Here is a 55,033-nt window from a genome sequence, read left to right on the forward strand (position 1 = left end):
GGGTGTGGTCGAGATGTGCCCAAAAAGCTGCATGAGCGGTGGCACGATTGTCCGCACTGTGGGTTGAGGATTGGCAGGGATCACAGCTCGGCGAGAGTCATCAAATCCAGAGCGGTGGGGCGTCCCGTTCTTCAAGCTCAGGAAATGTCCTGCTATTGGGCAGGAGTCACTGGGAAGCCCGCACTCTATGCGTCAGCATGAGTGCGGGAGTACGTCACGAAGCCAGAAAATTGACCAGCTTTTGCAGGCGATCCCAGGCAGCGCCGCTGGCAAGGATCTCCCGCGCTTGGGCAATTCCGGATCCCCAATCGGGAACGGCTCCGGCCACCTGCAGGGCCAAAGCGGCATTGAGGGCCACCACATCCCGCTGGGCAGGCGCTCCGGATCCTTGGAGAACTTGGGCGAGGATGGCGGCATTTTCCGCCAAGTTCCCCCCCTGGAGGGCCTGGACAGGTGCGGGCGTAAGATCGTAATCTCGCGGGTTCAAAACTTCTGTTCGTACCAGCCCACCGGAAAGGATGCCCAGATCGGTGGGCTGATCCAACCCGGCCTCGTCCAGACCTTCGCGGCTGTGCAACACCACGGCCCTTTCCCGCCCCAACAGACGCAAGGCCTCGGCCATCACCGGCACCAGCTCCGGGGCATAAACCCCGATCACCTGGCGGTTGGGATAGAGGGGATTGACCAGGGGCCCCAAGAGATTAAAGACAGTGCGAACTTTAAGGGCGCGGCGGTAGGGGATCACCGCCCGCATGGCCGGGTGCCAGTGGGGGGCAAAGAGAAAGGTGATGCCCACTTCCGCCACCGCCGCCCGCACTTGCTCTGGCTCAGCGCTCAGGTTCACCCCCAACGCCTCCAGCACGTCCGCCGAGCCAACCTTGCCAGAAGCAGAGCGGTTGCCGTGCTTCACGACTGGGATCCCGGCAGCGCTGACCACGAAGGCCACGGCAGTGGAAATGTTAAACGTGCCGGCCCCATCTCCCCCGGTGCCGCAAGTATCCACCAACAGGGGCAGATCCAGGGGGGATCCCAGGGAAGCTCGCTGCAGCACCCGCGCCATGCCGGCCAGTTCACTGGCGCTGACCCCCTTGGCTTGCAGGGCCGCCAAAATCGCTCCCGACACCACATCCGGCACTTGGTTGTGCAGCCAGCCGTTCATCAACTGTTCGGCTTGGGCTTCGCTCAGAGATTGCCGCTCCAGCAACTGTCCCAAAAGCTGGGGCCAAAGGTCAGCCGTTTCCGTCATGGGGCGGGATCCGGGTTTTCAGCAAGCCCTCATCCTAGCATAGGTCTGCGGGGGCTCTTTCGGCCAAAGCGGCTAGAGATCGCGCAGCCAAGGGTCCGAGACAGGGGCAGCCGCCGCCAGATCCCTTCGCTCCCCGTGGGATCCAACAAACGCCAGGCCAGCAACCCTGCTGCCGAGAAGAAAGCCAAAGCCAGCAGCAGCGCCAGGGAGTTTTGCACGCTTTTCCAGGCGAATCCAACCTGAGATCTCCGTTGAACAGGTCGGGAGCCCTTTTGAGCGGGGGAGGGTGGTTTTGCAGAAGTTGGGGAGGGGGGCAACGGAGCAGCGGGAATGGGAGGCCCTGGCAGCCGCTTCCAAGCCATAGCCACAGCCTGGGGGCGCTGGCGCATCCACCGGTTGAGCTCGGCCAGAGAGATGGCACAGAGGTTGGCAAGGCCCAGCCCCTGCACTCGCTCGACCAAGGGTCGGTCGTTGCTCACCACCACCACCAGGGATCCCGGCTGCTGTTGGGCCAGGGCATAGGCACACTCGGCAATGGCCTGCTCTAGGCGGACTCGCAGCGACTGCTCGCCGGCGTTGACTTCACCCACCAGGGCGCGGGCTTCTGAGACGGCAAATCCCAAACGGGGCCAGTGGCGCAAGAAGGCGCGCGCTGTCGATTCTTCTTGGGGGTCGATGGCCTGTCGGGTTAGGCGTTCTAGCTCCGCCATCACCGCCTGGGGCAGCACACACACCCCAAAACGGGCCCATTCCTGCCACAGAGCCGGGCGACCGGCCAGGATCGCAGAGCTGTCGAAAACGAGCAACGGCGAGATTTCGGCCATAGGGGGCGCCAGCGGCGGGCTCACCCTCAATTGTGCAGCTTCTCCGAGAACTTGGGGAGGCGGGATCCCTCGGCCAAACAGAGGCGGATGGCCAGCGGGTAGAGGCGGTGTTCCTGGGCCTGGATGCGCCGGTAAAGGGATTCCACCGTATCTTCCGGCAAAACCGGTACGGCTGCTTGCGCCACAATGGGGCCGCTATCCATTTCCAACGTGACCCGGTGGACGGTGCAGCCGGTGATTTTCACGCCGTACTCCAGCGCCTGCTCCACCGCCCGCAGGCCCTTGAAGCTGGGCAAGAGGCTGGGGTGGAGGTTTAAAACCCGCTCCGGATAGGCAGACAGCAACACTTGGGTCACCAAACGCATCCAGCCGGCCATGATCACCCACTCCACCTGATACTCCTGGAGCACTTGCAAGATGGCCGCGTCCAGCGCCTCCCGGCTGGCATAGTGCCGATGGTTGAGCAGAATACAAGGGATCCCTCTTCGCCGCGCCCGCTGCCGCACGTAGGCGTCTGGATTGTTGGTGATCACGACGGCAATTTGCGCCCGTAGCTCGCCAGCATCGATGGCTTGGGCGATGGCCTCGAAGTTGCTGCCGTTGCCGGAAGCCAAGATGCCCAGGATCCCCGGCTGGGGAGGAGCCGGGATCTCGCCGGGGTCTGGCCAGAGGAGGTTAGGCAAGTCCATACGAAAAACTCGAGGGAGAGTCCGCAGCCCCGCTATTTTAGACCCAGCCGGATTTGGCTGCGACCTGCTCTTGTCGGAGAGAGAGTCCAAAAACTAGGCTGCCACTGATGCTATCTAGCCTGTCCAGCACCGCTCAAACCCTGGGCAAGGAGCTGAAAGCGCTGAACTGAATTGTGCAAAAGCACGAGGTGCTGATCGCAGAAACTGATGCTGGCTCCCCGAGGAGCTCTGGCTCGCTTTGACAGGCGCAGCGGTGCTATCGAGCTCCGCCCGGCTTAGCTGCAGGAGGAAACGGGAGAGATACGCCAAGAAATGCTGCGGATGTGGCAAGGGATCTGCAATTGGTGGCGGGATTTTCTGGAGTTTCTGCAAAGATAGGCCAAGCCAATTCCAGGAACTGGGCCTGGATCTTTCGCGGGCTGGTCTAAATTGGGAAAGCATTGACCTTGGTGTGAGAGCATGGCTCCCTTGAGAAAGCGACAGCGGCGATTTTGGCTTTTTGGCCTGATCGTCCTTCTGGTCGGATTGATGGGATCCCTGACGCAAGCGCAGCAAAGCCTCACCCAGGCCCAGTTGGAGCAGGCCCAATACGTGCGCAGTTGCGGCACTTGCCATGTGGCGCTGCCCGCTCAGGTGTTGCCCACCGAAACCTGGCGACGGCTGCTACAGGATCCCAACCACTACGGCCAGCAGATCCAGCCCCTGACCGGCGTGGCTTTACAACTGGCTTGGGGCTATTTGCGGCCTAATTCCCGTCCCCTGCGCCAAGGGGAACCGGTGCCCTATCGCCTGGCCGAGTCTCGCTACTTCCGCGCTTTGCACCCGCAAGTAGACTTTCCCAACCCAGTGCGGGTGAGCGGCTGTGTGGATTGTCACCCCAAGGTCGATGCGGGAGACTTTGCCAGCCTCTCGCCGGAATGGCAATCTTGAGAGGCGCAGAGACAGCATGCAGGTAGATATAGGCGCTATTCTGACCGGATATGCCCAGGGCTACTTCCTCATGGCGGACGAAGAAACCGGATCCCTGGCCTGGTATGGCACCGAGCAGCACGCGCTGATCCCTTTGGACGAGCGGTTTCACTGTCCCCGTTCGCTGCGGCCTTTGGTGCGCGGCAGTTGCTTTCAGGTGCGGATCAACGGCGCTTTTGAGCAAGTGGTGGAGGGCTGTGCCGCTCGCCCCCAAACTTGGATTAGCTCGGAATTAAAGCAGATCTACCTTGCCCTGCACCAAGCGGGGTTTGCCCACAGCTTTGAAACCTGGCAGGGAGACACCCTAGCAGGCGGGATCCTGGGCATTGCTTTGGGGGCGGCCTTTATCGGCGAATCGATGTTTTACCGCATTCCCAACGCTTCGAAGGTGGCGCTGGTCAAGCTGGTGGAACACCTGCGGGAGCGGGGCTTTCGCCTTTTTGACGCCCAGTTGATGAACCCGCACCTGGCTCGCTTTGGGGCTTTTCTCATGGACGGACGGGATTACCAGGAGCTGTTGCAGCAGTGCCTGCGGATCCCTTGCCGGTTTGACTGAGCCAGCGCCCTGGGGGGCAGGGGGTATTTATCAAGAGGGGTGGATTGGGCTAGGTTAAAGGTAGTGTTCAGCTTTTGTTCCGGCCATCCCGATGTCGCAGCCCTCTCCTGTCAGCTCCACCCCTGTTGAGAAGGGATCCTCGCCTCAGGTGAGCTATACCCGCCTGGCCATGCGCAACATGGTGCGTAAAGGCAAAACCTCCCTCCTGCACTTCACTCTGACAACAGCGGGGTTGCTGGCAGTGTTGGTAGGGCTGGCGTATCTGTTTCACTGAGTTTCACTGCCTTTGATGTTCCCTCCTAAACTTTTCCCAAAGTTAAGTGTTAGGAAGGTAAAGGACGGGCAGCGAGGGAGCCGGGTTTCGTTGGCGGCAACCTCTGCTGCTGCAGACCTCATCTTTGGCCCTTGGGACTTTTGCCTATGCAAACTTCGCTAGATCGCACCTCCACCCGTTCTGGCATTCGCCTGCTGTTGTTTGCTCAGGGTCGAGCCAATATCGAGGAACTGGCGGAGCAATTGCGTCGGCACATCCAGGGGCTGCCGGGCCAGCATCCTGCCCATCTGAAGGTGGTACCGCTGGAGGAGCACCCCTACCTAGCAGAGCACTACAAGTTGGTGGTGACGCCAGCCTTGGTGAAAGCAGAACCCCTGCCGGCTCAGGTCTTGGCGGGCGAAGATCTGGCGACGCAGTTGGAAGTGTGGTGGCCCCGCTGGCAGGGTCAGGCGGCTTTGGTTTCCTACCAGGAAGAGGCGGGTCAAGATCCTGCTCCTCCCCCGACCACCGAGGCGTTGTTGCAAATGTCGGAAGAGGTGTTTTCGCTGCGCCAGGAGCGCGCCCAACTGCGGGAGCAGTTGGACTTCAAAGACCGCGTTCTGGCCATGCTGGTGCACGATTTGCGCAGCCCCCTGACGGCTACAGCCCTGGCGGTCGAAACCCTACAGCAAGGGCGAGAAGGATCCCTGGACAAGGCGGTGGAGCGGCAGTTGTTCGAGCATGCCCGCCAGCAATTGCGCAAGATGGACAGCATGATCACCGATATTCTCGAGTCGGCCCGTGGCAGTGCCTCGGAGCTGCGGATTCGAGCCGTGGAAACTCAGTTGGCCAGCCTATGCCAGCCAGTGATCGAGGAGCTACTGCCTCGCATCCAAGCCAAGCAATTGCAGTTTCAAGCCGATATTCCGGTGGATCTGCCCACAGTTCACGTGGATCCCGACAAGATCCGCCAGGTTATTTTCAACCTGTTGGACAATGCCATCAAGTACACTCCCGCCGGGGGATCCATCCGCCTCAACATCCTCCACCGCACCAGCCAAAAGGTACAGGTGACCGTCAGCGACACCGGCCCTGGGATCCCGGAAGCCGAGCAAGAGAACATCTTCTCCGATGCGGTGCGCCTATCCCGCGACCAACAGCAGGAAGGCTATGGCATTGGCCTTTCCCTTTGCCGTCGCATCGTGCGCGCCCACTATGGCCAGATTTGGGTGGAATCGATCCTGGGCAAGGGCAGCAGTTTTCATTTCACCTTGCCGGTGTATCGACTCTGCGGTCGCTAGCCAAGCTTTGGCCCTCGCTTTTCCCTGTTTCTCCCGAGAGCATGATCGGCCAGAACCAGTGGGGGCGCATCAGGATCACGGTGTCGATGACGTGAATGATGCCGTTGTCCGCCTCGATATCCGCCTGGATAACGGTGGCATTGTTCACCTCAAACACGTCCCCCTCGATAAACAAATCGATGGGGGATCCCTCTACCGAGCCTACACGCTGGTACTTGGCCAAATCCGCCTTTTTCAGGCGACCGGGCACCACGTGGTAACACAAAATGCGAGTCAATTGGGGGATGTTTTGCACTAGGGTGGTGATGGTGCCGGGGGGCAACTTGGCAAAAGCCGCATCGGTGGGCGCAAAAACAGTGAAAGGGCCAGGGCCTTTCAAAGTATCCACCAAGTTTGCCGCCTTCACGGCTGTAACCAAGGTGGAAAAACCCTCAGCAGAAACTGCAATATCGACAATATCAGGCATGGCCAAGATCCTTGTTTTGCTGAAGTGGGAATAAAGGTCTGGACGGCAGGTTCAGAAGAGCAGTTGGGTCCAAGCAGGATCGGGAAAAGGGAAAGCCAAAACCGACCACCTGAAATCGGCGTAATTGTCCTCAACTAGCGGTAGTTTTGATCCTGAATATAGGAGAGGCGGGCTGCCTCGCGGATGCCGTATTCCGGTCGGGTGAAGCGATTGAGCTGTCCCTCAAAATAACGGCGGTTCCTCATCAAATGCCGCGGGTTGGGATCGTCCAGAGGATACAAGAAAGCGGCTCTCCCCGCCTGGATCACGGCTGAAGTAACGTTGTACATGGAGCGCTGGAAGCTGATCCCAAGCTGGATCAGCATGTCGTCTTCACCACGGCAATGCTTGCGGTAATACTCCACCAAATACTGGGGCAAAAAGTGGTACATATCCTGGTGCAAAAGGGTCGGCGGGATCCCGGCACTGCCCACCGGAAACTTATCGGCGTAGAGAACCCCGTAGTGGAAATCCAATTGGTTGGTGGGAACTTCGTTGGCTTGGGCGTTGTAGGACTTGGTGCCGCGGAAGGGAGAGGTGCGATAAAACACCGCTTCCACATAGGGGAAAGCCGCCTCGTATAGCCAAGTGAATCCTTTGGATTTGGGCACAATGTCGTACCACTCTCCTCCAATGCGCACCCGGTGATAAATGGGCCGCCCGGCAACGGCGAAGATCCCGTTAACCAAAAAGTTCATCGCCTCCGGCACGCTGGTGATTTTGCCCTCGTCGTAGAGATCGCTCATCTCAAAAAAGACGGGGGCCATCACCTCCCAAAACAGGCCCAGCACCGAATACATGGTGGCCTGGCGGCAGAGTTCCAGAAACATGTCTGGAAAGAGCTTGTACAGGCCGGTCAAAAGGGGGTTGCCCTGGCAGTAGGCGCGGATGGCGCGGTCGGCATTTTGCTTGTATTCTTCCGAATCCATATAGGGATCCAGCAGGCCTCCCATATCCCGGTGCCAGAGCATGGCCCGCATACATTCTTCGGCAAATTCCATGTTGATGCGGTCATGCCAAAGGTGATGCAAAATCCGCGGCAGCTTGCGCTTGAGCTCCCCTTTTTCCATGAACTCCAGCAGTTCCGGGTGGGCCGTAGCGGGGCCGCGCCAAATGCGCAAATCGGCATTATCCCCCGCGTAGTGGTTGGCCAGCTTCAAATATTCTTCGGGAATGATGAACTTAAAAAAGGGCAAGGGATCCACAAACACCTGCTCGGCAATGTAGAGCAGATCGCGCCAGTAAAAGTCCATCGGCACCGCATAGGCTTTGTAGAGGCCGATAATTTGCATCAGGTTTTCCGGCGTATCCGGCAGCATCGATCCCCCTGCCTCGAGGCGATGCACCACCTCGGCAAAGGGATGGGTGGAAGGGGGGAGCTTGGGCGTAACCAGGGTCGTCGTCATGGAAAAAGTCTCCAACTCTTCACTGCCTTCGGCTAGGGGAGAAAGTCATGAGCTTGCGTTGTCCATCAGGGATCCCTGCAGCAAACTGGAGGGAGAAGAATGTTCGGCTTCCGCGATGACAAGCGTCTGGGCTTGAGCCACCTGGGTGGATAGAGTAAAGGCCAAGGTTTGGGGCCATTTCACCAGGTTCATGGGCTGGATCCCAAACCAGACGATCAAGGCAGTTAAAAGAAAGCCCGGGATCCGCTCCCAACCTTGCACCCGGGGGTAGTAGGCGGTGCGGTTGTCCAATTTGCCGAAGCAGGTGCGGTTGAGCAAAATCACAAAATACACCGCCGTCAAGCCGGTGCCGCAGATGCTGAGCAACGTGGGCAACGGAAAATCTTGGTAGCTGCCCTGGAAGATCAAAAACTCGGCCACAAAGCCCACCAAGCCCGGGATCCCGGCGCTGGCCATGCCGCCCAAGATCAACAGGGCGCTCACGGTGGGCAGGCCGCGCAGAGGATTGAGCAGGCCGTTGAGCACGTTCAGATCCCGCGTTCCCACCTTGCGCTCCACCAGGCCCACCAGATCAAACAGCAGCGCCAGAATCAGGCCGTGGGAGACCATCTGCACCATCGCCCCCGTCAGGCTAATCGGCGTGGCCGCCGCCATACCCAGCAGGATGTAGCCCATATGGCCGATGGAGCTGTAGGCCACCATGCGCTTGATGTCTTTTTGGGCGATGGCCGCCAAAGCCCCCGACAGCACAGCAATAGCCCCCCACCAGGCCAGCAGCCCACTCAGATCGGCCCAAGCCTGGGGAAACAACTGCAGCCCAAAGCGAAACAGACCATAGGTGCCCAACTTGGAGAGCACCCCTCCCAGCAGCACCGCCACCGGCGGGGAAGACTCGCCGTAGGCGTCGGGCAGCCAGGTGTGGAAGGGCACCAGCGGCATCTTGATGCCAAAGGCCACAATCAAAGCCAACAGGGCCAGGGTTTGGGCAGCGGGGCCCAGGGAGCTGATGCGAATCTCGGCCAGCTCAAAAGTATGGGGATCCCCCAGCCAGTAGACGGCCAGAAACGCCCCCAACAGGAAGACGGCGGAAACAGCGGTGTAGATCAAAAACTTGATGGCGGCATAATCCCGCTTGGGGCTGCCCCAGATGGAAATGAGCAAGTAGATCGGGATCAGCACCAGCTCGTAAAAGAGGAAAAACAACAGCAGGTTCTGGGCGGCAAAAGCCCCGTTGACCGACCCACTCATCAGCAGAATGCAGCCGTAAAAGAGATTGGGCCGCTTGGTCTCCGGCTCAGCCGTCAAAATGGCGATGAGAGTGAGCAGCCCGTTCAGGGCCACCATCAACAAAGCCAGCCCGTCCAAGCCCAGGGAGTAGCTCAGCCCGATTTGCGGGATCCAATCCCACCGCTGCTCCCACTGAAAGCCGGTCGCCTGCACGTCGAAGCGGGTAAACAGAAATAGCGAGATGGCCAACGGGATCCCGGCCAAGACCACCGCCAGCTTGCGCCCTCCCAAGCCCAGGAACAGCAGCAGGGATCCCAAAATCGGCAACACAATCAAGGCACTCAGCATGGTCTTTTCCCTCTTTCTTAAGGACTCCGTCCCCCTCTGCCTAGAGAATTAGCCAGCCCAGCAGGGCCACCCCCACCACAATCGTCAGCACATAGGCCTGCAACTGGCCGGAGGTGGTGTATTTCAAAACCTGACCTCCTGCCAGCACAACTAAGCTGGTCAAATTCACCACGCCGTCCACCACGTAGCGGTCAAAGAGGGCCGTAACCTCAGAAATGATGCGCACCACAAACACCACGCTGGCGCGGTAGAGCTTGGGGGTGTAGAAGTCGTTGGCCAGCAGATCCTGCCAGTCGGCCAAGAAAGCCCAGTCCACTGGCCGCCGCCCCCGCGGCAGGTACAGCCAGGCTCCCAACGCGATGCCCGCCAAGCTGGATCCGGCCATCACCGCAATCGGGATCCCCTGCAGAGCCGGCAAGAGATCCAAGGCCGCCAGAATCATCGGCACATGCAGCGTCACCCCCATCATGGCCGTGCTGGGCAACATCATCGGCCAGTGCACCTCTGGGGAGCGCTCGCTCATCTGCTGCGGCTTGCCTCCCCAAACCAGGCCGAATACCCGCGTCAGCCCCAGCGCCGTTACCGCGTTGGTGACCAGCACCACTGCCGCCCACAGCCCCTGCCCCGATTGCGCCAACTGCTGCCACAGATCCGTCAGCACCCAGAAGGAGCCGAAAGGCGGCAGGGCCACCATGCCGGCCATCCCCGTCAAAAAGCACAGGCCGGAAATGGGCCGCCGCGACCACAAGCCCCCCAGATAGCGCAGATCCTGGGTAATGCTGTTCCAGATCACCATGCCCAGCGCCATCACCAGCAAGGCCATCGCCGGCGCATAGGTGAGCAGCAGTTGGTAGGCCTGTTGCGTGTGTCCTGTGCCCACCGCTACAAAGATCAAGCCCATGTAGGCGCTCACCAGGTAGGACAAGGCCCGCTTGGCATCAATTTGGGCCAGGGCCACCAGGGATCCCCCCACTGCCGTCAGCCCCCCGATCACCAGCATCAGCCGCAACACCGTCGGGGAAAGCTCATAGAGCGGCTGCAGCCGAATCAACACCCAAGCTCCTGTGCCCACCACCACCGCATTGCGCAAGATCGTAGAGGGGATCGGCCCTTCCATCGCCTCATCCAGCCACAGATGCAAAGGGAACTGGGCACACTTGCCCACAGGGCCGGCCAGCAACCCCAGCCCCACCAAGGCGATCAAGTTCGGATCCACAGAGATAGCTCCTGCCTGCACCGACTTTGCCCAAGCCGTCAAGTCCTCAAACTCCCAGGATCCCGTCAAAGGATAGATGGCGATGACCCCCATCAAGAGCAACAGGTCGCCGATGCGCTTGGTTAGAAAAGCATCCCGGGCCCCAGTTACCACCAGCGATTGGTTAAACCAAAAGCCCACCAACAGGTAGGTGCCCAGAGTCAAAATCTCCAGGATGACGTAGCTGAAAAACAAAGAGTCGCACAGAGCCAGAGCGCACATCCCCCCCTCAAACAGGCCCAGCAGCGAGAAGAACCGCGCCCAGCCCCAGTCCATTTCCATGTAGCCAAAGCCGTAGATCTGGGCCGCCAGGTTTAGCCCCGTCACCACGGCGCAGGCCCCCAGCGTTAGCGATGAAACCTGCAGCGGCAGCTCCAACACCAGATCCCCTACCTGCAGCCAGGGCAGCCGAATCACCTGCGCCGGCTGATCCCAAATCGCCACCAGCGCCCCCACACTGTGCAAGAACGCCACCAAGGTCAGCAGCGCATTTAGATAGCCCGCCGGTCGGGGGCCGGTGCGCCGGGTGATCCCAGGGGACCAAATCAACGCCCCCAGCCACGCCACTAGCGCATAGAGGGGAATTAACCACGCGGTTCTGACCAGCCCGTCCAAACTCATAATCCTCCTTACGGCCAGGAATCCCGCCTGACCCCATCGCCTACTGAGATCCTGTAAAAAATCTTAAGAGGCATCCTAGTGGCAAACTAGGATAGACAAAAATCAAGTTTTCCGATGAAGGCTATAGATTTCTAGCTAGGGAAGCGGAAACCTTCTCGCAGGCAACACAGACAGGCAGGAACCGTTGCCGGAGGGCTCCAGGTGGAGAGGGCCTCGGCCAAGGGACAGCTTGGCGCAAAAAGTAGAGGGATCCCCTTTTCCATCGGGGATCCCCGTCGAGCTTTGGATGTCATCGTCGACTGTGAGCCTTGGTTCCTCAGCAGGAGGTAAGACTTGCCTTCATGGGCCTAGGTCAGCTCTCCGACTTGCTGGAAGTCTGCACGTACAAGATCACCAGGAAGATCGAGGGTACCAGAATAACCAAAATGGTGGCCAAAAGGCCCAGGTAGTTCGTCTCCATAGCTGCACACGCCGCAAACCCAACTGGCAGCTAGCATACCATTCTCAGGTACGCCTTGCCCAAAAGCGGCCAAGCCGGCTCTAGGGTTTCGTCTTCACCGCAACATCCCCCAATACCTTCGTCTGGCAGGCGAGACGATAGGTATCGGGCTTGCGCTTGAGCTTGCGGTTTTCCGCCTCGGTGCGGGGAGAGAGGTTCTCGGCTCCCTCGACGATCTCCACCACACAGGTGCCACACTGGCCGTTGCCGCCGCAGTTGAGCAGCTTGGCCATCATCTTGTAGAGGTCGATCTGGTTCTCCAGCGCCTTCAAGCGCAGGTTAGCGCCTTCCGCGACGACGATCTCTCTATTCTCGTTGACAAAGCGAATCGTTGCCATAATCTCGCCCGAAACCACGACACCTTTCAGATTGAGCCAGGAAAGCTCCAGGGTTTGCTAAGTATTGTTACACTTTAAATCATATTTTTAATCTTTGGCGAGAGATCTGGGAAGATGATGGCAGATAAGAGGGCATCCCGCCTGAAGCCGCTCAGGTCAGTTGCGTTTCGTTATACTGTTTGATGCCTGTGATGAAAATTCTGAGAGCGATGTCCTCACTGGGTGCGCTCTTGGGTTAGGTGGGTGCGGCACCCCTCGACACTGAAGAGACTGCTTAGGTAAGGATCCCAGGTGAAGATGTCGGCTTCAGTTTTTTGACTGGATATCGCGCAAGTGTTGGAGAACGTGGAGGATCGAGCTTTATGGGACTACCGTGGTACCGGGTCCACACCGTTGTATTAAATGACCCAGGTCGCCTGATCGCGGTACACCTGATGCACACTGCGCTGGTGGCAGGTTGGGCCGGATCGATGGCGCTGTATGAAACGGCTATTTTCGAGCCATCGGATCCTGTCCTGAATCCGATGTGGCGTCAGGGCATGTTCGTCATGCCATTCATGGTGCGTCTGGGGGTGGTCAACTCCTGGGGCGGCTGGAATATCTACGGCGAGAGCGTGGCCAATCCCGGCTTCTGGACGTTTGAAGGGGTAGCCACTGCTCACATTGTTTTGTCTGGCTTGCTCTTTTTGGCCGCCTGCTGGCACTGGGTGTACTGGGATCTGGAGCTGTTCCGGGATCCCCGTACCGGCGAGCCGGCTTTGGACTTGCCGAAGATTTTTGGGATCCACCTGCTCTTGGCCGGGATCCTTTGTTTCGGCTTTGGGGCTTTTCACCTGACGGGGGTGTTTGGCCCAGGGATGTGGGTCAGCGACCCCTACGCGACGACAGGGCATGTGCAGCCGGTGGCGCCGGAGTGGGGGCCGGCAGGGTTTAACCCCTACAACGCTGGCGGGGTGGTGGCCCACCACATTGCCGCGGGCATCGTGGGCATCATTGCCGGCCTGTTTCACATTACAGTACGCCCACCCCAACGCCTCTACAAGGCTCTGCGCATGGGGAACATTGAGAGCGTGCTCTCCAGCTCGATTGCGGCCGTGTTTTTTGCCGGCTTTGTGGTGGCCGGGACGATGTGGTACGGCAGTGCCACCACTCCTGTGGAGCTGTTTGGCCCCACCCGCTACCAATGGGACTCCGGCTATTTCAACCAGGAAATTAACCGGCGCGTCAATGCCGCTATGGAGGCCGGGATGACCCGCAGCGAGGCCTACAATTCTCTCCCCAAGTCGCTGCTCTTCTACGATTACGTGGGTAACAGCCCGGCCAAGGGTGGTTTGTTCCGGGCTGGTCCGATGAACAAGGGAGACGGTATTGCTATCGAGTGGCTGGGCTACCCCGTCTTCCGGGACCGTGAAGGTCGGGAGCTGACGGTGCAACGCATGCCCAACTTCTTCGAGACGTTCCCCGTCATCCTGCGGGACGCCGATGGCGTGGTGCGGGCGGACATTCCCTTCCGGCGCGCCGAGTCACGCTACAGCTTTGAGCAGGTGGGCGTGACGGTGGAGTTCTACGGCGGCAAGCTGGACGGTCAGGTGTTCACTGACCCGCCAACGGTTAAAAAGTATGCCCGTATGGCTCAGTTGGGCCAGCTCTTCGAGTTCGACCGCGAAACGCCTAAGGCCGACGGCACTTTCCACACCAGCCCCCGCGGTTGGTTTACCTTCGCCCACGCGGTCTTTGCGCTGCTGTTCTTCTTCGGGCACATCTGGCACGGCGCCCGTACTCTCTTCCGGGATGTGTTCGCCGGTATTGACCCGAACATGAGCGAGGAAATGGTGGAATTCGGCGTCTTCCAGAAAGTGGGGGATCCCACCACGCGCAAGGTGCAAGAAGCGTAAGGCTTTCTCGCGGGATGACCGCCGGCACTCTGTTTCTCTGGGGAGAGGGGGTGCTGGCGGCTTTGAGCTAATCTGGAATCAAGCCCCCTTAGGATTCTGATTTGGAGGTTGGTATGGAAGCCATCACCTACACCTTTATTCTGTTTTTGACGCTGGGCCTTCTGTTTTTTGCCGTCGCCTTTCGCGAAACTCCTAGGATTCAGAAGAAGTAACCTGCGCCAGGGGCTGCTGTTGTCGGCTTGCTGAGAGTGTTGAGTGGGTTGAGGCGGCCAAAAGAGACGGCAGTTGTACCCCGTACAAGGCCGGAAAAATCCCCGGCCTTGTTTTTGTTTTGTTTTCAGAGGGCGCTCGGTTCCAGGCTGGTAGAGTATCCCCCAGGCAACCCAGCAAAGCTGTTTTCAAAACGGTAGCTGTCCTCTCCTGCTGGCAGAGGGGGTAGCTACTGGCGCTACTTTATTGAGATTTGTTATCAGTATTTTGGAGGGGGAGCTCTTGTCCCACTGCTCGAATGGGATGGCTAGAATTGCTTCGGGATGGTTTCCAGAACTACGGGGATTGCTGCGGCTCGAGTTCGCAACCAAGTCAACTTCAGGTTAGCGATGGCAACAGTGCTGCTGGTGGAAGACGATCCAATTAACGCCCGCGTTTTCGACAAAGTGTTGCGGCGGCGAGGCGGGTTTGAGGTCTTTCACAGCCAGGATGTGGAGGAGATCCTACGGCTGGCGCAGGCGCACGAGGTGGACGTGATTTTGCTGGATGTCTCCCTTTCTCAAAGCACCTTTCGTGGCGAGGCCGTGGACGGGATCCGCATTGCCCAACTGCTGAAGGGGGATCCCAAAAGCAGCTCCATTCCCATCATTTTGGTGACGGCCCATGCCATGCGGGGCGACCGCGAGGCCTTTTTGGCTCAAAGTGGGGCCGATGGCTACATCGCCAAGCCGGTGGTGGATCACGAGGAGATGGTGAACCAGGTGCGCAGGGTGTTGGCTCAGGCCCAGCAGGGCTAACCGGCCAGGCTTTGGACAATCGACTGCCAAAAGGGGATCCCATCCTGCCCCGGCAAGTCGGGATCCGCCGCCCGCTCCGGGTGAGGCATCAGGCCGAGGATGCGACCGCTAGGGTCACAAATGCCGGCGATGTTGTCCACCGAGCCATTGGGCGCGACCGGAGCATAGCGAAAGACGATCTGCCCCCTGTCCTGCAACTGCTTGAGGGTATCGGCATCGCAGACGTAGCGGCCTTCCCCATGGGCGATGGGCAGGGTCAGGGTGGCTCCGCAAGGGTAAGCGCTGGTCCAGGGCAGGTCTTGCCGCTCCACGCGGATCCCTACCCGGTCGCAGATAAAGTGCAGGTTGGCGTTGCGCACCAGCGCCCCCGGCAGCAGACCGGCTTCTGTCAAGATCTGGAAGCCGTTGCAAATGCCCAGGACATAGCCCCCCCGCGCCCCATGCTCGGCCAGGGATCCCATCACTGGCGCAAAACGGGCCAGCGCCCCAGCTCGTAGATAATCCCCGTAGCTGAAGCCCCCTGGCAGCACCACCACATCCAGCCCCGATAAATCGGTTTCCCGGTGCCAGATGAGTCGCGTCGGGCAGCCCAAGAGGCCGCGGGTTACCCAGGCTACGTCGCGGTCACAATTGGAACCGGGGAAAACAACAATGCCAAACCTTACCTTGGCCATGGGGATCCCTTGCTGTGAAAACAAAAAGGTGGTGAGGGCTAGGCGTGAGCAATCAACTCTCTACAGGATCCACTTGGATTTGATAGGTCTCGATGACCGGATTGGCCAGCAGTTGCTCGCACAGCTCGTTCACCTGCTCTCGGGCAGTTTCGGCGTCAGGGGCCTCTAGCCGCAGTTGGATGTGTTTGCCAATGCGCACTCCCTGCACCTGGGTATGCCCTAACCGATGCAAGCTAGCCTGGAGAGCAGCCCCAGCAGGATCAAGTACCGAGGGGCGCAGGTGGATCTGAATCTGGGCCTGGAACTGCATAGAATAAAGCTGGACTTCTACAAGTGTATAGCTGGATGTCGCTTGCTTGAGGTCAGCTTATGGATGCGGCGCGCGTCGTGGCCATTGCCCAGAATGTTTTCCGGGAAACGATTCGGGATCGCGTTCTCTATCTGGTGATGGTGTTTGCGGTGGCCATGTTGGGAGCCATCGTTTTGATCCCCCAGGTAGCCAACCAGGCCCACAACAAGATCATTGCCGATCTGGGTCTGGCCGCTATCCACTTCCTGGCGCTGGTGGTGGCTATTTTCGTCGGCACCGGGCTGGTGAATAAAGAGATCGAGAGGCGCACGGTCTATGTGCTGATTGCCAAGCCCATGAGCCGGGCGGAGTTTATTGTCGGCAAGCATCTGGGCCTGTCGGCTTTGCTGTCGGTGCTGCTAGCAATGATGACGGCCGTCTTTTTGCTCAGCCTGCTGTTGGTGCAGGCCCCCATTTCCCCCTGGGCCATTCTCTGGGCAGTAGTTTTCACCTTTTTGGAACTGGTGCTGATTGTGGCGGCAGCGCTGCTGTTTGGGGTTTTTACCTCTCCAATTTTGGCCACCCTCTACACCATTGCCCTGTTCATTATGGGCCACGCCAGCCGCGCCCTGCTGCAGTTAAGCAAGCTGGTGGAAGACGCAGGTTTTGGCAAGGTGTTCGAGGTCATTTACTTGGTCTTGCCGGATCTGGAGCGCTTTAATCTAAGAGATGCTGCCGTTTACGGCCAAATTCCTCCGCCCACCCAGTTCCTTGGCGACGCGCTTTACGGTCTGATCTACACCGTTTTGCTGCTCATTTTGACGGTGCTGGTGTTTGCCCGGCGTGAGTTCTAATAAGCTCTCGTGGGGCTCTAGTTGAACCTTTTTTGCTCCCTCTCTCATGCAACTTTTCCACTTCCACACCCCTGAGCAAGTCCCTCCGGCAGGGATCCCAGCCTGCGCAGTGGCCATCGACGTGCTGCGGGCCACCACCACCATCGCCGCAGCTCTGGCGGCAGGGGCAGAGGCCGTTGAGGTGTTTGCCGACTTGCAGTCCTTGCAAGCGGCCAGCCGGAGCTGGCCGGCCTCCAAACGGCTCTTGGCCGGGGAGCGAGGCGGCAAAACGGTGACGGGATTTGACCTAGGCAACTCCCCCCGCGAGTACACCCCAGAGCGCGTGCGGGACCAGCGCATCTTCATGAGTACCACCAACGGCACCCGCACCCTGCAGCGCTTAGAAAGGATCCCGGTGGTGATCACGGCGGCCCTGGTGAACTTGGGAGCGGTAGTGGAGTTTCTCAGGCGAGGAGCTTTTGCCGAGGTGTGGCTGGTGGGATCCGGCTGGGAGGGGGCGTTTGCTTTGGAAGACACCGCCTGTGCCGGGGCAGTTCTGCATCGCCTGGGCTGTTCGGAGGAGCAGTTGGGCAACGACGAGGCAGTGGCCGCCCTGGCCCTCTACCAAACTTGGCAAGACAATCTCCTGGGCCTGTTGCGGCGCTCCAGCCATGGGCAGCGGCTGCTGGCAATTAGCCCCGAAAACGACAGCGACCTGGCCTATTGTGCCAAGTTGGATCGGCTCTCAGTGGTGCCCCAGCAGGTTCAGCCCGGAGTTTTGGCCCTCGCCGGCTAGCTGGCCTGGGGTGTCTTGTCGGCAACAGCCAAAGCCTTCTGGTGCAGCCACTCCTGCCATTCTCCCGGGATCAGCTTGCTGTGAAACGCATCTCCAGAGACAAACATATCCCGCTGGTTTTGGGCCAAAACGAAAATGGAGCGGCGGTCGAAATGGGAGGTGAGCCTGTAGAGGGTGTAGGGGCCTTCGGAGTAGAGGGTCAACGTTTCCTGATCCAGGCCGTGGCGGCTGCTTTGGCCGCAGGCCCGCAGGATCATGTTGATCAATTGTTCGTAGTACATATAACCCTTCCCGACGAGGTAGGGAACATCCCTGGGCACGACCTCAACAGCCAAGGCGGCTGCTGAGGCCCGAGCGGCTCGCGTGAGCCCAGTATAACTCCCGGCTCAGGCAACACTGAGCCCAACAGAGCAGGTGAGTTCAACCAAGGCAGCGGCAAATGCGATAAATAGTAAGGCAACCCGTCAGCTTTGCAATTCTGCACAAGCATCCCCCATGGCCACTACGGCGCCTCGTTCTCTTCCCCCCACCGATCCTGTCCGCGTTGCCATTGTCGGGGCCTCCGGCTATGGAGGGGTGCAGCTGGTGCGGCTGCTCAGCGAACACCCCGGCGCGCAGATCACCTACCTGGCCGGTCAAGACAGCGCCGGCAAACGCTACGGGGATCTCTATCCTCACCTGGCCCAAGCGGTGGATTTGACCATCCAGCCTGTGGATGTGGAGGCCATTGCTGCTAGCAGCGACGTTGTCTTTTTGTCTCTGCCCAACGGCCTGGCGGCAGACCTGGCGCCGCCTTTGCTAGCCAAAGGGTGCAAAGTTCTCGATCTCTCGGCAGACTATCGCTTTCGCAACCTGGCCACCTACCAATCCTGGTATCGCCTGGGGCAGACGGATCCCAACTGGCCTAGCCCTGCCTATCGCCAGGCCAACGAGCAAGCGGTCTACGGGCTGCCAGAACTCTACCGGGAGGCCATTGCCCAAGCCCAACTGGTAGCCTGCCCCGGCTGCTACCCCACGGCCTCCCTGTTGGCGGTTGCCCCCCTGCTGCGCCAGGGGTTGGTGGAGCTGGACAGCCTGATTTTCGATGCCAAATCGGGCGTCTCGGGGGCGGGCCGCACCCCCAAGCTGGGATCCCTATTTGCCGAGGTGGACAGCTCGCTAGGCGCCTATGGCGTGGCCCAACACCGGCACACACCCGAGATCGAGCAGGCCTGCTCCGACCTCACCCACACCCCCATCACCGTGCAATTTACGCCCCACCTGGTGCCGATGGTGCGGGGCATCCACGTGACCTTGTACGCCAACCTGCGGGATCCCGGCCTTGTGGGCGAAGATCTCATCACCATTTACAACGCCTTCTATCGCCAATCCCCCTGGGTCAAGGTGCTGCCCCGCGGCGTTTACCCGCAAACCAAGTGGGTTGCCGGCACCAACACCTGCATGATTGGGGTGGAAGTGGATACCCGCACCAACCGGGTCATTGTCCTGTCGGTGATCGACAACCTGATGAAGGGACAAGCCGGGCAAGCGGTGCAATGCCTCAACCTAATGATGGGGTGGCCGGAAACCTTGGGCCTACCACAGCTCGCCTTTTACCCCTAGCTATAATGCCGGTAATGCCCCTGAGGCCAAGTTTGCCCATGCCTGAGTTCTTCTCCCCCAATCTCGATCCCAACGCTGCCCCACCTGCCGCGCCGGCGAACTCTCCACCTTCTAGGGCCGGGGATCTGAACTGGGAGGAGCTGTGGCGGCAACTGGAGGCGGGCTGGCAGGAGCTGCCCCGACGCTCCGAAGAAACAGTGCAGCAGACCCTAGCTCGTTGGCAACTGGAGTGGGGCGGCTTGTGCCGCGAGGCGCGAGATCGGCTGCAGGCAACTCTAGACAAAGCCAGAGCCACAACCTCTCCAGAGCCCCTCCGGCGAGAGCTGCAAGCGCTTTTGCCTCTGCTCAACCCCTGCCAATGGGAGGTGGTCATCGGCTCTCTGGAACGGGCCGCCGACCGAGCCTGGGTGGCCAGCCTGCTGTATCACAGCCTGCAGGAGCCACCACACCCCGAAGCAGCCACCAACGGCATCCCTGCCTGGGCGGGGGCCTTGACCTCTGAGCAGCGCTCTACCTTGGAGGCGATGAGCCTGCGGGCCTATGGCAACAGCCGCCTACCTTTGGTGATGGACAAAAGCGGCGAGATCCAAGTGGAAGCCTCAGCCGCCCTCTTGGCCGCCCTTATTGCTGTCGAGATCGGCAGCGTGGGATCCGCAGGCGCCCTCTCTTTGCTGGGCACACCGGAGCTGCGCAAGCTCTTGAATGCTGAGGGCAAGCTGCGGCGCAGCGTCTTAAAACAGGGGCGAACTGCCCTCACAGAAGAGGAATGGCAAACTCTGCGCCAGTGGCTTGATCCCAAGGGATCCCCCCCCGACTGGTACCTCTCCCTCACCCAAGTGGGGATCCAAACCACCCAAGTGGGGGACTATCTGGCGCGGCGGCTGCGGGAGTTTTTCCAGAGCGAGTGGATCAAGCTGGCGATCCCGCCCCTGTACCACTTGGTTATCGACGCCGTGCGGCTGTTGACGGGAGAAGTGTTTCTCAGCGTGGGCACAACCCTAGAATCGGCTTTGGAGTCGGCAGAGGCGGGGCGACGCCTGGAGTTGCTGCTGCAAGCTTTGCCCCAGGCCCGGCACATTCCCAGTCCCGAGCGCATCCAAGCCGCTCTTCCCGCCGTTGTGGAGGCTGCTGAGACAACCCTCAGGCCGCTCTTGGCGCGCCAGTTGATGACGGTGGCCGACATCTTCGACCCGCCCATTCGCAACGAAAGCCTCAACGAATTGGGGCGGCAACTCAACCTCTGGAATCCCTTGCAGTTTTTGCTCACCTGGGGTACGTCTGGCTGGCTGGGCGCTCTGCTAGATGAGATCAAAAAATTGCAGCAAACCTACCCGGAAATGCCCTTGTGGGAGAGCTATCGGCAAGGGGTTGAGACGGCAGTGCAAGCGCCTCGAGTGATGGATCAGGCGGAAGCCTTGCGCCTTACCGCCAAGAGCTTGGATCCCAAGATAGAACCGTCGGACGACTAACCTAGCGCAGGCGTACCCTACCCCCTCAGCCGAAGTGCCCCCATCTGCGGGCGTATTCAGCATCGCATAGGGCACAAACTTAAGGCCGAAAAGTCCCAAAAAGTTGGACTTAAAATCTCAGCTTGGTTGATATCCTAAAAGCAGACAGACATAGAAACAATACAATTGTTTTTTTGGTAGCTATAGACTTTTTTCTATCTTCTGGCGATTCTCGAGGGAGTTGCTCTCCGGTGGCAGAGTGCTTTAAGCAAAACGGCTCAACGGACTGGGGATCCCTGCCCCATGCCGGCTATCACTGGGATGGCTGCACAGAGCGGTTTTTTGAGGGCTGGTACAGCCGGGTCACTTTACCTGGGGATCCGCCCATTAGCTTTGCCTTCATGTACGCCATCGACCCCAGGCGGGGAGGCATGGCGCAGGTGTTGGGGCCAGACGAGGAGCTGCATTGGCGCACCTTCCCCAATCCACAGCGCTTCTGGGCCAGTTGGCGGCACCTGGCCTTGGGGCACGCTGGCGGGCCAGGCGAGAGCTGGCGAGGGCTGCAGGAGCCCCTCACCTTCTTCCAACACACCGCCAGCGGCTACCAATACACCGCCCGCCTCAACCAGGGGATTTTGCCAGATCCTGTCAGAGGCGAGGCCATCCGCTGGCTCTATCGCATTCAACTCTGCTCTGCCTACGGGATCCCGCCGCGGGCCACCATGGGAGCCTGGTCTTATCTGCCCATCTTCGAGCCGGGCTGGCAGATCCTGATGAGCCACGGCCTGGCCAGCGGCTGGGTGGAGTGGCGGGGCAGGCGCTTCGAATTCGAGCAGGCCCCCGCCTACGCCGAAAAAAACTGGGGACAAAGCTTCCCTCGCCGCTGGTTTTGGATCCAGTGCAACGCCTTTCCCAACCATTCCGGCCTCAGCCTCACCTGCGCCGGAGCCGAGCGGCAGGTGCTCACCCGCCCCGAAGAAGTCGCCCTGATCAGCCTGCACGGCGGGGGATCCCAGCCTTTTTTGGAGTGGCGGCCCGGCCAAGCTCGGCTAACCTGGCAGGTGGATCCCTGGGGATCCTGGCAGGTGCGCGGCGAAGACGCCCGTTGGTGCATCCAACTGGAAGGTCACACCCAGCGGCCTGGGCAAACCGTCTTCACCCCTGGCCCGGAAGGGATGCGGCGCAACTGCCGCGACACCCTGGCCGGCCATCTGCAGGTGCGGCTGTGGCAGCGCAACGGCCAGGTCTGGACGCAGGTGCTTGCGGCCAGCAGCTCCCAAGCCGGCCTCGAGGTGGGGGGAGAAGTTCCGCGATCCTGGCCAGGGCATTGTTGAACGTTGGCGGATATCTACAACCCCGTTGGACTTCCCAAAAAACGCTCTTGTGCTAGAATACCTAAGCCACATTGATAAGCTTCCATCTCTGGATAGGAGAGACGGGTCTTCAACCGTGGCTGTTTCGCTTTTCTTGCAGGTAGATAGCTTGCGCCTGTAGCTCAGTGGACTAGAGCACGTGGCTACGGACCACGGTGTCGGGAGTTCAAATCTCTCCAGGCGCGTCACGATCCCAGATGATTTTTCGTCTGGGGTATTTACCGTCCCTTAGTTGGCCTGAATCCTGTGTTAGGATTAAGCCTATCAAGTCCGCCTTGATGCAGGCGTAGGGAGCCCGAGGATCATGTTTGAACGCTTTACGGAAAAAGCCATCAAGGTGATCATGCTGGCCCAGGAGGAGGCCAGACGGTTGGGTCACAATTTCGTTGGCACCGAGCAAATCTTGTTGGGGTTAATCGGCGAGGGCACTGGGGTCGCCGCCAAAGTTCTCAAGTCCATGGGAGTGAACTTGAAGGACGCCCGCATTGAAGTCGAGAAAATTATTGGCCGGGGATCCGGCTTTGTGGCCGTCGAGATCCCTTTCACTCCCCGCGCCAAGCGAGTGCTGGAGCTCTCCTTAGAAGAAGCTCGCCAGCTCGGCCACAACTACATCGGCACTGAGCACCTGCTCCTGGGCCTGATCCGCGAAGGGGAAGGGGTAGCTGCTCGCGTCCTGGAAAACCTGGGGGTGGATCTGTCCAAGGTGCGCACTCAGGTGATCCGCATGTTGGGCGAGACCGCCGAAGTGACGGCAGGGGGTGGGTCTTCCAGCCGCACCAAGACGCCAACCCTGGACGAATTCGGCTCCAACCTCACCCAATTGGCCCAAGAGGGCAAGCTGGATCCCGTGGTGGGTCGGACGCGGGAGATCGAGCGCGTGATCCAGATCTTGGGCCGCCGCACCAAGAACAACCCCGTTCTTATCGGCGAGCCGGGCGTGGGCAAGACCGCCATTGCCGAAGGTCTGGCCCAGCGCATCGTGCAGGGGGACGTGCCCGACATCTTGGCCGACAAGCGGGTGGTCAGCCTGGATATCGGCCTGTTGGTGGCTGGCACCAAGTACCGCGGCGAGTTTGAGGAGCGCCTCAAGAAGATCATGGATGAGATCCGCAACGCCGGCAACATCATCCTGGTCATCGACGAGGTGCACACCCTCATTGGAGCCGGGGCTGCCGAAGGGGCCATCGATGCCGCCAACATCCTCAAGCCGGCTTTGGCCCGCGGCGAGCTGCAGTGCATCGGCGCCACCACGCTGGATGAGTACCGCAAGCACATCGAGCGGGATGCCGCCCTGGAGCGTCGCTTCCAGCCCATCATGGTGGGCGAGCCGAGCGTTTCAGAGACGATCGAGATCCTGTTTGGCCTGCGGGAGCGCTACGAGCAGCACCACAAGCTGAAGATCTCCGACGCGGCCTTGGAGGCAGCGGCCAAGCTGGCCGACCAATACATCTCTGACCGCTTCCTGCCGGACAAGGCCATCGACCTCATCGACGAGGCGGCTTCGCGGGTGCGCCTGATCAACTCGCAACTGCCGCCGGCGGCGCGGGAGCTGGATCAGGAGCTGCGGCGGGTGCTTAAGGAGAAGGATGCCGCGGTGCGGGCCCAAGACTTCGACAGGGCCGGCGAGCTGCGGGATCGGGAGATGGAGATCAAGCAGCAGATCCGCGCCATTGCGGCGGCCAAAAAAGCCGAGGAAAGCAGCCGCCAAGAGATGCCAGAGGTCACCGAAGAGGACATCGCCCAAGTGGTGAGCGCCTGGACGGGCGTGCCAGTGGCCAAGCTGACCGAGAGCGAGTCGGAGAAGCTGCTGCACATGGAGGAAACCCTGCACCAGCGCATCATCGGCCAAGATGAGGCGGTGCGGGCCATCTCGCGGGCCATTCGTCGGGCTCGCGTGGGGCTGAAAAACCCCAACCGTCCCATCGCCAGCTTCATCTTCTCCGGCCCAACAGGGGTAGGCAAAACCGAGCTGACCAAAGCCCTGGCGGCCTACTTCTTCGGCTCCGAGTCGGCTATGATCCGCCTCGACATGTCGGAGTACATGGAGCGGCACACGGTCAGCAAGCTGATCGGATCCCCGCCCGGATATGTCGGCTACAACGAGGGGGGGCAGCTTACGGAAGCGGTGCGGCGCCGTCCCTACACGGTGGTGCTCTTCGATGAGATCGAGAAGGCCCACCCGGACGTGTTCAACCTGCTGCTGCAGATCCTGGAGGACGGCCGCCTGACCGACGCCAAGGGCCGCACGGTGGACTTCAAAAACACCCTGATCGTGATGACCTCGAACATTGGCTCGAAGGTCATCGAGAAGGGTGGTGGCAGCCTCGGCTTCGAGTTCAACACCAACGACGAAGATGCGAACTACAACCGCATCCGCAACTTGGTGCACGAGGAGCTGAAGCAGTACTTCCGCCCCGAGTTCCTCAACCGGGTGGACGAGATCATCGTCTTCCGGCAACTGACCAAGGAGGAAGTGAAGCAGATCGCCGACATCCTGCTCAAGGAAGTGTTCGACCGCATGAAGGAGAAGAAGATTTACCTCACGGTCAGCGATCGCTTCAAGGATCTGCTGGTGGAGGAGGGCTACAACCCCAGCTATGGGGCACGTCCGCTGCGCCGTGCTATTCAGCGCCTGTTGGAAGACATCCTGGCACAAGAGATCTTGACTGGCCACGTCAAAGAGGGATCAGAAGTCCTCATCGATGTGGACGAGGAGCGTAAGCCCAAGGTGCTGGTCACGGAGCCGGAGCGGGTGCTCTTGCCCCAGGGAGCGGAGTAAAGCTGCCGCCTCCCCTTCAGGTTCTGGTTCTTAGGAAGACAAGGGATCCGCTGCTGTTCTCGGATCCCTTGCTCTTGTCCTTCATCTGTGCTGTCGTTCTAGGAAGTTGTCTCTAGAGTCAAGGGATTGGCCGTAGGAGAACTTTGGCATGGTGCAATCGACCTACTACTATGGCGGCGCTCCGGTTCGGACTCCGCCTCCCGATTTGGCTTCGCTGCTGCTGCAAGAGCGCATTGTCTATCTGGGTCTGCCCCTGGCCGAGGAGGCGAATGCCAACGTCACCAAGCTGATTGTGGAACAATTGCTGTATTTGCAGTACGAGGATCGGGAAAAGCCGATCAAGATGTACATCAACTCGACGGGCACCTACAGCTACGACACGGCAGCTTTTGCCATTCTGGATACGATGAACTACATCAAGCCGCCGGTGCATACCATCTGCATTGGCAATGCCATTGGCATGGCGGCCATGCTGTTGGCGGCGGGCGCCAAGGGGTTCCGGGCCAGTTTGCCCAATGCCACGATCGTGCTGCATCAGCCGTATGGGGGCACCCGTGGACAGGCCAGCGATATTGAAATTCGCACCCGCGAGATCTTGACCTTGCGCAACATGATGCTGGAGGAATTATCTCGCAGCACGGGCCAGCCCATAGAGCGCATCAAGAAGGATACGGAGCGGCTGTTTTTCATGACTCCGGAAGAGGCCAAAGCCTACGGTCTTATCGATCAGGTGTTGACCAGCTCCAAAGCCCTGCCGAAGTTGGCAACAGCCAAAAGCTGAAGCAGAGGGATCCGTCGAGGGTTCAGGTCCCTGTACAGCCTTTAACGGCGGAGGAGTACCTACGCCTCAAAAGCTGGCCTTATGAAGGACGGCTTGAACTTGAAGACGGGTATATTCGGGAAGTGCCAACTGAGGAGCGCATTAACACCCTCATTGAGCTGTTTCTGATTGCGGAATTGCTCAAGTTTTTGCCCGTCCAACGCCTGAGCTTGGGCCAAGTTGAGGTCGAAGTGCCCGCAGCCAAGGCTCGGTTTCGCAACCCAGATGTGATGGTTTTACATCCTGACCATGTGAGCTTGCTGGGGAACGGTCGCGGAACCCTTCGGCTGCCCATGCCCCCGCCGCTGCTGGTGGTGGAAGTGGTTTCTCCTGGAATAGACAATGAAAAACGTGATTATCAAGACAAGCGCAAAGACTATGCTGCCCGTGGGATCCTGGAATACTGGATTGTGGATCCCGCCAAGCAGTCGGTGTCGCGCTGGGTTGGCGGGGAATACGAAGACGAGGTTAAAACCGGCCCTGAACGCATTGTTTCCTCGGTTTTGCCCCAGCTAGATTTGAGCGCGCAAGACCTCTTGCAAGCGCATCGTTCTGTGTAGTGTTCTGTACTTTGCCAGGAGAAACTTATGCCGATTGGAGTGCCTCGCGTTCCCTACCGTCTGCCCGGTGAGCCCTACAGCCAGTGGATCAGCCTCGACGACCGCCTGTACCAAGAGCGGATCTTGTTTATCGGCGAGCCCATCGACGACAACCTGGCCAATACCATCGTGGGGGTGATGCTCTACCTCAACTCCCAGGATCCGCAAAAGGATATTGTGATGTACATCAACTCTCCTGGTGGCTCTGTAACGGCGGGCATGGCCATTTACGACACCATGAACCACGTCAAGCCCGACATTGTTACCGTTTGCGTGGGCCAAGCAGCCTCGATGGGGGCCTTCTTGCTGGCTGCCGGCACCAAGGGAAAACGCTTTGCCCTGCCCCACTCCCGCATCATGCTGCACCAGCCTTCCCTGGGGATGATCCAAGGTCAGGCCAGCGATATCGAAATTCGCGCCCGCGAAACTTTGCGGGTCAAGCGGCGTATGAATGAGCTCTTGGCGCAAATGACTGGCCAGCCGCTGGAGAAAATCGAGCGGGATGTGGAGCGGGATTTCTACCTCTCGGCTACGGAAGCCCAAGCCTACGGCATTGTAGACCGAGTGATCCAAGAGCGCTCGGAAGCAATGGCCGGCTAAGGGGGATTTTGGCTCGCTGCAAAAAGACGGCCTGGGCAAGATCCCGAGTAAGATTAGGGAGCTGAGGACTGGCTCGCTGTGGTTTGACCGTTTGACGGGCCTGGATTCCGGCAGGTGTGATGTTCCCCGGCTTATACGGTACTGGTTCTAGGGTGCCGGGAGAGAGGCTGAGGATCCCTGGGGTAGCTAGGATAAGGCGGAGTGGACCGAGAGATTTGCATCCGGTGAACCGAAAGCATTGGGTCAAAAGGAGCAGTGGATGGGCCAGTCTGCTGGTGTTCCTGCTGTATCCGCCGAATCAGGCCTTGGCTTTGCCCCCGGCTTCTGAAATCCCTGAGGAGGTGCTGCGGGCGCAGCCAGATTTGCAGGCTCGCTCTCCGGTCGATAATCAGCCCCTCACCGCTGGCGAAGCTCTGCAACTCCAGGCAGCCCTGGCAGCCCGGCCCGAAACCGGATCTGTTTCTCCAGAGGTGGAGCGGCTGATCTTTTTGCTCAAGCTGCGCAGGGGTTTCCGCGACCTGTTTCCTTTTTTGTTCCCATAGCCCTCCTAGCTAGCCCAACAGTTTTCCGAACCCTTAGGGGCGAGGGGGAAATACCACAGGGATCCTTTTCTGGTAGCGGTAAGGGCCGGCGCGGGATCCCCAAGTTTGTTGGCCGGTGGTGGCGTCGAAGCCGCGATCCCAGGTGATGAATTCCTGGGCTGTGAGGTCAAACTCGATGTGGATGTAGGTGCTGTCGCCGGGGTTGAGGCGGCAGCCACCGCCCGGCAGCATCTGGCCGTGGTAGCAGTCTGCGCGCTTTTCTACGAGGATGCGACAACCGGGCAAATGCTGCAAGTCAGACAGAGAAAGCTGCGCCAAGCGCTGCAGATCCTGAGAGGCACCTGCCCAAGCCGCTTGATCCCGCAACTTATAGTTCTCGATCCGCAAGGGATCCGCCAATACCTGCAGCACCCGGCTGCGGTAAAACCGGCCTGGCGTGTGCTCGTTAAATTGCTCGGTAAAAAAGCCGATTCCTTCTGAAAACAGGTGGGGAAGGCGCACGTACCAAAGGCTCACCGGTACAAACCACACCGGTTCTGCCATGGCTTGGGCGCGGTTGCTGTAGTAACCTTCCAGCCAATCGGCAAAAGTATTGAGGTCGGAATCGGAAGTTGCCGCAGCAGAAGCTGTCATATGCAAGAAGGAGGATCGCCTGTCTTCGGGATTTCTCGATCCTAGGGTTATTCTCACCCCCAACCCTGCTTCCGGAGGGAGAAGGTTGGGTGCCGAACCGGAGGGCTCAGTGTTGAGGAGCTTGCTCTGCTGAAGGCAATTTTTCTTCTACTATAGAAAGCTATGACAAAACTCACCCCCAGCTCCAGCTACAGCATTGCTCTACGTCTGCGCCTGCCCAACCAGCCAGGAGCGCTGGCCCGTGTTACCCAAGCTATTGCCGAGGTGGGAGGCAGCCTCAGCCAGATCGACCTCATCCACCAATCGGCAGCCGAAACGGTGCGGGAAATCTGCGTGGATGCCGTTAGCAGCGAGCATGCCGAGCAAATTCGCGCCGCTGTTGCCTCTTTGCCCAACGTAAAAGTGGAGCGGGTGGTGGATCGCACCTTTGAGCTGCACCGGGGGGGAAAGCTACAGGTGGTGGCCAAAAGCCGCCTGGAGAGCGCCGCCGATCTGGCCATGGCCTATACCCCGGGCGTGGGTCGGGTGGCGCTGGAAATTGCCGCCGATCCCAGCGCTGTGTATGAATACACCATCAAGGGCAATTGCGTTGGCATCGTAACCGATGGCAGCGCCGTGCTGGGCCTGGGGAATATCGGCCCGGAGGCGGCTCTGCCAGTGATGGAGGGAAAAGCAGCCCTGTTCAAACGCTTTGCTGATATCGATGCTTTCCCGCTCTGCCTGGCCACCCAGGAGGTGGGGGAAATTGTGGAGACGGTGGTGCGCCTGGCACCAGGGTTTGGCGGCTTCAACCTGGAGGACATCAGCGCCCCCCGCTGCTTTGCCATCGAGTTGCAGCTCAAGGCCCGTCTCAACCTGCCGGTGTTCCACGACGATCAGCATGGCACCGCCATTGTGGTGCTGGCAGCGTTGTTGAATGCCTTGAAGGTGGTTAAAAAAAGCCTAGAGGAGGTGCGCATTGTCCTCAACGGGGCAGGAGCAGCCGGTATTGCGGTAACTCAACTGCTGCGACGGGCCGGGGCCAGACATATCCTGGTCTGCGACCGCCAAGGGATCCTCAGCCGCTCCCGCGCCGACCTCACCCCCGAGAAAGCTGCCGTTGCCGTTGAGGAGAGCGGATCCCTGGCAGAGGCTTTGGTGGGAGCAGATGTGTTCATCGGGGTGAGCGTGGCCAATGCTTTGACACCAGAGATGGTGGAGAAAATGGCGCCGGATCCCATTGTCTTTGCCTTGGCCAACCCGGTGCCAGAGATCCAGCCCGAGCTGGTGGCAGATCGAGTCGCCGTGATGGCCACCGGGCGCAGCGACTACCCCAACCAGATCAACAATGTGCTGGCCTTCCCAGGGGTGTTCCGCGGCGCTCTCGATTGCCGCGCCAAGCAGATCAACACTGAGATGTGCCTGGCTGCCGCCCAGGCCATTGCCAATTTGATCCCACCGGAAGATTTGGATCCCCAGTGGATCATTCCCTCGGTCTTCGATGGGCGGGTAGTTCCTCAGGTGGCTGCCGCCGTGATCCAAGCTGCCCGCCAAACAGGAGTGGCCGGGATCCCTTGAGGGCTACCTAGGGCACCAGGTGACAAGCCACAAAATGCCCCGCGCTCACCTCGCGAAATGCCGGGGGTGGATCTTGACGGCACGCCTCTGTTACCCAAGGGCAGCGGGTGTGGAAGTTGCATCCTTTGGGCGGGTTGACCGGGCTAGGCACATCGCCCTTGAGGATGATCCGCTTGCGCCTGGCTTCCACTTCCGGGTCGGGAATGGGAACTGCCGAGAGCAGTGCCTGGGTATAGGGATGGAGAGGATTTTGGTAAATCTCGTCGCGATCCGCCAGCTCCACCACCTTGCCCAAGTACATCACCGCCACCCGGTCGGAAATGTGGCGCACCACGCTCAGGTCATGGGCGATGAACAGATAGGTGAGGCCGAACTGCTCTTGCAAAGACTGCAGCAAGTTAATCACCTGGGCCTGAATCGACACGTCCAAAGCCGAGATCGGCTCATCACAGACAATAAAATCCGGCTTCAAAGCCAAGGCACGGGCAATGACAATCCGCTGCCGTTGCCCGCCCGAAAACTCGTGGGGATAGCGGTTGACAAAGTTGGCATTGAGGCCGACCACCTCCAGCAGCTCCCTGACCCGCTCCTGCTGCGCTTTGCCCCCGGCCACCCTAAAGACTGTCAGGGGCTCCCCCACAATTGCCCCCACCGTCTGGCGGGGATTCAGAGCGGCATAGGGATCCTGAAACACCATCTGCATGCGTTGCCGCATGCGGCGCAGCTCTTCCGGGCTGAGCTGGGTCAGATCGACACCCCCAAAATACACGTTCCCGGCGGTGGGCCGACATAACTGCAAAATGGCTCGCCCAAGGGTGCTCTTGCCACAGCCCGATTCTCCCACCAGCCCCAGGGTTTCTCCCCGCCGCACCGCAAAACTCACCCCATCCACCGCCTTGACGGATCCCACCTGTCGTTGCAGGATTAGCCCCCGCCGAATGGGAAAATGCACTTTTAGGTTTTCGACGCGCACCAAGGTGGCTTGGCCGGTCTCAGGTGGGCAAGCATCGACAGAGGCGCTGGCCGGGAAAGAAGGGGGGTCAACCATGGGCCGTCCTCTCCAGCGATTCACCGTCCCCGCCGACACCGGCCACTGACCGCAGATGGGCTTTTCCTTCCGGCTTTACCCAGCAAGCCACCGCATGCTGGGATCCAACGGACTCCAGCTCTGGATTTTCGCTCCAGCAGCGGTCGATGACGAAGCGACAACGGGCCGCAAACGGACAACCCTTGGGATAGTTGACCAAATCCGGGGGCATGCCCTCAATGGGCTGCAGCTTTTCGCGGCGGCGCTCATCCAGGCGGGGGATGCTCTGCAGCAGGCCGATGGTGTAGGGATGACGGGGATTTTTGTAAAGCTGGTGCAACGGAGCTTCTTCCACAATCTGGCCGGCGTACATAACCAAGATCCGGTCGGCCAGGCCCGCCAAAAAGGCCAAATCATGGGTAATCCAGATAATCGCCATGCCGATCTCCTCGCGCAAGGCTTTGATCAACTCCACAATCTGGGCTTGGATCGTCACATCCAAGGCGGTGGTGGGCTCATCGGCAATCAACAGCTTTGGGCGGCAGGACAGGCCCATGGCAATCATCACCCGCTGCCGCATCCCCCCGGAGAATTGGTGGGGATAGTGATCCACCCGCTCGGCTGCTGCCGGGATCCCAACCATTTGTAACAGTTCAATAGTCCGCTGCCGTGCTTGGGCAGGAGTCATGCCCAGGTGCAACTGCAGAGCCTCGGCAATTTGTTGGCCCACTCGCAAGACAGGGTTCAAGGAGGTCATGGGGTCTTGAAAGATCATGGCGATCTGGTTGCCCCGGATGCGCCGCATTTCCGATTCTTTCAGCTTGAGCAGGTCTTGGCCGGCAAACAGCACCTCGCCCCCCACAATTTTGCCCGGCGGTGTTGGGATCAGCCGCATCACCGAGAGCATGGTGACACTTTTGCCGGATCCCGATTCCCCCACAATGCCCAGAGTTTCCCCCTCGTCCACGTGAAAGCTGGAACCGTTGACGGCCTTCACCACTCCATCCTGGGTATAGAACCGCGTTTCCAGCCGCCATACTTCTAACAATCGCGCCATGCTCCTGGGATCCTTGTCACCGCTACAGCAAAGGAAAAGGATTTCCCCTTATATGGCGAATTTTTCCAGAAAAATCCAGCATCCCTTAGAACCATTTAGACACAAACCAATTCAAGCTCAATCCCGACCGAGTTCAAGTCCAACCCTAAAGAGGAGCAGCACCTAAGGGTTGACGAAACCCTGCCACCATTCTTGCTCATTTCTACAGACATTTGCGTATCCATTTGCACCAAACGGGGGAACCCCATTCCCAGCAATCCAACCCTCTAGGGCTCTGCAAGCGGGATCTGGCAATACTGTGTAACGAATTACAGAAAAATCCCGTCCATCTGCTACCTTGGTGAAACCTAAACCTAAAAGAGGTCTTGATTGAGGCAAACCCTCATCCAACAAAGTTGACCTCAATCGGACCGCCGGGGGGGGAACCTTACCCGGTTCTTGCCAGTCAAAGGCTGAAAATCTCTGGGATGACTTGGAGGCCATAGCGCCAGTCCCCTAGCTGAGTCTGTTTACAAGAGGTAAGTGTAAATGTCTTTTCATCCTTTCCAACGTCTGAGACTGCGGTTGGTCAAGCTGCGGCTGTGGTTGATTCCCCTGTTTGTGGTGGGAGGGTTGCTGGTTCACCAGCATTGGATACCCGTCCAGGCCCAAGCCGACGACACCCTGCGGTTGCTGTACTGGCAAGCGCCAACTCTGCTTAACCCTCACCTCTCCACAGGAACCAAAGACTTTGAAGCCAGCCGCTTGGTCTATGAGCCTCTGGCCAGCTTTGATGCCCGTGGTGAAATGGTGCCTTTTTTGGCAGCAGAAATCCCCAGCATTGAAAACGGCGGCGTTGCCAAAGATCTGACCTCTGTCACCTGGAAGTTGAAGAGCGGGGTCACTTGGGCGGATGGAGAACCCTTCACCGCTGAAGATGTGGTCTTCACCTACGAGTACGTTTCCAACCCAGAAGTGGGGGCGATTACCTCCGAATACTATGCCGATGTTGCCTCGGTGGAAGCTGTGGATCCGACCACGGTGAAAATCACCTTCAAAAAGCCGACGGTGGCTTGGTTTGTGCCCTTTGTCGGCAGCAACGGCATGATCATTCCCAAACATATCTTCAAAGACTACAACGGCCCTAACTCCCGCGAGGCCCCTGCCAACCTGGCCCCCATTGGCACTGGCCCCTACATTACCGAAGAGGTGAGGCCAGGGGATGTGATCGTCTATGTGGCCAACAAGAACTTTCGGGAAGAGGGCAAGCCCTTCTTCAAGCGCGTGGAATTGAAGGGAGGTGGAGATGCCACCTCTGCGGCACGGGCGGTGCTGCAAACCGGCGATGCCGACTATGCCTGGAACACCCAGGTAGAAGCTGCAGTGCTCGCTCAGCTAGAGGCTACAGGCATTGGTCGGGTCATTCCCAAGCCTGGCCCGAGCATGGAGCGGATCGTTATCAATTTCTCCGACCCCAACGTAGAGAAAGACGGGCAACGCTCCCACAAGGATGTGCCCCATCCGTTCCTGACGGACTTGAACGTGCGCAAAGCCTTGAGCCTGGCTGTGGATCGGCAAACCATCGCCGATCAGATCTACGGCGTGGCCGGTACCCCCACCAATGACTACGTGTTATTTCCCGAAAACCTGCGGGCCAACGCTCCCTGGGAATTCAACCTGGAGAAAGCTGCAGCGCTGCTGGATGAAGCCGGTTGGGTAGATAGCAACAACAACGGCATTCGGGACAAAGGTGGTGTAGAGATGCGCATGGTTTTCCAAACCTCTGTTAACCCGGTGCGCCAGAAAACTCAGGAGATCATCAAGCAAGACTTCAGCAAGATCGGCATCGACCTGGAGCTGAAGAGCATCGATGCCAGCATCTTCTTCGACAGCGAACCCAACAACCCCGACAACCTGGGCCACTTCTACGCTGACCTACAGATGTACACCACTGGCAACGATAACCCGGATCCGACGAGTTACCTGCGCCGTTACCTTTGCGAGGAGATTGCCCAGAAAGAAAACAACTGGGCCAAGTCCAACGACTCCCGCTATTGCAACCCCACCTACGACGCCATGTTTGCCGAGCTGGTGGCGATGACCGATGCCAAAGAACGGGAGGAGCAGATCAAGAAAATGAACAACTTCCTGACAGTAGAAGATGTGGCGGTGATTCCTTTGATCGACCGCTCCAGCCCGTCGGCAGCGGCCAACAGCCTGGAAGGGATCGATCTCACCCCCTGGGATCTGGAACCTTGGAACATCAAAGATTGGACTCGCAAGTCCTAGGGGATCCTGTCGGGGAGGGGCGGGGGTGAGGGAGGGATCCCTTGCCTCTTTTTTTCCTCTCTGGGCAAGAAAGGCTTTCCCCTAACATTTTGCTGCCAACATCCCTACCATGATGGCATTGCTTTCATTTTTGTCTCTTTGTTTTTATGACGCGCTACTTGATTAATCGCCTGTTGATCTCCATTCCCACCTTGCTGGCCATCAGCATCGTGGTGTTTGCCATCTTGGCTTTGGCACCTGGGGATCCCATGGCAGAATTTGCCACCAATCCTGCCATCACTGCGGAAGTACGGGAGAACATTCGCCGTTCTTTGGGGCTAGATCAGCCGATTTACATCCGCTATGTGAAGTGGCTGTGGGCTTTTATGCAGGGGGATATGGGCTTTTCTTTTACCAGCCGCAGCCCCGTGTTGAACTTAATTTTGCAACGGTTGCCCACCACTCTTTGGATAGTTGGCACTGCATATATTATCGGCGCATTGCTGGCGGTGCCTTTGGGCGTGATCTCTGCCCTGAAGCGCTACACCCTCTTCGACCAAGTGGTGACGACGCTGGCTTTTGTTGGCTTTTCCTTGCCCACCTTTTTTACGGGTATTTTGTTCATCATCATTTTCAGTGTGCAACTGCGCTGGTTCCCCTTCATCTACAACAGCACGCTGCGGGTAACCGATTGGGCAAGTTTTGTGGCCCAGGTGCGCCAATCGATCATGCCTGTGACAGTCTTGGTGTTGTTCCAGGCAGCGGTGCTGATGCGCTTTGTGCGAGCCTCAATGCTGGAGCAAATGAACCGGGATTACGTGCGGACGGCCAGGGCCAAAGGCTTGCAAGAATGGGTGGTGGTGAATCGGCACATTTTGCGCAATGCCTTGATCCCGGTGGTAACCCTGGTGGCCCTGGATATTCCATCCGTGTTTACCGGAGCGCTGGTTACAGAGCAGATTTTTCGCGTACCTGGGATCGGCGCTTTGTTGGTGGATTCCATCTTCCGGGGCGATACGCCGGTGGTGATGGCCATCACCTTTATCTACGCCATCTTGATCGTGATTTTCAATTTGGTGGCGGATATTCTCTACAGCATTTTGGATCCGCGGGTGCAGTATACCCGCTAGGGATCCGGCTCTTCAACAATCTTTCACCCTCAAACTTCTAGAGGTGTCCGATGTCTGCTTCGATCCCTGCTCCCCCTCAAGCCAACGTTCAGGAACGCCCCCCGCGTACCCTGTGGGGGGATGCCTGGCGGCGCTTTCGTCGGGATAGGCTGGCCCTGTTTGGGACGGCCACCTTGCTGCTCATCATCTTGGGATGTGTGGTGGGCCCGCTGATCTACACAGCTTCCCCCAGCCAGATCGACTTTTCTCGTTCTCAACTGCCCCCCAGTTGGGCCCATCCCTTTGGCACCAACGACCTGGGACAAGATGTCTTGGCGCGGGTGTTGCGCGGCGGGCGAGTATCGCTTTCAGTGGGCATTACCTCAATGCTGGTGGCCATTACGATGGGCACCTTGATCGGGGCGATATCGGGGTTTTATGGGGGTTGGATCGATATGGCCCTGATGCGGTTTACGGATTTGTTTCTCTCCTTGCCGCAATTGCCGCTGTTGTTGTTGGTGATCTTTCTGTTTCGAGAGAGCTTGCGACGCTTGGCAGGGCCAGAAACGGGGATTTTTATCCTGGTGGTGCTGGTGATCGGCAGCTTGAATTGGATGTCGGTGGCGCGGCTGGTACGGGCCAGCTTCTTGAGCGTGCGGGAAATGGATTTTGTCTTGGCGGCTCGCGCCATTGGGGCTCCGGCCCGTCGGCTGATCTGGGTGCATATTTTCCCCAATGTGCTCAGCCCTGTGATTGTGGCGGCGACGCTATCAGTAGGGACGGCGATCATCACCGAGTCAACGCTGAGCTTCTTGGGGCTGGGGTTCCCGCCGGATGTGCCCACTTGGGGCAGATTGCTCTTCGATGCCCGCAATTACCTGGAGCAAGCGCCCCACATGGCCTTCTTCCCCGGACTGATGATTTTTTTGACCGTGCTGAGCATCAATTTTGTCGGGGATGGATTGCGAGATGCCTTGGATCCGCAAATGCGGCAACGGTGAAGTTCGTTGTTTTTCCTTCTGATTTTTTGAAACTTAACAAAGCTCCAAAGGACTCCTCCTCAAAATATTATACTATATAGAATTTTTGTATTTCTTTCACGGTTCTGGCATCAGCGGTTATCCTTAGTTCCAACTCCTTCTCGCCCAACGCTCTCTGTTGTCATGGCTAAGCCCTTTAACGTCCACATCGTTACTGCTCTCGCGGCTGCCGCCATTGCCTCTCTGCCTCAGCCAGCTTTTAGGAGAGCTCTCACGGTGGCTCTTGTAGCAGGAGCTGGCAGTGTAGCGGCTCAGAAAGTAGAGCGTAACAAATCACTGGCAGGATCCCAGGCTCAAAGAGGTCAGGTTGTCTTAGAGCTGCCTCGTCCTTCCTTTGAGCAATTTCAGGAAACGGAGGATCAGCTTCTACAGAAGGATGAGGAAACCCAGAGACAGGCACCAGAGCAGCTACGAAGCGCTCAGGCAGAGAACCTGGAACCGGGGAATCAAGCTGCACAAAAAGAGGAAGAGATCCAAAGACTGTTAGTGGATCTGCAAAAATGGCGGCAGTCCGCTACAAATTTGTCTCAGCAAGTTCAGGAAAAAGAGCATCTGCTGCGTAGTAAGCAAGACGAACTTGCACAGCTACAAGCTCGGCTTCAGCAGAGCAATGAGCAAATCCAGGCTCTGAAAGCGCAACTGGCTCAGCAGGCTCATTCGATTGAAAAGCTTCAGCTCCAGGAGCAGAGAATCAGGGATCTCTCTCAGCAAATAGAAGAAAGGAAGCAGCAACTACGCAATTACGAAAGCCAGCTCTCTGAACTACAAGCTCAGCTCCAGCGGAAGAACGAGCAAGTCACAAGCCTGGAAGCTCGGGTAGCTGAGCAAAACTGCCTGATTGAGAAGCTCCAACTCCAAGAGCAAAGAGCCAGGGATCTCTTTCAGCAAATTGAGGAGAAAGAACAGTGGCGGCAAAGTTACGAAAGGCAGCTTTCAGATCTGCGACGCCAGCTTCAACAGAAAGATGAAAAACTACAAGAATTAGAGATAGAACTAGAAGACCGGAACCAAAAGATCAAGAGTCTTGAAGAGGAGAGAGATTTTCTTAATTTAAGTGTAGAAGGTTTTCAAAAGACTCTGTCTGTGCAGTACCAATGCAAAGGGGATAAACGTTACAGAGAGCAGATCTTATCAGAATGTGATATAGTATTAAGGCTAGAAAATGAGAGAGACTTTTACCCACAAGAGGCTAAGAGCTTTATCCTGGAAATTCTACGCAGGGCAATTAACCAAGTGCACCAAGAAAGTCGAGTTCAGCATATCCTTAAAGACTTAATCCAGAGTAACGATGCATGTGAGGGCGACAGTTGCCGCCAAAGCATTAGAGAATTTGTAGACCACTGGTTTTGTGACTACCGAAAATGGAGTAATCGTGCCGAAAAAGAGCTTCAGAATTTTGGTTTTGAGCTTGTTTCAGAATCCCCTCACATCAAGATTTGCTTTTATGGGGATCGACGTTATTTGATTACCCTGTCTAAGACTGCTGGAGATTGGCGTGCCGGTCTTGAAATCGCCCATGATATTCGCAACAAAATCTTCGGCCTATAGACTGAGTAAAGCCGATTGCAGACTTATGGTTACAGACCTTGCCCGAAAAAATCACACTCAGTCTTGATAGGCTGGAGCTGACACCCGAGCGCCAGGGATCCCTGCCATGTTCTACTTGCCGGTCTCGCTGTTGCTGTTTTTGATGCTGGTGCTGCTGCTGCCTTTCCTCTGGCTGGGGCTGGCGGTGGATGTGGTGGCGTTGGCGGTGGGCAAGTTGGGGTTCTCGCGGGAGGGGGCGCTGTTGCTGCTGCTGGCTATCCTGGCGGGCAGCTCGGTCAATATTCCCCTGTATCGTGTGAAGTGCGAGGTAACGCTGGTGGAAGACCTGGCCAGCCTGTGGATACGGCAATTTTGGGGGATCCCGTTGGCCAAGATCTCTCAGGAGACCGTGGTTGCTCTGAACGTGGGCGGGGGGCTGATCCCGGTGCTCTTGGCCCTGTATCAATTTGGCCGGGCCGATGGGCTGTTGATCCTGGCCGTAACGGCGCTGGTGACTGTGGTCAGCTACTATGCTTCCCACGTGGTGCCCGGAATCGGCATTCAGATGAATCCCTTGACCGCCCCGGCTACGGCAGCCTTGGCCGCCATGTTCTGGGCTGGAGATCAGGCGCCGGCGGTGGCCTTTGCTGGCGGGGTTTTGGGCACGGTGATCGGAGCGGATCTGCTGCACTTGCCGGAGGTGCTGCGGCGCAATTGCTCGGGCATTCTCAGCATTGGCGGGGCCGGGGTTTTCGATGGCATTGCTCTCTGTGGCCTGTTTGCCCTGTTGCTGAGCTAAACCAGCAAATAGGTGAGGGAAAGGGTAACAGCCTGGCCGGGATCCAGCCAGCGCAAGTCGGGATCCCCTTCGGGGGCACGCTGGGTCAACTCCTCGAGGAGAATTTGCGTCCATTCCAGCGGCCCATTGAGCAACAGCGGCGAACGGGCTACCCCCAGCTTGCGGGCCATGGTTTTGAGGGCTTCCAAGCTGGCCGACAAGGGGCGAGTGCTGGCCACAAACAGCAGCTCGGTCAGCCCCTGGGCATGGCAGGTGAGCAGATCGGGATTGACGGCAGAGCGCGAATTGCCAGCCATCTCAGGCAGAGGTGGCAAAGTCAGGCTGCTCTTGGCCTCCAGGCGCAGCGGCAGGGCAAAGTCCTCCTGGGGCATGGGGGCCAGCAGGTGCAGTTGCCCGCTGGAATCGACCATCAACAGGTACCCGAACAGATCCTGCTCGCCCTCGTTGCGCAGAGTGAGATAGAGGGGATCCCCGCGCATAAAGCGTGGCATGCCTGGCTCGCCAGGAGCAGCGGCCCCTTGGGCAAGCCGTGACCCCCGCAAGGGTTTGCCCTTGGTGGACAATTCCCCCACCACCGCCAGCGGCGAGATTGCCGCGTTGAGGGTAGCCCGCAGGCGCTTGGCCGCCAGCAGATGGGCCAGACGGGGCACCAGCCGCTGCACTGCCGTAGCGGCAGCTTCCCCAGCCGGCCCGCAGGAATTGAGCAGCAATTCTCGCCCCGGCCAAAAGAGGCTGTAGCTGTTGACTTCCAGGGGTTTGGGCAGAGCGTCCAATTGAAAGGCGGCGGCCATTTCGGGGGTGATGCGGCCCAGCAGGCAATCCACCTGGCGCTCGCGCGGGTTGGCCGTCTCCATCCAGCTGTAGCCGGCGATAGCGTTGGTCAGATCTACTTTTTCAACGCGGCCTAAGTTGTCTTCCAGACCCACCAAAAGCTTGAGGCTGCTGGAGAGGCTGCGCAACTGCTCCCGCACCAGCGTGCCCACGGGGGGAAATTGACCTTCCCCGTTGGCCGGCTGCACCTGTGCCAACAGGCCGCTGCGAGAACGAATCAGCAGCGGCACCGGCGAGGCGGTGGAAGGCTCGGCAGCAATGGGAACCAAAAGAGTACCTGGCTGCAAGCCGCAGAGTGCCGCCGGTGGGATCCCACCCAGCCACACCTGGGCCCGATTCCCCTTCACTTCCTGGATGGCGCCGCTGACTCCCACCTGAGGGGGGGTGAGGAAGTAGGGCGGGATGCGCCGAGCCGTTTCTTTGCCCTCCAGGATGGGGCGCTGACAAGCAAACAGGCCCAGCTCCCGCTGACCGGCCACTTGGTTGAAGGCTATCAGCAGGCGGGTGGCAGGTGTGGTCTCCCACAGGTACTGCGTCAACAGGTAGGTGAGTATCCCTGCATGAAATCCCGGCCAAGCGGCTTCTGCCGCCAAATCTTGGGGGGTGGTGGCGGCAATTAACAACCCCTTGGGCGGAGAGGGCCAAATCTGCTGCACTTCACCAGAAGGCAGGCGACCGGGAGCCACCGCCTCTGGGGAGGTAGAGGCTACTTCCTTGGGGACTTTCGGCGGGCGGGAGCGCAGTTGCAAGTTGCCCCGTACTGCGGGTGCAACATAGGTAAAGCCACAATCGAGTACGGTCGTGAGCTGGGCTGTGCCCAAGCTTTGCACAAGCTGGAAAAAGCGCTCCAGACCCATAGCCGCCGCTTCTTCAGGGCCAGCCAACAGCAGCGCCGGCTGCCAGCGCTCGGGCGAAGATCCCGCCCGCCATTGGCCGTAGCCGCTAAACTGCACCACTACCGTTTCAGCCGTCTGACTTGCACTTCCCAAGTGCTCGGCAAAGGCTGACTGGATCGCGCTTGAAGTGGCAGCTCCATCGGTGAGGATGAGAATGTCTGCCGGGTCAAAGCCAAAGCGATACCGCAGCAGCTCCCGCTGCAGCTCCACATCCGTGACACACCCCTGTAACGGGGATCCCTCGCCGGGGTAGCGGTTAATGCCTATCAAGAGAGCCAACTTGCGGGAGCTGGCCGCCAAAGCTTGCCCGTAGCGCTCAGCCTGACCCACCAACCAGCCGGGAGAGAGACCAAGGCCGGCAGCAACCAGGAGTAACTTTTGTAGAAAAGACCGCCTTTCCATGTCAACCCTGTGGGCTGCCTCGCTGGCGTAACAGCCACCCTGTTGGCGAACGAGCCACAGCTCAACTCTGCACCGGATCTGTTGCTGCCTATTTCAGGATATCCCCACCCCTCCAGCTTTTTCGAGGGATCGGGTGACAGTTTTTGGCGTTTCGTTTACATTCTTGGCGGGATCCCGCCTCAAGTCCTTTCCGTCTGGGGATACCGACGCCAAGGCCGCTTAGGAGTTCAGCTAGAAACGGCAGGAGGCCCGCCCTTTTCCTCCTGTACACGGGGGATACGGGAGCGTGTCAATCAACAGCCGCGCAGCAAAACAGAGCGTTGGCGGTCGAACAGTTGGGCGTTTTCTCAACTGAGGCAGTTTCTGCACTCCAAGGCGGTGGGGCCGGGGTCAAGGTTGTGGTGGTGCCGCCTGCCGACAGTTTGCAAACCGGCCACCGATGTTTATGGCTTGGCCAGCAGGAAGGGAAGCGTTTTCGTTGTGTGAACCCGGCCTGGGGCTGGGAAGGGGAGGCAGATTTTAACGGTGCCAATGTGATTGCGGTTTTGGGGGCTGCTGTAAGCCGGCCTGCCCCCCGTACACGGGGGGTGTGGGGGGCCCTTGGTTGGCTTGCCAACTGCAGGGCTACCCAAAGCCTGCACTCTATGTGTCAGCATGAGTGCGGGCAATTTACAAAATAGGGCAAGTGAGCCCCCCGTTCCGGCCAATGGCAGCGGAGGAAAGGGATCACGATGAACCCAGCCAAAACTAGACAGCACAGGCTGTAGTAGAGGTGAAAGCTCCCGATGGGATCCACCTGTTCCACTACCCCTCCTCCCAGGGATCCCAGCGCTAGAGCCAGGATATTGTTCAAAGCATGGGCCAGGATGGGTAAGCTCAAGGAGCGTGCTTTCAGGTAGAGCAGCCCCATCACCAGGCCAAACACCGTCAGCCCAAGTGGGTTAGGGTGCAGTAGGCCAAAGACCACGGAAGAAGCCAGCAGGCCTCTGTCAAGCCCCCACTTGAGGCTCCAGCGGTGGAGCAAAATGCCGCGAAACAGCCATTCCTCCGTTATGGGGGCCACCACTGCAATCGAGAGCCAGCGCAACCCCTGGTACACCTGCGGCCAGGCTGTCTCCCCCTCCTCTTCCCCCAGGGAGTCCAGCATCGACTCCGCCAGCTCCGGGAAAGACAGCGACACCCAGTAGAGCATCAGCAAAGTGGTGCCCATGGAGAGCACAACCAAAGCCGGCACTACCCGCAGCAGGGATCCCCAGGGAATCGCAGCTCGCCAGTTGCCCCACAGCCGCCTCATCTGCAAATGGGCTCGTCGCCCGCGCTGCCAGCTCCAGATACAAGTGAGCACAAACGTGACGCAATAGACAACGTAGGCCAGCACCGGATCGTCCGAGGGCAGAGGCAACAGCCTGGCCAAAGCGACAACCCCCAGACCCACCCCCCCGTTGATCGACAGGAAAGCCAGCAGCAGATAGCGGGCCTTCAGCGCTGAAAATCCGGCTGAACCCGGCTCGGCAGGCGGCAAGGCGGGGGATCTGGACATAAAAAAGTAAGAGGTAGGAGTTTTCCCATCTTATAAGGGTGGGGGAGAGAGCACCGACTTTGGAAAGCCAATCCTCCGGGCAAGCTACCTCGTGGAAGGGGAAAGCCCCCCTCTTCAAAGGGAGAGGAGGTCACTGCTTGCGCTGAATCCAATAGGTGGTAAATAGCTCGCCACTGGCCTGTTTCTGGATTTTGCCCCCCAAGTCGGCGATGCGCCGCTCCCACTCCTGTAGGGGCGTGAGAATCGGCTCGCTGCCTTTGAAGAGCTCAATCAACCCCCACTGTTCGGCCCACACCGACTCAGGATTGACCACTTCGATAATCACTGGCGCAGCCGGACGCAACACCCGCCTCAGTTCTGCCCAAACCGCGTCAAAGTAGTCTATCGGGTAGTAGTACAAAAATCCTGTAGCAATGGCCAGATCGAACTGCTCTGGCCCGTAGTTTTCCAGGTGATGGGCGGATCCCTGCTGCATCGACTTGAACAGCTTGGAGTTAAGCTGCGGTGCCCGCGAGCGCACAAAGCGCACGATCCCCCCGCTCAGCTCATGGCCGTAAAAGTAGGCCTGCCAATCGTTCCAGGGATAGGTCAGGAAACTCACTCCACAGCCCAGATCCAAGCAGGCTTCCCGCTTTTTGGGGGCGCGCAATTGCCAAAAGGGGATCCCCAGGCGTTCCTGGAGGTGATCCCGCTTTTGGGCTTGCCAAAAGGGCAACTGTTCCAGGTCGGGGGGAAGCTGCCAACTGGCCCGACCCAACTGCACCTCCAGCTCCCGGTTGAAGCGGGCGGCTACGGCGGCAAGATAGGGATCCCAGCGTTCCCCGCTTTGCGGTAGCTCCATCTTTGGCCGGCTCTGTTGTGGAGGCTTGGGCGCTTAACTGGCCTTTAACCTAGACTACCAGGAGGCCCGGCCCATAGGCCCCCGGCTGCAGGGATCCATTGACCCAACTGTAGCTGCCGAGGATGGTGCCGGCGGGGACTTGAGCTTGGGAGCCCAAGCGCGTGTAAGCGCCGATGTAGCAGGGCGCGTGCAATTGAACGTCAGGGTGGATCTCGGCGGTCTTGTGAACCCATACCCCTGGCGCCCGTTCTTCCACATCCTCGAGAGGGAAATCCCTCATCCGGCTCAGGAGAATGTCCAGTTGGCCGTGGTAGTAGCTGGCCGGCGTGCCCAGATCCCGCCAGTAGCCAGTGTGCAGGTAGGCTTGCAGCCGTCGCCCCTGCCGCAGCAAGTCGGGGAAGATACGCCGCTCGAAGCTGAGGGGATCCCCGCTGGGGTAGTCTTTGAAAATAGCCGGATCGAGGACATAGGTACCAGCGTTGATGGTGTTGGTGGTGAGGGTGAGGGCTTCGGCAGCAGTGGGCTTTTCCCGAAAGGATTGGATCCGGCCCCCTTCCCCTACCTCCACCAGGCCGTAGGCGGTGACGTCCTCCACCTGGGCGAGGGTGAGGGTGGCGACGGCCCCGCTCTGCAGGTGGCAGTGTATCAAATCTAATAAATCCAGATCGGTGAGGATATCGGCATTGAAGACCACTAAGGGATCCCCGCTGAAGTAGGGTTGGGCCAGCACCAAAGCTCCCGCTGTATCTAGCGGCGTCTCCTCGACGACGTAGCGGAGCTTTACCCCCCAAGCAGTGCCATCTCCCAGAGCCGCCTCGATCTGTCTGCCCAGATACCCCACGCTGAGCAAAATGTCCGTCAGGCCGGCCCGGCGGCAGCGCCCGATCAGCCAGTGTAAAAAAGGCACCTCTAGCAACGGCAGCAGAGGCTTCGGTTGCCACAAGGTCAGCGGCCGTAAGCGAGTTCCTTGCCCCCCTGCCAAAATCACCGCCTGCATAGCTATCCCCAACCCTACTTCTTCCCCGGATAGTAAGGAAAAAGAGCTCGGCCCGCCAGAGTCAATTCGCTGAGGGGGAGATGGCCGCTCAGGTGCAGATGGGGGGCAAACGGGCAGCCGGTTCCGCCCCGCTAAAACCGCCTGCCGCGCTTGGCGTGTCCCTGCCATAGGCCGGTGAAGAGAAAGGGGCCGCAAGGGATCGCCTCCAACCTCCCCTAGCGGGCATTGGCGTTTTTACGGTGCTCTACCTGCTGCAATCTTCACCGACTGCCCCGACGTCTGGGGATCCCGGCAGGCGGCCAGGATGGCCTGGGCGGCCAGGTGGCCGGAGAGGGTAGCCCCTTCCATGCTGTCGATATAGTCTTGGGCGGTGTAGCTGCCGGCAAAGAAGAAGTTGGGCACGGGGGTCTTCTGGTGCGGGCGATAGGGATCCATGCCTGGCGCTTCTCGGTAGAGGGAGTGGGCCAGCTTGACGACGCTGTACCAGGTCATGTTCAGTTGCCGCGACGAAGGAAACAGCTCGTGCACTTGGCGCAGCACGTGCCGGGCAATTTGTTCGTTGGACATGGAGATGAAGGGATCCCCCGGCGTGAGCACACACTGCAGCAGGGATCCCTGGCCGGGTTTGTAGTAGTCGGCGGGGCTGGTGAGAGCCAGATCGGCAAAGCAGGAGAAATCGGCATCGGGGGTGTAGAGGAGGTTGTCGATGCCAACTGGCTGCGGGTGGTCAGCGGCGCGTTTGGCCCGGCCCTTCAGCTCCGTCACCCAGCCGTCGAAGCGCAATTGCACCGTTGCCACGGGTACGGATTCCAGCTTGTAGAGGTTGTCGAACTGGGGCCACTGCCGCCACACCTGGGGGATCAGCCGTTTCGCCCCTTCCACGGCTGTTGCACACACGTACACATCCGCTTCCACCCGCTCGCCATTGGCCAAGACCAGACCGGTTACTGCGTAGGGAGGAGAGTCGCTGACTTCAATGCGGCTGACCCCTCTGCGGGTGTAAACCTGGCCGCCGCGGGCTTGCAGGTAGCGGACGATGGGCTGGGTGAGGTAGTTGTCCGGGGATCCCTTGAGGAGGTTGAGCTTGGAGGCATCGGTTTTGCTGGCAAACATCTGAAAAATGGTCAGCATGCAGCGGGCGGAAATCTGCTCCGTATCGATGAAGCCCAGGGCATAGGCAATCGGGTTCCACATCCGCTTCAGGCTGGCCTCGGATCCCCCGTGGCGGCGGAACCACTCGGCAAAGCTCATCCGATCCAAAGCGCGAATCTGCCGCATCGCCCCCTCGTAGTCCAGCAGGCCGCGAATCAGAGGGCTGGTGCCCAGCGCCAGGGCGTTGCGCAGCTTATCGGCCCAAGAGAGCTGCTCGGTGGCAAAAAAAGCCTTGAGGCCGTTGAAGGGCGCCCCTAGCGGGAAGCGAAAATCGAGGCTGGCCACCTGCCCCCCGCGGTTGACAAAGGTGTGGGTGTGTTGCTTGGGCAGCAGGTTCTCGTAGGCCCCCACCTTCTTCATCAGGGCAAACAGGTTGCTGTAGTTGCAGAAAAAAACGTGCAGCCCCATCTCGATGTGGTTGCCCTCGGCATCCTGCCAGGAGCCCACCTTGCCGCCCACAAAGGGCCGCGCCTCGTAGATCTGCACCTGGTGCCCCGCTTCCACCAAATCCACCCCTGTGACCAAGCCGGCCAACCCGGCCCCGATAATGGCTACCCGCATCGTGATCCCCTCAAATGAGCTCAGCCAAAGGCTGAGGCAACTGCAAAGAAAGATAAACTTCTCTCATTCTGGAACAAAATGCGCCAGGGATCCCTGGCTTGACAAACGACCGCAAAACTTGCCATGATAGATGTCCGATGCGGATGTAGCTCAGTGGTAGAGCTTCTCGTTGCCAACGAGACGGTCGCGCGTTCGAATCGCGTCATCCGCTTTTCGATCCCTCACCCCCGTCCCCTCCCCCAAGGGGAGAGGGGAGGTGTTAGCGCTTGTAGAAGGTCTCCAGGCTGTGGCGGTCGCCCACAAAGCGCCAGTGCCAAGGTTCGTAGTTCACCCCCTGCGGATTGTTTCTAGGGAAAGACAGCTCAAAGCCAAAACGGGCGGCATTTCTCTCCAGCCACCGGAAGGCAGGGGTGGTCTCAAAGGCTTCTTGAGTGTCCCACTGAGGAAACTGGGCATCGCCAATATCAATGGCGTAGCCGGTGTGGTGCTCGCTGTAGCCGGGGGGAGCGCTGAGCGCAGCCCGTTCTTCCGGTCGCAAGGCTCGCGATTGGGCCAGTTGAAAAAACAAAAACTCCTGCTCCGCTATCGAGCGAAACCCAGAGATAGGGACAAGGCGGATCCCGTCGGCTTGGGCTGCTTCACTCATGCGCAGGTAGCTCTCGGCAGCCGCCTGGCGCAGGCGCACCTCTCGACCGTGGTAGCTGCCCACCACCCGTAGGCTATCTGCGGGGGCCTCGGAATAGGCATAGTGCCCCAGCAGCGAGACCCGCTCATTCTGCTCAGTTGGCTGCGCCAGAGGGGGCTGACCGGCTTTTTCGAGGACTGGGGAATCTGCTGGGGATCCCGCCAATCTCTCCAGCCACCACGCCATCCAGAGCAGCAAGCCAACTATGGCCAGCCCTACGCCCAGCCACAGGCCCCACGAAGCTGAGGAACCTTGCGCTTTTTCCGCACCAGATGGCTGGCGACGCGCAACCGGAATGTCGTCGTTCATGCGCAAGGGCTGGGATCTCAGAGAGGAACCGAAGAGATTTTACAAACCCAAGTCGGCCAAAATATCGCGGGCGTGGGTTTCGGTGTTGATGTTCTGATAGACCTTGGCAATTTTGCCCTCGGCGTCGATGACGTAGGTCACCCGCTTGGCGTAGCCGCCTCCATCCACATCGTAGGCGCGGGCGATCACCCCACTGGTATCCACCAGCAGAGGGAAAGGCAAGTTGTACTTCTCGGCAAACTTTTGGTGAGAGGCCTGGTCGTCCATGCTCACCCCCAACACCACCACGTTTTTGCTTTGATAATCAGCGTAGGCGTCGCGGAAGCCGCAGGCCTCTTTGGTGCAGCCAGGGGTGTCGTCTTTAGGGTAAAAGTAGAGGACAACGGTTTTCCCGGTAAAATCAGCCAGAGAAACTTGGTTGCCGTGGGTGTCGGTCGTGTTGAACCCTGGAGCAACGGTGCCAACAGCGAGAACCATAGACAGGTGACCTGAAGAGTGCAAGAGAGAAAGCTGCCCTCAGCATTTTCTTCAGCCCTGGTCGTCTCTGTCAAGCTGTTGCCGGCCCCGACCCGGCTGCCCGTTGCAACTCGACCACCAGCTCTTGGAACTCCACTGCCAGCCTAGAAGGCAGCCGTCGCCCCAGGATCTCCGCCAGCGACCGGTAGTACCACAGGGATCCCTCTTTGCCGCCGGAGAAGCGCTCCCAGAGCTGATCCCCCAGTTGGCGAAAGTCGCGTAGGATGCAGCGGACGTTGTGCAGCTTGTCGGAGGCGGCCACCAGCAAAACCGAGGCATCTGCGGTTTCCAAGTGCTTGAGATAGGCCACTTTGCGCTCTTTCCAGTCTTCTTTGGGCTCGCCCAGGGAGCTATCGCTGTCGGTGTCCGTGCATCCCAGGACGATCTGCAGCACCCGTTCTCCGAAGTGCTCCCGCAGCTCCCGTTCAATCTGAGCCCGCGGCTCGCCGCTGTAGCGGGGGCCATCCTCCAGGCTGTCGTGGAGGAGGGCAGCAATGGCCTCATCTTCGTCGGCGCCATGCTCCAGGGCGATGGACGCCACCGCCAGCAGGTGGCTGAGGTAGGGGATCCTTGTTCCCTTGCGGGTTTGAGCGGCATGCCAGCGGTAGGCGTAGCGCATGGCCTCGGCAAACCGCGGCGTCAACTGGGTAGACATAGGTATCTCTCCGGTCGAGGTTGGCAGTTGAGGGGATTGGTATTGGTAGGAAATCGTATCCAGAAAGCGTCTATTCCAAACCAAGCTTTGACCTGGTTGCCGAGCGGCACTCTGACTTTTGCTTCTTGGAACTTAAGCCACTTTTTCGGGTATGCTACTGAGAACATCCCCTTCTTACGGTAGCGCGGCAGGTTTGGTCTTAAACTCATTCCTTCTTGCCAGGAGAGCCTCAGCTTTTTCTTAGAGCTACTGAGTGCCTCAGCTACAGACTTACACGTCTGTTGTGCGGCGGAAACATACATTGCGATAAAGTGCTTGTTTTGGGTTCTGGCCATCTCATCACAAAGCTCACCATAGCTTGCCCATCGCTTCGTTTTGAAATAGACTTGTCTCGCATCGTACAGAGCACAGTTGCTTATTAGACTGTTGACACAACTCTAATAGGGGGACTAGCTCCCTGTTCTTGACTCGAACCTGCTGACAGCCGTACTCCATCATTGTTGATGAGCAGTATGATAACTACAGTCTGACATGAGTAAGCGATAATGCGAGAGGAAAGTCAACGGTACAATCACTACAACCATGCTGTGGGGCTAGCGGTTGTTTATCTCATTTTTTGGCCAAAGAGAAGGAAAAAGGTCTTGGTAGGAGAAGTCAGGAAGAGGTTGTTTGAGCTATGAAACTATATCAACGACCCCCATCATGGGTAAGCGACTAAAGTGGCTAGCGGGCTTTTCCGCCCTGCACTCAAGTGCGGGGCTACCAAGCTATCCTTTTGTGTGCAGGTGGGGACTGGCCCGCAGGGCCTGGATCACCGGAGCCAGCTCGATGGCTGCGGGCCGCGTACCCAAGATCACAGAAACCAGGGGAAGGGTGGCCATAGGCTCATGGGCAGCGGCACCTGTAGAGGCTGGAAAGAGCTGATCCACTCCGCGCAGCTCATTGGGGTGAGCCTCTTAAAAACACAGGCAGCATAGGGCAGCGTTTTCCCAAGGTCACAAGCTGCCAGGATGGGGACTCTACTCAGTCAGGCTGCGAGCAGAACCCGGAAGAGGTTGTGCTCTCTTGTTCGCTTACCCCGATCTTAACTCCCCATCTGCTCCGCTGATCGTTCACCGAATATGCCAGAAAAAGGTTGACGGGATCCCCTTCCTGCAACTAGCCTAAAAAGGGCTGAAGAGATCCTCTTCGGGCTGTCCGGGTTGTTCCGGTTCAACTCTTTCGGAGGAAAACGTTCAACAACATGGACGCTTCTGGCAGTTGTAGCACCGGCCAGCGGAGATCGCTCTTAGGAGCTCAAGTCCTTGGAGATCTGCGCCTTCCTGGTGCCTTCCATTTTCCCGCTGACAGCCTCAGTCGTCGCTTGAGAGGATCCCGTTTCGCCAACGCGAAGGGACAGGAGAGCTTTCTCAAATAGCTTCTGGCTTGGGTGGCTCTCTCGGTCGGCGACGAACAGATGGGCTGAGCAGAGCTCGACCTGAGCATCGGAAAAGGGAAAAGCAGGAGTGCTTCAAAGGGGACTTCCCCTAGCCTTGGGTTTTGTATTTGTTGTTCGTGGGCCAGGGGGAGCCCTTTGGATTCCCTTTTATCGACTTGGGCTTGTGGGCGTCGAGTCGGGCCTAAGACGTTGAGAGGCGTTCAGCTTCAGGGCTCCCATGAGCCTCGGAGCAGGGGTTGGTCGTTGCCCTCCGGGTCTTTTATCCGGCTGACTCCAACCTTCGGAGGTTTGTTATGCAGCAAAACATTCTTCGCGATCTTCTCTCTCCTGCCTCTTTGGAAGCCGCCAAGCGAGCGGCCAACCGCGCCCCTATTGCCGAGCTGGTGCAGCAGTTGATGGAGATTTCTCCGCGGCAGCGGGTACTGGCTTTTCGGTTGCTGGAAAAAGACAAGGCCATGGCGGTATTTGAGTATTTGCGGCCTGAAGAACAGGCCGATCTCATCCGCAGCATGGAAAACCCAGAGGTGATCCGGCTGGTGGAAGCATTACCCCCAGACGAGCGGGTGCGCCTGTTTGAGGAGCTGCCGGCCAAAGTTACCAAGCGGCTGATCGCCAACCTCAGCCCAGAAGCCCGCGAAGCCGTGAATATCCTGCTGAACTACCCGGAGCGCAGTGCCGGTCGGCTGATGAACCTGCGCTACTTGGCGGTGCGCGATACCCTCACCGTCGGGGCAGCTTTGGCCAGTGTGCGCGACTCCCAACTGGGGGATGACGAGCTGGATGTGATCTTTGTGGTCGATGACCAGCGGTTCTACAAAGGTCTGGTGCGCACCGTGCGGCTGGTGAAGGCGGATCCCGACCTGCCCATTCGGGAGCTGATCGAGGGATCGGATATTGTTGCTCGGGTTACCGACCGGGATTTGCAAGCAGCCCGTTTGCTCAAGGATTCCGGCTTGCCGGCCATTCCGGTGGTCGACAGTGAAGGGCGCTTGGTGGGTGACATCACTTTTGAAGATGTGATCAATTTGGTGGAAGAAGAAGCCACCGACGCCGCTCTGGCCCAAGCAGGGGTGGGCAACTTGCTCAGCCGAGACAAGGTTTGGAGCGAGCGCCTGGTTAAAGGCTCCCGTTGGTATGCCGTCCGCCTGCGCATCACGTTTTTAGTCATCACCTTGATTGGCGGCATGGTGGTGGGGGGAGTGATCGAAACCTTTGAGGAGGTGTTGGAGGCGGTGACGGCAGCGGCTGTTTTCATCCCCTTGGTCATGGATATGGGCGGTAATGTCGGCACCCAATCTACGACCATCTTTGCCCGTGGCTTGGCTTGGGGCCACATCAACGTGCGGCAGTTTCTCCCCTATTTGCTGCGGGAAGCCAGCATTGGTGGCATTATCGGAGTGATCCTGGGGGTCACGGCTGGGGTGATTGCCTACTTCTGGCAGGGGGCACCCAATGGGATCCCACAATTGGGTCTAGCGGTGGGCTTGGCTCTGGCCATTGTCCTCACTTTGGGGGCTATCTTGGGCGCCATTTTGCCCTGGGTGATGTTAAAGCTGGGCTTTGACCACGCTCCCGGAGCAGACCCTTTCATCACTACCATCAAAGATTTCACCGGCCTCTGGGTGTATTTCACCTTGGTAGCTTGGCTGGTCGGCGTTGAAGTCGAGTTCTGAGGCTGCTCTCTTCGCCTTGCAGTCCAACTTTGGCTCCCAGGCTACCCCCGGCCTGGGGGAGCTGGATTCAGATTGAATCCGATTATTCGTTCAGGAGGTGTGCCATGACTTTGAAAGCTCCTTCCACCACAGCTCAGTTCCGGTTGCTGCTGCAGCGCTACGCCCATCGAGTCAGCATAACCTGCGCTTTAGAAACGGGTGGTAAGCTGGCCCCAGAAGTGGCCTTTGCTCAACTGGAAACCCTCTGGCAGGCTCTGGAACAGGAGGCCAAAGCCCTGGGGATCCCAGATGTGGCCGGCTAGCCCTCACTCCTCCACGGCAACTGGAGCATGCCCTATGACCTGGATTGACTTCACCTTCCGCCTAACGGTTGCCTTTATCTTGGGATCCCTTATCGGGCTGGAGCGCCAGTGGCGGCAGCGCATGGCCGGCCTGCGCACCAACACCTTGGTGGCCACTGGCGCAGCCTTGTTTGTCATGCTCTCAGTGCTCACCCCTGATGAAAGCAGTCCAACTCGCATTGCCGCCCAGGTGGTGTCGGGGATCGGCTTTTTGGCCGGGGGCGTGATCCTCAAAGAGGGGGCCAGCGTGCGCGGCTTGAACACCGCTGCCACCATCTGGTGTGCAGCAGCCGTAGGGGCTTTTGCCGGATCAGGGTACATTCCCCAAGCCACCATTGGGGCAGGAGCCGTGTTGATCGCCAACATTCTGCTGCGCCCCCTGGGCTACCGCATCAACCAACAGCCCCTCAAAGGCACGGAGCTGGAACTGGTCTATGAGTGTTCATTTATCTGCAAAAGCCATGCGGAAGCCCACCTGCGCGCCCTGCTGCTGCAGGGCATAGCGCCCACCCATCTCAAATTGCGAGCCCTCTACAGCGAAGACCTAGAAGACAAACCCGACCTGGTCAAAGTTGAAGCGGAGCTGGTCACCCAAACCCGCGACGACCAGGCTCTAGAACTTGTCGTCAGCCGCCTCAGCCTGGAGCCAGGAGTGATTACTGCCAGATGGCGAATTATCGAACAGGAATTTGGATAATCCGAACTTTTTTTCCGACTTCATGGGAGTTCTGCAGCCAAAAGGCAGAATGTGCCCAGCTCAACAAAGAGCGGACCTTCGCGCCATGAAGCGAGAGGAGATTTTGCAGTCCAAGCGGGAGCAGCTCCTACGGGTATGGTTGTTTCAAACCCGATTAAGACGCTCCTCCAGTGCTCGGCTCCACTGACGCAACGAGCTGTTTCATTGCTCTTTGAAATAACTACAGTTGTTTATCCTAACAATTCCCAACTGGTTACCAACGCAAACAGCAGAAACAAGCCGCCCCCCACCCAATGCACGGCCCGTTCAGAGATGTGGGCTGCTAAGAAGCGACCGCCCACCACCGCCAACCCCACCATCAGCCCATGGCCGAGGGTGGCCCCTGCCCAGACACTCAATCCCGGGTGGGTGGCTGCCAAGGAAACGGTGGCAATCTGGGTTTTGTCCCCGAACTCGGCCAAGGCGGTCAGGCTAAAGGCCTCCCACACAACAGCCCAAGCCCCGCCGCGGCCAGCGCCTTTTGCTTCGGCTTGCTCCACCAGCCTGAGGGCTTCTTCCTCTTCTTCCTTCTCCTGCTGGGGAGTCATTTGGTAAGCTTGCCAGAGCATTCTTAGCCCAAAAGCCGCGAAAACTCCAGCCGATAGCACTCGCACGCCCAGGGGTGGCAGCAGCTCAAAAAGCACTTTCCCGGCCACCACAGCCAGCAAGGTCATCGCGGCCAAAGCCAGCCACGTTCCCAAGAAGACCCAGCGGCGTGGGTGCCGCATAGCCAGAATCAGGGGGGTAAAAAAGGTCTTATCCCCAAACTCAGCTACTGTGACCAACAACAAACTGGACGCAAAACCGGCCCACATCGTTTAGCCTCCAACCTCTCTTGTGTGCAGAATCGGTTCACACCTGGAGGCGAAGGCTGGGAAAGTCAGACGGACTCACCAAGCTCACCTCCGCGTGAACTCAGTGAAAGTCTCGTCACCAAGGCAAGACGATGGGCTTGCCTTGTCTCTGGCACCGGGCTGCTTTTAGCCAGTATGTCGATGCAGAGGGCGGTAAGCCGCCTGACTACTCCCTTTCTAGCCTGAATGGTAGCATGCTCAGCTCATCCAGGAAAGCTCTCCGTTCGCGCCCGTAGGCCTTTGGGATCCCTGCCTTGCCGATGTTGATGCTGCTTCCCACAAGAGGGCTATGCAGGAGAGACAGGCTATCATGGTTACGGTTCAGGAGGAAATCAGGAGAAGGCCACGTGGATGCAAAGCTAGTCTTGGTGGGGGTTGCTTTTGCCCTCTCTTTGGCAAGTTTTTACTTCGGCACCCGCAACGGCTTTTACGACACCGATAAATATCACGGCAACGGCTCTGCCCACTAGGGCCAAGGGGGGAGCGATTCTGAATAGTTCCTTCGAGGAGTTTGTATCTAGGTAGGCTGGGGATCCCTTGCCCAAGCGAACTTCTCTCCAAAACATGGGCGAGGCTGGCGAAGCTTGTGTGCGGCAGTACCTGGAGGAGCAAGGCTGGCAGATCCTGGCGCAACAGTGGCGCTGTCGTTGGGGAGAGCTGGATCTGGTGGCCTCTAGGGCAGGGGAGTTGATTTTTGTGGAAGTGAAAACCCGCAGTGGCCAGGGCTGGGATCAAAAGGGGCTTTTGGCGGTTGGGATCCAAAAGCAGCAGCGCCTAATCCGGGCCGCCCAAGCTTTCTTGAGCCAGCACCCTGATCTTGCTGAACTAGCTTGTCGCTTTGATGTCGCGCTGGTGGAACAGCGACCGGGCAAGGAAGGGGTGAGCTACGCCTTGGCAGACTATCTGCAGGGCGCTTTTGAGCTCTGGGAATAGCGCCGCTCGTCCAGCCAAGTTTGGAGAATCACTGCCGCCGACTGCTGGTCGATAAGCGCTTTCTGGGCCTTAGCCGGGATCCCGGCCTGGCGCAGATCCCACTCCGCCTGTACGGTGCTCAGGTACTCGTTGACCGTAACCACCGGCAAATCCACGGCCGCCTGCAGCGCCCGCACAAACCGCTGCACCTTGCGGGCCTGGGATCCCACCGATCCATCCGCCAAAAGCGGGATCCCGACCACCACCACGGTGGCTTGGCGGCGGCGGATCCACGCCTGCACTTGGGCGATATCTTCCGGCAGGGAACGGCGCCGGATCACCCCCAGCCCCGTGGCCAGCAGCCCCAGCCCGTCGGAGCCGGCCACGCCGATGCGGCGGTTGCCCACGTCCAGCCCCAGCGCCGAAAAGGGATCCCTTGTGGCAGAATAGTTCAGGTCTGTTGACATCTGTTTGTCCCTCTTGCCGACATTGTAACGGCCTGAAACTCCCTCTCTCTGGCCGTGTAGCTCGGCTGAACCTCTATCCTTTTTCGACAACTCTCTTTGGAGCCTTCTCGATGACCAGCGCCACCCTGTCTCTCCCCAAGCACGAAGTTAAAGACCTGGGCCTCGCCTCTCTGGGCAGGCAACGGATCCAGTGGGCGGCGCGGGAGATGCCGGTGCTGGCCCAGATCCGGGAGCGCTTTGCCCAAGAAAAGCCCCTGGCCGGCCTGCGCCTGGTGGCCTGCTGCCATGTCACCACCGAGACGGCCAATCTGGCCTTGGCGCTGCAGGCAGGGGGAGCGGAGAGCGTCCTCATCGCCAGCAACCCCCTCTCCACCCAAGACGATGTGGCCGCCAGCCTGGTGGCCGACTACGGCATCTCGGTCTTTGCCATCAAGGGGGAAGATGTGGAAACCTACCGCCGCCATGTGCAAATTGCCTTGGATCACCGTCCCAACTTGATCATCGACGACGGCGGCGATGTGACGGCGGAGCTGGTGCAGCATCGCCAGGAGCAGCTCCCGGAGATCATCGGCACCACGGAAGAGACCACCACCGGCCTGGTGCGCCTGCGGGCCATGTCTAAGGCGGGGGTGCTCAGCTTCCCGGTGATGACCGTCAACGATGCCGAGACCAAGCACCTGTTCGACAACCGCTACGGCACCGGCCAATCCACCCTGGACGGCATCCTGCGCTGTACCAACATTCTTCTGGCCGGAAAAACGGTGGTGGTGGCCGGCTACGGCTGGTGCGCCAAGGGGGTGGCGATGCGGGCCCGCGGCATGGGATCCCAGGTAATCGTGACCGAGGTCAACCCGGTGCGGGCCCTGGAGGCGGTGATGGACGGCTTTCGGGTTATGCCCATGGCCGAGGCCGCTTCCCTGGGGGATCTGTTCATCAC

The 55,033-nt window shown here is 59.0% G+C and carries 54 protein-coding genes, 2 tRNA genes and 2 pseudogenes (1 of these 58 cut by a window edge); 33 read left to right on the top strand and 25 right to left on the bottom strand.

What is annotated here, in order from left to right:
• Nucleotides 1-201: pseudogene (locus ACVWXC_RS03935) on the top strand (RNA-guided endonuclease TnpB family protein); the annotation flags it as partial.
• Between the two features lie 13 nt (nt 202-214).
• Here ACVWXC_RS03935 and trpD read toward each other — a convergent pair.
• The 3 genes from trpD to purN are packed head-to-tail and all read right to left on the bottom strand — an operon-like array spanning nt 215 to nt 2,759.
• Nucleotides 215-1,246, bottom strand: coding sequence for an anthranilate phosphoribosyltransferase (trpD, locus tag ACVWXC_RS03940; RefSeq protein WP_011429527.1), 1,032 nt, complete (start codon nt 1,244-1,246; stop codon nt 215-217).
• 29 nt (nt 1,247-1,275) lie between these two features.
• Complete coding sequence (locus ACVWXC_RS03945) at nt 1,276-2,070, bottom strand: PIN domain-containing protein (protein ID WP_099812399.1); 795 nt, start codon at nt 2,068-2,070, stop codon at nt 1,276-1,278.
• A 26-nt stretch (nt 2,071-2,096) separates the two neighbouring features.
• The gene (purN, locus tag ACVWXC_RS03950) at nt 2,097-2,759 is read right to left on the bottom strand and encodes a phosphoribosylglycinamide formyltransferase (protein ID WP_011429529.1); all 663 of its coding nucleotides are present in this window, start codon (nt 2,757-2,759) and stop codon (nt 2,097-2,099) included.
• A gap of 459 nt (nt 2,760-3,218) precedes the next feature.
• On the opposite strand from purN, the gene ACVWXC_RS03955 reads away from it, so the two are divergent.
• From ACVWXC_RS03955 to ACVWXC_RS03970, 4 genes are all read left to right on the top strand, one after another.
• Nucleotides 3,219-3,689, top strand: coding sequence for a hypothetical protein (locus tag ACVWXC_RS03955; protein ID WP_011429530.1), 471 nt, complete (start codon nt 3,219-3,221; stop codon nt 3,687-3,689).
• A 16-nt stretch (nt 3,690-3,705) separates the two neighbouring features.
• The gene (aat, locus tag ACVWXC_RS03960) at nt 3,706-4,284 is read left to right on the top strand and encodes a leucyl/phenylalanyl-tRNA--protein transferase (protein WP_011429531.1); all 579 of its coding nucleotides are present in this window, start codon (nt 3,706-3,708) and stop codon (nt 4,282-4,284) included.
• A 91-nt stretch (nt 4,285-4,375) separates the two neighbouring features.
• Nucleotides 4,376-4,558 (top strand): DUF3285 domain-containing protein, encoded by a 183-nt coding sequence (locus tag ACVWXC_RS03965; protein WP_011429532.1) that lies wholly within the window; start codon nt 4,376-4,378, stop codon nt 4,556-4,558.
• Between the two features lie 146 nt (nt 4,559-4,704).
• Nucleotides 4,705-5,838: a histidine kinase gene (locus tag ACVWXC_RS03970; protein WP_011429533.1), complete on the top strand. Its 1,134-nt coding sequence runs from the start codon at nt 4,705-4,707 to the stop codon at nt 5,836-5,838.
• Here the strand turns inward: ACVWXC_RS03970 and ACVWXC_RS03975 are convergent.
• The 6 genes from ACVWXC_RS03975 to ACVWXC_RS04000 all read right to left on the bottom strand — a co-directional run bounded on the left by ACVWXC_RS03975 (nt 5,804) and on the right by ACVWXC_RS04000 (nt 12,037).
• Nucleotides 5,804-6,304 (bottom strand): fasciclin domain-containing protein, encoded by a 501-nt coding sequence (locus ACVWXC_RS03975; protein ID WP_099812398.1) that lies wholly within the window; start codon nt 6,302-6,304, stop codon nt 5,804-5,806. The two genes, ACVWXC_RS03970 and ACVWXC_RS03975, sit on opposite strands and share 35 nt — an antisense overlap.
• Before the next feature lie 134 nt (nt 6,305-6,438).
• Nucleotides 6,439-7,749, bottom strand: coding sequence for a CO2 hydration protein (locus tag ACVWXC_RS03980; protein WP_457391275.1), 1,311 nt, complete (start codon nt 7,747-7,749; stop codon nt 6,439-6,441).
• 45 nt (nt 7,750-7,794) lie between these two features.
• Complete coding sequence (locus ACVWXC_RS03985) at nt 7,795-9,324, bottom strand: NADH-quinone oxidoreductase subunit M (RefSeq protein WP_099812396.1); 1,530 nt, start codon at nt 9,322-9,324, stop codon at nt 7,795-7,797.
• 40 nt (nt 9,325-9,364) lie between these two features.
• Nucleotides 9,365-11,200: an NAD(P)H-quinone oxidoreductase subunit F gene (locus ACVWXC_RS03990; protein ID WP_011429537.1), complete on the bottom strand. Its 1,836-nt coding sequence runs from the start codon at nt 11,198-11,200 to the stop codon at nt 9,365-9,367.
• Between the two features lie 352 nt (nt 11,201-11,552).
• The gene (gene psbM, locus ACVWXC_RS03995; protein WP_011429539.1) at nt 11,553-11,660 is read right to left on the bottom strand and encodes a photosystem II reaction center protein PsbM; all 108 of its coding nucleotides are present in this window, start codon (nt 11,658-11,660) and stop codon (nt 11,553-11,555) included.
• Nucleotides 11,661-11,740: 80 nt separating this feature from the next.
• Nucleotides 11,741-12,037, bottom strand: coding sequence for a 2Fe-2S iron-sulfur cluster-binding protein (locus ACVWXC_RS04000; protein ID WP_011429540.1), 297 nt, complete (start codon nt 12,035-12,037; stop codon nt 11,741-11,743).
• 362 nt (nt 12,038-12,399) lie between these two features.
• On the opposite strand from ACVWXC_RS04000, the gene psbB reads away from it, so the two are divergent.
• The 3 genes from psbB (at nt 12,400) to ACVWXC_RS04015 (ending at nt 14,939) form a co-directional block, all read left to right on the top strand.
• Complete coding sequence (gene psbB, locus ACVWXC_RS04005) at nt 12,400-13,932, top strand: photosystem II chlorophyll-binding protein CP47 (protein ID WP_457391278.1); 1,533 nt, start codon at nt 12,400-12,402, stop codon at nt 13,930-13,932.
• Between the two features lie 113 nt (nt 13,933-14,045).
• Nucleotides 14,046-14,144, top strand: coding sequence for a photosystem II reaction center protein T (locus ACVWXC_RS04010; RefSeq protein WP_011429542.1), 99 nt, complete (start codon nt 14,046-14,048; stop codon nt 14,142-14,144).
• A gap of 387 nt (nt 14,145-14,531) precedes the next feature.
• Nucleotides 14,532-14,939, top strand: a complete 408-nt coding sequence (locus ACVWXC_RS04015; RefSeq protein ID WP_099812393.1) for a response regulator — start codon at nt 14,532-14,534, stop codon at nt 14,937-14,939.
• Here the strand turns inward: ACVWXC_RS04015 and purQ are convergent.
• Nucleotides 14,936-15,613, bottom strand: coding sequence for a phosphoribosylformylglycinamidine synthase subunit PurQ (gene purQ, locus ACVWXC_RS04020; RefSeq protein WP_011429544.1), 678 nt, complete (start codon nt 15,611-15,613; stop codon nt 14,936-14,938). The genes ACVWXC_RS04015 and purQ overlap by 4 nt on opposite strands.
• Nucleotides 15,614-15,665: 52 nt before the next feature.
• Nucleotides 15,666-15,923 (bottom strand): phosphoribosylformylglycinamidine synthase subunit PurS, encoded by a 258-nt coding sequence (gene purS / locus ACVWXC_RS04025; protein ID WP_011429545.1) that lies wholly within the window; start codon nt 15,921-15,923, stop codon nt 15,666-15,668.
• 59 nt (nt 15,924-15,982) lie between these two features.
• Here purS and ACVWXC_RS04030 point away from each other — a divergent pair, with 59 nt between their 5' ends.
• Nucleotides 15,983-16,756, top strand: a complete 774-nt coding sequence (locus ACVWXC_RS04030; protein WP_457391281.1) for an ABC transporter permease — start codon at nt 15,983-15,985, stop codon at nt 16,754-16,756.
• 46 nt (nt 16,757-16,802) lie between these two features.
• Nucleotides 16,803-17,531: a 2-phosphosulfolactate phosphatase family protein gene (locus ACVWXC_RS04035; protein ID WP_457391283.1), complete on the top strand. Its 729-nt coding sequence runs from the start codon at nt 16,803-16,805 to the stop codon at nt 17,529-17,531.
• Here ACVWXC_RS04035 and ACVWXC_RS04040 read toward each other — a convergent pair.
• A complete protein-coding gene (locus tag ACVWXC_RS04040; RefSeq protein ID WP_414389912.1) occupies nt 17,528-17,812 on the bottom strand; it encodes a hypothetical protein in 285 nt (94 codons plus the stop codon). The two genes, ACVWXC_RS04035 and ACVWXC_RS04040, sit on opposite strands and share 4 nt — an antisense overlap.
• Before the next feature lie 214 nt (nt 17,813-18,026).
• On the opposite strand from ACVWXC_RS04040, the gene argC reads away from it, so the two are divergent.
• The 9 genes from argC (at nt 18,027) to ACVWXC_RS04085 (ending at nt 27,294) form a co-directional block, all read left to right on the top strand.
• Nucleotides 18,027-19,133 (top strand): N-acetyl-gamma-glutamyl-phosphate reductase, encoded by a 1,107-nt coding sequence (gene argC / locus ACVWXC_RS04045; RefSeq protein WP_457391285.1) that lies wholly within the window; start codon nt 18,027-18,029, stop codon nt 19,131-19,133.
• Between the two features lie 38 nt (nt 19,134-19,171).
• Nucleotides 19,172-20,602: a hypothetical protein gene (locus ACVWXC_RS04050; RefSeq protein ID WP_414346850.1), complete on the top strand. Its 1,431-nt coding sequence runs from the start codon at nt 19,172-19,174 to the stop codon at nt 20,600-20,602.
• Nucleotides 20,603-20,832: 230 nt separating this feature from the next.
• On the top strand, nt 20,833-21,915 hold the full coding sequence (locus ACVWXC_RS04055; RefSeq protein ID WP_457391287.1) for a tocopherol cyclase family protein: 1,083 nt from the start codon (nt 20,833-20,835) through the stop codon (nt 21,913-21,915).
• A 150-nt stretch (nt 21,916-22,065) separates the two neighbouring features.
• Nucleotides 22,066-22,139 (top strand) — tRNA-Arg (locus tag ACVWXC_RS04060).
• Between the two features lie 119 nt (nt 22,140-22,258).
• Nucleotides 22,259-24,733, top strand: coding sequence for an ATP-dependent Clp protease ATP-binding subunit (locus ACVWXC_RS04065; RefSeq protein ID WP_457391289.1), 2,475 nt, complete (start codon nt 22,259-22,261; stop codon nt 24,731-24,733).
• A 148-nt stretch (nt 24,734-24,881) separates the two neighbouring features.
• A complete protein-coding gene (locus ACVWXC_RS04070; RefSeq protein WP_011429553.1) occupies nt 24,882-25,514 on the top strand; it encodes an ATP-dependent Clp protease proteolytic subunit in 633 nt (210 codons plus the stop codon).
• Nucleotides 25,511-26,113 (top strand): Uma2 family endonuclease, encoded by a 603-nt coding sequence (locus ACVWXC_RS04075; RefSeq protein ID WP_457391347.1) that lies wholly within the window; start codon nt 25,511-25,513, stop codon nt 26,111-26,113. The genes ACVWXC_RS04070 and ACVWXC_RS04075 overlap by 4 nt, the downstream gene beginning before the upstream one ends.
• A 27-nt stretch (nt 26,114-26,140) precedes the next feature.
• Nucleotides 26,141-26,752: an ATP-dependent Clp protease proteolytic subunit gene (locus ACVWXC_RS04080; protein ID WP_011429555.1), complete on the top strand. Its 612-nt coding sequence runs from the start codon at nt 26,141-26,143 to the stop codon at nt 26,750-26,752.
• A 275-nt stretch (nt 26,753-27,027) separates the two neighbouring features.
• The gene (locus tag ACVWXC_RS04085; RefSeq protein WP_041438869.1) at nt 27,028-27,294 is read left to right on the top strand and encodes a hypothetical protein; all 267 of its coding nucleotides are present in this window, start codon (nt 27,028-27,030) and stop codon (nt 27,292-27,294) included.
• 33 nt (nt 27,295-27,327) lie between these two features.
• On the opposite strand, the gene ACVWXC_RS04090 is transcribed toward ACVWXC_RS04085, so the two are convergent.
• Nucleotides 27,328-27,927, bottom strand: coding sequence for a chromophore lyase CpcT/CpeT (locus ACVWXC_RS04090; protein ID WP_071813501.1), 600 nt, complete (start codon nt 27,925-27,927; stop codon nt 27,328-27,330).
• A gap of 162 nt (nt 27,928-28,089) precedes the next feature.
• Here ACVWXC_RS04090 and ACVWXC_RS04095 point away from each other — a divergent pair, with 162 nt between their 5' ends.
• Complete coding sequence (locus ACVWXC_RS04095; RefSeq protein ID WP_011429558.1) at nt 28,090-29,484, top strand: malic enzyme-like NAD(P)-binding protein; 1,395 nt, start codon at nt 28,090-28,092, stop codon at nt 29,482-29,484.
• A 7-nt stretch (nt 29,485-29,491) separates the two neighbouring features.
• Here the strand turns inward: ACVWXC_RS04095 and ACVWXC_RS04100 are convergent, their stop codons facing one another.
• Complete coding sequence (locus ACVWXC_RS04100) at nt 29,492-30,532, bottom strand: ABC transporter ATP-binding protein (RefSeq protein ID WP_457391293.1); 1,041 nt, start codon at nt 30,530-30,532, stop codon at nt 29,492-29,494.
• Nucleotides 30,525-31,568 (bottom strand): ABC transporter ATP-binding protein, encoded by a 1,044-nt coding sequence (locus ACVWXC_RS04105; RefSeq protein WP_414358329.1) that lies wholly within the window; start codon nt 31,566-31,568, stop codon nt 30,525-30,527. Before ACVWXC_RS04105 ends, ACVWXC_RS04100 begins: the two co-directional genes overlap by 8 nt.
• Before the next feature lie 528 nt (nt 31,569-32,096).
• On the opposite strand from ACVWXC_RS04105, the gene ACVWXC_RS04110 reads away from it, so the two are divergent.
• From ACVWXC_RS04110 to ACVWXC_RS04130, 5 genes are all read left to right on the top strand, one after another.
• Nucleotides 32,097-33,836, top strand: a complete 1,740-nt coding sequence (locus ACVWXC_RS04110) for a peptide ABC transporter substrate-binding protein (RefSeq protein WP_457391295.1) — start codon at nt 32,097-32,099, stop codon at nt 33,834-33,836.
• A gap of 146 nt (nt 33,837-33,982) precedes the next feature.
• Nucleotides 33,983-34,945, top strand: coding sequence for an ABC transporter permease (locus tag ACVWXC_RS04115; RefSeq protein ID WP_414358333.1), 963 nt, complete (start codon nt 33,983-33,985; stop codon nt 34,943-34,945).
• 50 nt (nt 34,946-34,995) lie between these two features.
• Nucleotides 34,996-35,925, top strand: coding sequence for an ABC transporter permease (locus tag ACVWXC_RS04120; RefSeq protein WP_457391296.1), 930 nt, complete (start codon nt 34,996-34,998; stop codon nt 35,923-35,925).
• A 255-nt stretch (nt 35,926-36,180) separates the two neighbouring features.
• A complete protein-coding gene (locus tag ACVWXC_RS04125; RefSeq protein ID WP_457391298.1) occupies nt 36,181-37,512 on the top strand; it encodes a hypothetical protein in 1,332 nt (443 codons plus the stop codon).
• Nucleotides 37,513-37,618: 106 nt separating this feature from the next.
• Entirely contained in the window at nt 37,619-38,290 is a 672-nt protein-coding gene (locus ACVWXC_RS04130) for a DUF1614 domain-containing protein (protein WP_011429559.1), read from the top strand.
• Here ACVWXC_RS04130 and ACVWXC_RS04135 read toward each other — a convergent pair.
• The 5 genes from ACVWXC_RS04135 to zds all read right to left on the bottom strand — a co-directional run bounded on the left by ACVWXC_RS04135 (nt 38,287) and on the right by zds (nt 45,510).
• Nucleotides 38,287-40,419 (bottom strand): caspase family protein, encoded by a 2,133-nt coding sequence (locus ACVWXC_RS04135; protein ID WP_011429560.1) that lies wholly within the window; start codon nt 40,417-40,419, stop codon nt 38,287-38,289. The two genes, ACVWXC_RS04130 and ACVWXC_RS04135, sit on opposite strands and share 4 nt — an antisense overlap.
• 649 nt (nt 40,420-41,068) lie before the next feature.
• Nucleotides 41,069-41,959 carry a CPBP family intramembrane glutamic endopeptidase gene (locus tag ACVWXC_RS04140; protein ID WP_414389892.1) on the bottom strand — a complete coding sequence of 297 codons (891 nt, stop codon included), beginning with the start codon at nt 41,957-41,959 and terminating at the stop codon, nt 41,069-41,071.
• Nucleotides 41,960-42,089: 130 nt separating this feature from the next.
• Complete coding sequence (locus ACVWXC_RS04145; RefSeq protein WP_011429562.1) at nt 42,090-42,800, bottom strand: class I SAM-dependent methyltransferase; 711 nt, start codon at nt 42,798-42,800, stop codon at nt 42,090-42,092.
• Between the two features lie 49 nt (nt 42,801-42,849).
• Complete coding sequence (locus ACVWXC_RS04150) at nt 42,850-43,797, bottom strand: sugar phosphate nucleotidyltransferase (RefSeq protein ID WP_011429563.1); 948 nt, start codon at nt 43,795-43,797, stop codon at nt 42,850-42,852.
• Between the two features lie 234 nt (nt 43,798-44,031).
• Nucleotides 44,032-45,510 (bottom strand): 9,9'-di-cis-zeta-carotene desaturase, encoded by a 1,479-nt coding sequence (gene zds, locus ACVWXC_RS04155; protein ID WP_414402317.1) that lies wholly within the window; start codon nt 45,508-45,510, stop codon nt 44,032-44,034.
• Nucleotides 45,511-45,649: 139 nt separating this feature from the next.
• On the opposite strand from zds, the gene ACVWXC_RS04160 reads away from it, so the two are divergent.
• A tRNA-Gly gene (locus ACVWXC_RS04160) sits at nt 45,650-45,721 on the top strand.
• A 48-nt stretch (nt 45,722-45,769) separates the two neighbouring features.
• Here ACVWXC_RS04160 and ACVWXC_RS04165 read toward each other — a convergent pair.
• The 3 genes from ACVWXC_RS04165 to ACVWXC_RS04175 form a co-directional block, all read right to left on the bottom strand.
• Nucleotides 45,770-46,504, bottom strand: a complete 735-nt coding sequence (locus ACVWXC_RS04165) for a M15 family metallopeptidase (protein ID WP_414389884.1) — start codon at nt 46,502-46,504, stop codon at nt 45,770-45,772.
• A 39-nt stretch (nt 46,505-46,543) separates the two neighbouring features.
• Complete coding sequence (locus ACVWXC_RS04170; protein ID WP_011429567.1) at nt 46,544-46,981, bottom strand: peroxiredoxin; 438 nt, start codon at nt 46,979-46,981, stop codon at nt 46,544-46,546.
• 70 nt (nt 46,982-47,051) lie between these two features.
• Complete coding sequence (locus ACVWXC_RS04175) at nt 47,052-47,675, bottom strand: HD domain-containing protein (RefSeq protein WP_011429568.1); 624 nt, start codon at nt 47,673-47,675, stop codon at nt 47,052-47,054.
• A 545-nt stretch (nt 47,676-48,220) separates the two neighbouring features.
• On the opposite strand from ACVWXC_RS04175, the pseudogene ACVWXC_RS04180 reads away from it, so the two are divergent.
• The 4 genes and pseudogenes from ACVWXC_RS04180 to ACVWXC_RS04195 all read left to right on the top strand — a co-directional run.
• Nucleotides 48,221-48,352: pseudogene (locus tag ACVWXC_RS04180) on the top strand (IS200/IS605 family transposase); the annotation flags it as partial.
• Nucleotides 48,353-49,406: 1,054 nt separating this feature from the next.
• Nucleotides 49,407-50,786: a magnesium transporter gene (mgtE, locus tag ACVWXC_RS04185; protein ID WP_099884204.1), complete on the top strand. Its 1,380-nt coding sequence runs from the start codon at nt 49,407-49,409 to the stop codon at nt 50,784-50,786.
• A 104-nt stretch (nt 50,787-50,890) separates the two neighbouring features.
• Nucleotides 50,891-51,088, top strand: coding sequence for a DUF7219 family protein (locus ACVWXC_RS04190; RefSeq protein ID WP_099812376.1), 198 nt, complete (start codon nt 50,891-50,893; stop codon nt 51,086-51,088).
• Between the two features lie 34 nt (nt 51,089-51,122).
• A complete protein-coding gene (locus ACVWXC_RS04195) occupies nt 51,123-51,824 on the top strand; it encodes an MgtC/SapB family protein (protein ID WP_011429571.1) in 702 nt (233 codons plus the stop codon).
• Nucleotides 51,825-52,054: 230 nt separating this feature from the next.
• Here the strand turns inward: ACVWXC_RS04195 and ACVWXC_RS04200 are convergent, their stop codons facing one another.
• Nucleotides 52,055-52,678: a TMEM165/GDT1 family protein gene (locus ACVWXC_RS04200; RefSeq protein WP_011429572.1), complete on the bottom strand. Its 624-nt coding sequence runs from the start codon at nt 52,676-52,678 to the stop codon at nt 52,055-52,057.
• Between the two features lie 386 nt (nt 52,679-53,064).
• Here ACVWXC_RS04200 and ACVWXC_RS04205 point away from each other — a divergent pair, with 386 nt between their 5' ends.
• Together ACVWXC_RS04205 and ACVWXC_RS04210 are read left to right on the top strand one after the other, a co-directional pair.
• Nucleotides 53,065-53,187, top strand: coding sequence for a hypothetical protein (locus tag ACVWXC_RS04205; RefSeq protein WP_041438124.1), 123 nt, complete (start codon nt 53,065-53,067; stop codon nt 53,185-53,187).
• A 94-nt stretch (nt 53,188-53,281) separates the two neighbouring features.
• Nucleotides 53,282-53,650: a YraN family protein gene (locus tag ACVWXC_RS04210; protein WP_049749715.1), complete on the top strand. Its 369-nt coding sequence runs from the start codon at nt 53,282-53,284 to the stop codon at nt 53,648-53,650.
• On the opposite strand, the gene ruvX is transcribed toward ACVWXC_RS04210, so the two are convergent.
• Nucleotides 53,617-54,096: a Holliday junction resolvase RuvX gene (gene ruvX, locus ACVWXC_RS04215; RefSeq protein WP_011429602.1), complete on the bottom strand. Its 480-nt coding sequence runs from the start codon at nt 54,094-54,096 to the stop codon at nt 53,617-53,619. The two genes, ACVWXC_RS04210 and ruvX, sit on opposite strands and share 34 nt — an antisense overlap.
• Nucleotides 54,097-54,206: 110 nt before the next feature.
• On the opposite strand from ruvX, the gene ahcY reads away from it, so the two are divergent.
• Nucleotides 54,207-55,033: the 5' portion of an adenosylhomocysteinase gene (ahcY, locus tag ACVWXC_RS04220; RefSeq protein ID WP_011429603.1), read on the top strand. The gene runs 454 nt beyond the window's last position; the window shows 827 of its 1,281 coding nt (coding positions 1-827); its start codon is at nt 54,207-54,209; the stop codon falls past the right edge of the window.

This window comes from Thermostichus sp. OS-CIW-20, from assembly GCF_054061455.1.

What these genes read in the sequence shown, in the direction of transcription:
- trpD (WP_011429527.1), bottom strand. Translation starts at nt 1,246, where the DNA reads ATGACGGAAACGGCTGACCTTTGGCCCCAGCTTTTGGGACAGTTGCTG.
- ACVWXC_RS03945 (WP_099812399.1), bottom strand. Translation starts at nt 2,070, where the DNA reads ATGGCCGAAATCTCGCCGTTGCTCGTTTTCGACAGCTCTGCGATCCTG.
- purN (WP_011429529.1), bottom strand. Translation starts at nt 2,759, where the DNA reads ATGGACTTGCCTAACCTCCTCTGGCCAGACCCCGGCGAGATCCCGGCT.
- ACVWXC_RS03955 (WP_011429530.1), top strand. Translation starts at nt 3,219, where the DNA reads ATGGCTCCCTTGAGAAAGCGACAGCGGCGATTTTGGCTTTTTGGCCTG.
- aat (WP_011429531.1), top strand. Translation starts at nt 3,706, where the DNA reads ATGCAGGTAGATATAGGCGCTATTCTGACCGGATATGCCCAGGGCTAC.
- ACVWXC_RS03965 (WP_011429532.1), top strand. Translation starts at nt 4,376, where the DNA reads ATGTCGCAGCCCTCTCCTGTCAGCTCCACCCCTGTTGAGAAGGGATCC.
- ACVWXC_RS03970 (WP_011429533.1), top strand. Translation starts at nt 4,705, where the DNA reads ATGCAAACTTCGCTAGATCGCACCTCCACCCGTTCTGGCATTCGCCTG.
- ACVWXC_RS03975 (WP_099812398.1), bottom strand. Translation starts at nt 6,304, where the DNA reads ATGCCTGATATTGTCGATATTGCAGTTTCTGCTGAGGGTTTTTCCACC.
- ACVWXC_RS03980 (WP_457391275.1), bottom strand. Translation starts at nt 7,749, where the DNA reads ATGACGACGACCCTGGTTACGCCCAAGCTCCCCCCTTCCACCCATCCC.
- ACVWXC_RS03985 (WP_099812396.1), bottom strand. Translation starts at nt 9,324, where the DNA reads ATGCTGAGTGCCTTGATTGTGTTGCCGATTTTGGGATCCCTGCTGCTG.
- ACVWXC_RS03990 (WP_011429537.1), bottom strand. Translation starts at nt 11,200, where the DNA reads ATGAGTTTGGACGGGCTGGTCAGAACCGCGTGGTTAATTCCCCTCTAT.
- psbM (WP_011429539.1), bottom strand. Translation starts at nt 11,660, where the DNA reads ATGGAGACGAACTACCTGGGCCTTTTGGCCACCATTTTGGTTATTCTG.
- ACVWXC_RS04000 (WP_011429540.1), bottom strand. Translation starts at nt 12,037, where the DNA reads ATGGCAACGATTCGCTTTGTCAACGAGAATAGAGAGATCGTCGTCGCG.
- psbB (WP_457391278.1), top strand. Translation starts at nt 12,400, where the DNA reads ATGGGACTACCGTGGTACCGGGTCCACACCGTTGTATTAAATGACCCA.
- ACVWXC_RS04010 (WP_011429542.1), top strand. Translation starts at nt 14,046, where the DNA reads ATGGAAGCCATCACCTACACCTTTATTCTGTTTTTGACGCTGGGCCTT.
- ACVWXC_RS04015 (WP_099812393.1), top strand. Translation starts at nt 14,532, where the DNA reads ATGGCAACAGTGCTGCTGGTGGAAGACGATCCAATTAACGCCCGCGTT.
- purQ (WP_011429544.1), bottom strand. Translation starts at nt 15,613, where the DNA reads ATGGCCAAGGTAAGGTTTGGCATTGTTGTTTTCCCCGGTTCCAATTGT.
- purS (WP_011429545.1), bottom strand. Translation starts at nt 15,923, where the DNA reads ATGCAGTTCCAGGCCCAGATTCAGATCCACCTGCGCCCCTCGGTACTT.
- ACVWXC_RS04030 (WP_457391281.1), top strand. Translation starts at nt 15,983, where the DNA reads ATGGATGCGGCGCGCGTCGTGGCCATTGCCCAGAATGTTTTCCGGGAA.
- ACVWXC_RS04035 (WP_457391283.1), top strand. Translation starts at nt 16,803, where the DNA reads ATGCAACTTTTCCACTTCCACACCCCTGAGCAAGTCCCTCCGGCAGGG.
- ACVWXC_RS04040 (WP_414389912.1), bottom strand. Translation starts at nt 17,812, where the DNA reads ATGTACTACGAACAATTGATCAACATGATCCTGCGGGCCTGCGGCCAA.
- argC (WP_457391285.1), top strand. Translation starts at nt 18,027, where the DNA reads ATGGCCACTACGGCGCCTCGTTCTCTTCCCCCCACCGATCCTGTCCGC.
- ACVWXC_RS04050 (WP_414346850.1), top strand. Translation starts at nt 19,172, where the DNA reads ATGCCTGAGTTCTTCTCCCCCAATCTCGATCCCAACGCTGCCCCACCT.
- ACVWXC_RS04065 (WP_457391289.1), top strand. Translation starts at nt 22,259, where the DNA reads ATGTTTGAACGCTTTACGGAAAAAGCCATCAAGGTGATCATGCTGGCC.
- ACVWXC_RS04070 (WP_011429553.1), top strand. Translation starts at nt 24,882, where the DNA reads ATGGTGCAATCGACCTACTACTATGGCGGCGCTCCGGTTCGGACTCCG.
- ACVWXC_RS04080 (WP_011429555.1), top strand. Translation starts at nt 26,141, where the DNA reads ATGCCGATTGGAGTGCCTCGCGTTCCCTACCGTCTGCCCGGTGAGCCC.
- ACVWXC_RS04090 (WP_071813501.1), bottom strand. Translation starts at nt 27,927, where the DNA reads ATGACAGCTTCTGCTGCGGCAACTTCCGATTCCGACCTCAATACTTTT.
- ACVWXC_RS04095 (WP_011429558.1), top strand. Translation starts at nt 28,090, where the DNA reads ATGACAAAACTCACCCCCAGCTCCAGCTACAGCATTGCTCTACGTCTG.
- ACVWXC_RS04100 (WP_457391293.1), bottom strand. Translation starts at nt 30,532, where the DNA reads ATGGTTGACCCCCCTTCTTTCCCGGCCAGCGCCTCTGTCGATGCTTGC.
- ACVWXC_RS04105 (WP_414358329.1), bottom strand. Translation starts at nt 31,568, where the DNA reads ATGGCGCGATTGTTAGAAGTATGGCGGCTGGAAACGCGGTTCTATACC.
- ACVWXC_RS04110 (WP_457391295.1), top strand. Translation starts at nt 32,097, where the DNA reads ATGTCTTTTCATCCTTTCCAACGTCTGAGACTGCGGTTGGTCAAGCTG.
- ACVWXC_RS04115 (WP_414358333.1), top strand. Translation starts at nt 33,983, where the DNA reads ATGACGCGCTACTTGATTAATCGCCTGTTGATCTCCATTCCCACCTTG.
- ACVWXC_RS04120 (WP_457391296.1), top strand. Translation starts at nt 34,996, where the DNA reads ATGTCTGCTTCGATCCCTGCTCCCCCTCAAGCCAACGTTCAGGAACGC.
- ACVWXC_RS04130 (WP_011429559.1), top strand. Translation starts at nt 37,619, where the DNA reads ATGTTCTACTTGCCGGTCTCGCTGTTGCTGTTTTTGATGCTGGTGCTG.
- ACVWXC_RS04135 (WP_011429560.1), bottom strand. Translation starts at nt 40,419, where the DNA reads ATGGAAAGGCGGTCTTTTCTACAAAAGTTACTCCTGGTTGCTGCCGGC.
- ACVWXC_RS04140 (WP_414389892.1), bottom strand. Translation starts at nt 41,959, where the DNA reads ATGTCCAGATCCCCCGCCTTGCCGCCTGCCGAGCCGGGTTCAGCCGGA.
- ACVWXC_RS04145 (WP_011429562.1), bottom strand. Translation starts at nt 42,800, where the DNA reads ATGGAGCTACCGCAAAGCGGGGAACGCTGGGATCCCTATCTTGCCGCC.
- ACVWXC_RS04150 (WP_011429563.1), bottom strand. Translation starts at nt 43,797, where the DNA reads ATGCAGGCGGTGATTTTGGCAGGGGGGCAAGGAACTCGCTTACGGCCG.
- zds (WP_414402317.1), bottom strand. Translation starts at nt 45,510, where the DNA reads ATGCGGGTAGCCATTATCGGGGCCGGGTTGGCCGGCTTGGTCACAGGG.
- ACVWXC_RS04165 (WP_414389884.1), bottom strand. Translation starts at nt 46,504, where the DNA reads ATGAACGACGACATTCCGGTTGCGCGTCGCCAGCCATCTGGTGCGGAA.
- ACVWXC_RS04170 (WP_011429567.1), bottom strand. Translation starts at nt 46,981, where the DNA reads ATGGTTCTCGCTGTTGGCACCGTTGCTCCAGGGTTCAACACGACCGAC.
- ACVWXC_RS04175 (WP_011429568.1), bottom strand. Translation starts at nt 47,675, where the DNA reads ATGTCTACCCAGTTGACGCCGCGGTTTGCCGAGGCCATGCGCTACGCC.
- mgtE (WP_099884204.1), top strand. Translation starts at nt 49,407, where the DNA reads ATGCAGCAAAACATTCTTCGCGATCTTCTCTCTCCTGCCTCTTTGGAA.
- ACVWXC_RS04190 (WP_099812376.1), top strand. Translation starts at nt 50,891, where the DNA reads ATGACTTTGAAAGCTCCTTCCACCACAGCTCAGTTCCGGTTGCTGCTG.
- ACVWXC_RS04195 (WP_011429571.1), top strand. Translation starts at nt 51,123, where the DNA reads ATGACCTGGATTGACTTCACCTTCCGCCTAACGGTTGCCTTTATCTTG.
- ACVWXC_RS04200 (WP_011429572.1), bottom strand. Translation starts at nt 52,678, where the DNA reads ATGTGGGCCGGTTTTGCGTCCAGTTTGTTGTTGGTCACAGTAGCTGAG.
- ACVWXC_RS04210 (WP_049749715.1), top strand. Translation starts at nt 53,282, where the DNA reads ATGGGCGAGGCTGGCGAAGCTTGTGTGCGGCAGTACCTGGAGGAGCAA.
- ruvX (WP_011429602.1), bottom strand. Translation starts at nt 54,096, where the DNA reads ATGTCAACAGACCTGAACTATTCTGCCACAAGGGATCCCTTTTCGGCG.